Annotated in this window: 47 protein-coding genes (2 of these 47 cut by a window edge); 23 read left to right on the forward strand and 24 right to left on the reverse strand. The window is 53.1% G+C overall.

All coding sequences use genetic code 11. The features are described from left to right. Both Q0I19_RS06255 and Q0I19_RS06260 read left to right on the forward strand, forming a co-directional pair. Positions 1-694, forward strand: the 3' portion of a protein-coding gene (locus tag Q0I19_RS06255; protein ID WP_294758309.1) for a threonine/serine exporter family protein. 83 nt of this gene lie to the left of the window's left edge; the window shows 694 of its 777 coding nt (coding positions 84-777); its start codon lies off the left edge, out of view; it ends in the stop codon at positions 692-694. Continuing rightward, positions 691-1,149: a threonine/serine exporter family protein gene (locus Q0I19_RS06260; protein WP_294758311.1), complete on the forward strand. Its 459-nt coding sequence runs from the start codon at positions 691-693 to the stop codon at positions 1,147-1,149. Before Q0I19_RS06255 ends, Q0I19_RS06260 begins: the two co-directional genes overlap by 4 nt. A gap of 60 nt (positions 1,150-1,209) precedes the next feature. Here the strand turns inward: Q0I19_RS06260 and Q0I19_RS06265 are convergent, their stop codons facing one another. Next, positions 1,210-2,082 (reverse strand): YitT family protein, encoded by an 873-nt coding sequence (locus Q0I19_RS06265; RefSeq protein ID WP_294758312.1) that lies wholly within the window; start codon positions 2,080-2,082, stop codon positions 1,210-1,212. A 79-nt stretch (positions 2,083-2,161) separates the two neighbouring features. Next, entirely contained in the window at positions 2,162-3,310 is a 1,149-nt protein-coding gene (locus tag Q0I19_RS06270) for a hypothetical protein (RefSeq protein WP_294758313.1), read from the reverse strand. Positions 3,311-3,622: 312 nt separating this feature from the next. Between Q0I19_RS06270 and Q0I19_RS06275 the strand changes: the two genes are divergently transcribed. Then, the gene (locus tag Q0I19_RS06275; RefSeq protein ID WP_294758314.1) at positions 3,623-4,324 is read left to right on the forward strand and encodes a uracil-DNA glycosylase; all 702 of its coding nucleotides are present in this window, start codon (positions 3,623-3,625) and stop codon (positions 4,322-4,324) included. 77 nt (positions 4,325-4,401) lie between these two features. On the opposite strand, the gene Q0I19_RS06280 is transcribed toward Q0I19_RS06275, so the two are convergent. Beyond that, positions 4,402-5,331 (reverse strand): sugar phosphate nucleotidyltransferase, encoded by a 930-nt coding sequence (locus Q0I19_RS06280; RefSeq protein ID WP_294758315.1) that lies wholly within the window; start codon positions 5,329-5,331, stop codon positions 4,402-4,404. Positions 5,332-5,509: 178 nt separating this feature from the next. Between Q0I19_RS06280 and Q0I19_RS06285 the strand changes: the two genes are divergently transcribed. The 5 genes from Q0I19_RS06285 (at position 5,510) to nagA (ending at position 12,438) form a co-directional block, all read left to right on the forward strand. Beyond that, the gene (locus Q0I19_RS06285) at positions 5,510-6,703 is read left to right on the forward strand and encodes a patatin-like phospholipase family protein (protein WP_294758316.1); all 1,194 of its coding nucleotides are present in this window, start codon (positions 5,510-5,512) and stop codon (positions 6,701-6,703) included. Between the two features lie 21 nt (positions 6,704-6,724). Then, on the forward strand, positions 6,725-8,287 hold the full coding sequence (locus tag Q0I19_RS06290; protein WP_294758318.1) for a putative PEP-binding protein: 1,563 nt from the start codon (positions 6,725-6,727) through the stop codon (positions 8,285-8,287). Positions 8,288-8,889: 602 nt separating this feature from the next. Continuing rightward, positions 8,890-10,359 (forward strand): PTS transporter subunit EIIC, encoded by a 1,470-nt coding sequence (locus Q0I19_RS06295; protein ID WP_294758319.1) that lies wholly within the window; start codon positions 8,890-8,892, stop codon positions 10,357-10,359. A gap of 202 nt (positions 10,360-10,561) precedes the next feature. Beyond that, a complete protein-coding gene (gene nagB / locus Q0I19_RS06300; protein WP_294758320.1) occupies positions 10,562-11,290 on the forward strand; it encodes a glucosamine-6-phosphate deaminase in 729 nt (242 codons plus the stop codon). A gap of 20 nt (positions 11,291-11,310) precedes the next feature. Continuing rightward, positions 11,311-12,438 carry an N-acetylglucosamine-6-phosphate deacetylase gene (nagA, locus tag Q0I19_RS06305; RefSeq protein WP_294758321.1) on the forward strand — a complete coding sequence of 376 codons (1,128 nt, stop codon included), beginning with the start codon at positions 11,311-11,313 and terminating at the stop codon, positions 12,436-12,438. A 92-nt stretch (positions 12,439-12,530) separates the two neighbouring features. On the opposite strand, the gene Q0I19_RS06310 is transcribed toward nagA, so the two are convergent. Further along, the gene (locus tag Q0I19_RS06310) at positions 12,531-14,045 is read right to left on the reverse strand and encodes a beta-glucuronidase (protein ID WP_294758322.1); all 1,515 of its coding nucleotides are present in this window, start codon (positions 14,043-14,045) and stop codon (positions 12,531-12,533) included. 244 nt (positions 14,046-14,289) lie between these two features. Between Q0I19_RS06310 and Q0I19_RS06315 the strand changes: the two genes are divergently transcribed. The 3 genes from Q0I19_RS06315 (at position 14,290) to Q0I19_RS06325 (ending at position 21,867) form a co-directional block, all read left to right on the forward strand. After that, a complete protein-coding gene (locus Q0I19_RS06315) occupies positions 14,290-15,597 on the forward strand; it encodes a chloride channel protein (protein ID WP_294758323.1) in 1,308 nt (435 codons plus the stop codon). A gap of 231 nt (positions 15,598-15,828) precedes the next feature. Further along, entirely contained in the window at positions 15,829-20,379 is a 4,551-nt protein-coding gene (gene gltB, locus Q0I19_RS06320) for a glutamate synthase large subunit (RefSeq protein ID WP_294758325.1), read from the forward strand. A gap of 15 nt (positions 20,380-20,394) precedes the next feature. Further along, entirely contained in the window at positions 20,395-21,867 is a 1,473-nt protein-coding gene (locus tag Q0I19_RS06325; RefSeq protein WP_294758326.1) for a glutamate synthase subunit beta, read from the forward strand. Between the two features lie 260 nt (positions 21,868-22,127). Here Q0I19_RS06325 and Q0I19_RS06330 read toward each other — a convergent pair whose 3' ends face one another. From Q0I19_RS06330 to cps2T, 13 genes are all read right to left on the reverse strand, one after another. Next, complete coding sequence (locus Q0I19_RS06330; RefSeq protein WP_294758327.1) at positions 22,128-23,687, reverse strand: BCCT family transporter; 1,560 nt, start codon at positions 23,685-23,687, stop codon at positions 22,128-22,130. Continuing rightward, positions 23,688-24,407 (reverse strand): NTP transferase domain-containing protein, encoded by a 720-nt coding sequence (locus Q0I19_RS06335; protein WP_294758328.1) that lies wholly within the window; start codon positions 24,405-24,407, stop codon positions 23,688-23,690. After that, on the reverse strand, positions 24,408-26,177 hold the full coding sequence (locus Q0I19_RS06340) for an NTP transferase domain-containing protein (RefSeq protein ID WP_294758329.1): 1,770 nt from the start codon (positions 26,175-26,177) through the stop codon (positions 24,408-24,410). Between the two features lie 89 nt (positions 26,178-26,266). Further along, the gene (locus Q0I19_RS06345) at positions 26,267-27,100 is read right to left on the reverse strand and encodes a LicD family protein (protein WP_294758330.1); all 834 of its coding nucleotides are present in this window, start codon (positions 27,098-27,100) and stop codon (positions 26,267-26,269) included. Further along, complete coding sequence (locus Q0I19_RS06350; protein WP_294758331.1) at positions 27,087-28,175, reverse strand: acyltransferase; 1,089 nt, start codon at positions 28,173-28,175, stop codon at positions 27,087-27,089. Before Q0I19_RS06350 ends, Q0I19_RS06345 begins: the two co-directional genes overlap by 14 nt. Positions 28,176-28,251: 76 nt before the next feature. After that, positions 28,252-29,280, reverse strand: coding sequence for an NAD-dependent epimerase/dehydratase family protein (locus Q0I19_RS06355; RefSeq protein ID WP_294758332.1), 1,029 nt, complete (start codon positions 29,278-29,280; stop codon positions 28,252-28,254). A 9-nt stretch (positions 29,281-29,289) separates the two neighbouring features. Next, positions 29,290-30,009 carry an IspD/TarI family cytidylyltransferase gene (locus Q0I19_RS06360; protein ID WP_294758333.1) on the reverse strand — a complete coding sequence of 240 codons (720 nt, stop codon included), beginning with the start codon at positions 30,007-30,009 and terminating at the stop codon, positions 29,290-29,292. A gap of 36 nt (positions 30,010-30,045) precedes the next feature. After that, entirely contained in the window at positions 30,046-30,747 is a 702-nt protein-coding gene (locus Q0I19_RS06365; RefSeq protein ID WP_294758334.1) for a LicD family protein, read from the reverse strand. A 7-nt stretch (positions 30,748-30,754) separates the two neighbouring features. Further along, complete coding sequence (locus Q0I19_RS06370) at positions 30,755-32,173, reverse strand: oligosaccharide flippase family protein (RefSeq protein ID WP_294758335.1); 1,419 nt, start codon at positions 32,171-32,173, stop codon at positions 30,755-30,757. Further along, a complete protein-coding gene (locus tag Q0I19_RS06375) occupies positions 32,170-33,507 on the reverse strand; it encodes an O-antigen ligase family protein (RefSeq protein WP_294758336.1) in 1,338 nt (445 codons plus the stop codon). Before Q0I19_RS06375 ends, Q0I19_RS06370 begins: the two co-directional genes overlap by 4 nt. 8 nt (positions 33,508-33,515) lie before the next feature. Then, positions 33,516-34,577, reverse strand: a complete 1,062-nt coding sequence (locus tag Q0I19_RS06380) for a glycosyltransferase (RefSeq protein WP_294758337.1) — start codon at positions 34,575-34,577, stop codon at positions 33,516-33,518. Beyond that, positions 34,574-35,521: a capsular polysaccharide synthesis protein gene (locus tag Q0I19_RS06385; RefSeq protein WP_294758338.1), complete on the reverse strand. Its 948-nt coding sequence runs from the start codon at positions 35,519-35,521 to the stop codon at positions 34,574-34,576. Before Q0I19_RS06385 ends, Q0I19_RS06380 begins: the two co-directional genes overlap by 4 nt. Before the next feature lie 13 nt (positions 35,522-35,534). Next, positions 35,535-36,767: a beta 1-4 rhamnosyltransferase Cps2T gene (gene cps2T, locus Q0I19_RS06390; protein WP_294758339.1), complete on the reverse strand. Its 1,233-nt coding sequence runs from the start codon at positions 36,765-36,767 to the stop codon at positions 35,535-35,537. Positions 36,768-37,332: 565 nt separating this feature from the next. Between cps2T and Q0I19_RS06395 the strand changes: the two genes are divergently transcribed. The 8 genes from Q0I19_RS06395 (at position 37,333) to Q0I19_RS06430 (ending at position 47,350) form a co-directional block, all read left to right on the forward strand. After that, entirely contained in the window at positions 37,333-38,043 is a 711-nt protein-coding gene (locus Q0I19_RS06395; RefSeq protein WP_294758340.1) for a LytTR family DNA-binding domain-containing protein, read from the forward strand. Then, positions 38,043-39,407 carry a GHKL domain-containing protein gene (locus Q0I19_RS06400; RefSeq protein WP_294758341.1) on the forward strand — a complete coding sequence of 455 codons (1,365 nt, stop codon included), beginning with the start codon at positions 38,043-38,045 and terminating at the stop codon, positions 39,405-39,407. The genes Q0I19_RS06395 and Q0I19_RS06400 overlap by 1 nt, the downstream gene beginning before the upstream one ends. Before the next feature lie 117 nt (positions 39,408-39,524). Then, positions 39,525-40,883, forward strand: a complete 1,359-nt coding sequence (locus Q0I19_RS06405; protein WP_294758342.1) for a hypothetical protein — start codon at positions 39,525-39,527, stop codon at positions 40,881-40,883. A 45-nt stretch (positions 40,884-40,928) separates the two neighbouring features. After that, positions 40,929-42,185: a hypothetical protein gene (locus Q0I19_RS06410; protein WP_294758343.1), complete on the forward strand. Its 1,257-nt coding sequence runs from the start codon at positions 40,929-40,931 to the stop codon at positions 42,183-42,185. A 213-nt stretch (positions 42,186-42,398) separates the two neighbouring features. Beyond that, on the forward strand, positions 42,399-43,652 hold the full coding sequence (locus Q0I19_RS06415) for a hypothetical protein (RefSeq protein ID WP_294758344.1): 1,254 nt from the start codon (positions 42,399-42,401) through the stop codon (positions 43,650-43,652). A 275-nt stretch (positions 43,653-43,927) separates the two neighbouring features. Further along, positions 43,928-44,590 (forward strand): ATP-binding cassette domain-containing protein, encoded by a 663-nt coding sequence (locus tag Q0I19_RS06420; protein ID WP_294758345.1) that lies wholly within the window; start codon positions 43,928-43,930, stop codon positions 44,588-44,590. After that, positions 44,587-46,965 (forward strand): hypothetical protein, encoded by a 2,379-nt coding sequence (locus Q0I19_RS06425; RefSeq protein ID WP_296023437.1) that lies wholly within the window; start codon positions 44,587-44,589, stop codon positions 46,963-46,965. The genes Q0I19_RS06420 and Q0I19_RS06425 overlap by 4 nt, the downstream gene beginning before the upstream one ends. Before the next feature lie 178 nt (positions 46,966-47,143). Then, complete coding sequence (locus Q0I19_RS06430) at positions 47,144-47,350, forward strand: hypothetical protein (RefSeq protein WP_294758347.1); 207 nt, start codon at positions 47,144-47,146, stop codon at positions 47,348-47,350. 2 nt (positions 47,351-47,352) lie between these two features. Here the strand turns inward: Q0I19_RS06430 and Q0I19_RS06435 are convergent, their stop codons facing one another. Continuing rightward, positions 47,353-47,637: a hypothetical protein gene (locus tag Q0I19_RS06435; protein WP_294758348.1), complete on the reverse strand. Its 285-nt coding sequence runs from the start codon at positions 47,635-47,637 to the stop codon at positions 47,353-47,355. Between the two features lie 48 nt (positions 47,638-47,685). On the opposite strand from Q0I19_RS06435, the gene Q0I19_RS06440 reads away from it, so the two are divergent. Beyond that, a complete protein-coding gene (locus tag Q0I19_RS06440; RefSeq protein ID WP_294758349.1) occupies positions 47,686-48,858 on the forward strand; it encodes a HipA domain-containing protein in 1,173 nt (390 codons plus the stop codon). 58 nt (positions 48,859-48,916) lie between these two features. Here Q0I19_RS06440 and Q0I19_RS06445 read toward each other — a convergent pair whose 3' ends face one another. Next, entirely contained in the window at positions 48,917-49,351 is a 435-nt protein-coding gene (locus tag Q0I19_RS06445) for a DUF188 domain-containing protein (RefSeq protein ID WP_294758350.1), read from the reverse strand. Then, positions 49,348-50,031, reverse strand: a complete 684-nt coding sequence (locus Q0I19_RS06450) for an alpha/beta hydrolase-fold protein (RefSeq protein ID WP_294758351.1) — start codon at positions 50,029-50,031, stop codon at positions 49,348-49,350. Before Q0I19_RS06450 ends, Q0I19_RS06445 begins: the two co-directional genes overlap by 4 nt. 190 nt (positions 50,032-50,221) lie before the next feature. On the opposite strand from Q0I19_RS06450, the gene ychF reads away from it, so the two are divergent. Next, positions 50,222-51,352, forward strand: a complete 1,131-nt coding sequence (gene ychF, locus Q0I19_RS06455; RefSeq protein WP_294758352.1) for a redox-regulated ATPase YchF — start codon at positions 50,222-50,224, stop codon at positions 51,350-51,352. Between the two features lie 13 nt (positions 51,353-51,365). After that, positions 51,366-52,049, forward strand: coding sequence for a 5'-methylthioadenosine/adenosylhomocysteine nucleosidase (locus Q0I19_RS06460; protein WP_294758353.1), 684 nt, complete (start codon positions 51,366-51,368; stop codon positions 52,047-52,049). Between the two features lie 65 nt (positions 52,050-52,114). On the opposite strand, the gene Q0I19_RS06465 is transcribed toward Q0I19_RS06460, so the two are convergent. The 4 genes from Q0I19_RS06465 to Q0I19_RS06480 form a co-directional block, all read right to left on the reverse strand. Beyond that, positions 52,115-52,546 carry a hypothetical protein gene (locus Q0I19_RS06465; RefSeq protein WP_294758354.1) on the reverse strand — a complete coding sequence of 144 codons (432 nt, stop codon included), beginning with the start codon at positions 52,544-52,546 and terminating at the stop codon, positions 52,115-52,117. Positions 52,547-52,624: 78 nt separating this feature from the next. Then, positions 52,625-53,422 carry a diguanylate cyclase gene (locus tag Q0I19_RS06470; protein ID WP_294758355.1) on the reverse strand — a complete coding sequence of 266 codons (798 nt, stop codon included), beginning with the start codon at positions 53,420-53,422 and terminating at the stop codon, positions 52,625-52,627. Between the two features lie 345 nt (positions 53,423-53,767). Next, positions 53,768-55,285: a 4-alpha-glucanotransferase gene (gene malQ, locus Q0I19_RS06475; RefSeq protein ID WP_294758356.1), complete on the reverse strand. Its 1,518-nt coding sequence runs from the start codon at positions 55,283-55,285 to the stop codon at positions 53,768-53,770. A gap of 33 nt (positions 55,286-55,318) precedes the next feature. Beyond that, positions 55,319-56,551, reverse strand: coding sequence for a hypothetical protein (locus tag Q0I19_RS06480; protein ID WP_294758358.1), 1,233 nt, complete (start codon positions 56,549-56,551; stop codon positions 55,319-55,321). A 127-nt stretch (positions 56,552-56,678) separates the two neighbouring features. Between Q0I19_RS06480 and Q0I19_RS06485 the strand changes: the two genes are divergently transcribed. Continuing rightward, positions 56,679-57,671, forward strand: partial view of an alanyl-tRNA editing protein gene (locus Q0I19_RS06485; protein WP_294758359.1) — the 5' portion only. It continues 168 nt past the right edge of the window; 993 of the gene's 1,161 nt are visible here — the first part of the coding sequence; its start codon is at positions 56,679-56,681; the stop codon falls past the right edge of the window.

Below are 57,671 nucleotides of genomic sequence, written 5' to 3' on the forward strand. Positions count from 1 at the left end.
CCGCGTACAGCAGACGATGGAGATCATGGCCAAAAGCCTGGGCGTAGGGGATTTTGACGTGTATGTGGTGACCAACGGCATTTTTGCGTCGGCCCACATGGGGGATCGCAACGATTCGCTGACCCGCCATGTGCCGCTGGTGTCCATTCACCTGGGCCGCGTGGAGGCCGTGAACGAGCTTTCCCGCGAGTTGGCTGCCGGTAAGCTGAATTTGGAGCAGGCAGAGCAGCGTCTGCGCGATGCCCGCGCCCTGCCCCCTGCCCTGCCCCGCGTACTGCGGCTGGCGGGTGCCGTGGGGGCCGCCTGCTTTGGCTATCTGTTTGGCGGCGGGCTGACGGAGGCGCTGGTAGCGGGTATGGCGGGCTATCTGGAAGTGGTGGTTTCGCAGCAGCTTTCTGCCCACAAGATCAACCGCATTTTCACCATCATTGTGGCGGCTGCCGTTGCCACGGCTTGCGCCATTTCGATGCGCCTGTTGCTTTTGCCGGGGCTGCAGGTCAACTTTGCCATTATCGGCGCGTTGATGGTGCTGACCCCCGGCGTTGCCCTGACGATGGGCATCCGCGATATTTTGAACGCCGATTATCTTTCCGGCTCGATCCGGTTGCTGGATGCCGTGCTGGTTGCGGGCAGCATTGCCTGCGGCGTTGCCATAGCGTGGCTTGCCGCCCGGGGATTGGGGGTGACGGTATGAGCCTGCCCGCTGCCCTGCTGCATTACCTGTGCCATTTTGTGGTGGCAGTGATTTCGGTGGTCAGCTTTGGCATTAGCTTTCATGTGCCGCGGCGGCATTATCTGGCCTGCGGGCTGACCGGCGCGGTGGGCTGGATCGTCTACCTGCTGTGCCTGAACCTGCTGCACTGTACCGCCCCCGTTTCAGTGCTGGTTGCCACCCTGCCGCTGGCGGCGCTGGCGCGCGTCTTTGCGATACGCCACAAGGCACCCCTCACGGTGTTTTTGCTCAGCGGGATCTTTCCGCTGGTGCCCGGCGCGGGTATCTACAACACGGCCTACTACTTTTTGCAGGACGACCGCGCCCTGTTTGCCAACGCAGGTGTGGAAACGCTGAAAATTGCCCTGGCACTGGCCCTGGGCATTGCGCTGGTGTGCAGTATCCCTTTGCCGCAAAACCACACAACGCAAAAATAACGGTAAAACAAAAGTCCCGAAACTGACGGTTTCGGGACTTTTTCTGTATGCGGGGCGCGGTTACGCCTTCTTTTCCTCGGTTTTGCCCAGTTCCAGGCGGCGGAACCCCTCGCCGTGAACCTCGTTGGATTGCAGCATGATGATAAAGCAGTGGGGGTCCAGCTGCTTCATCGCCTGCTCGATTTCATACAGCTGCTTGTTGGAGCACGCGCAGAGCACAACGTCCTTGGGGGCGCCGTTAAAGCCGCCCTGACCGTGCAGAATGGTGGAGCCGCGATCCGCCACGCGGTCGATCTCCTCACAGGCGGCCTTGCCGTTGTCGGTGACGATGAGCGCCAGCATCGAGGACGCAAAGCCGAACATCACCTTGTTGATGACCGTCGCCACAAGGTAGTTGAACAGCAGACCGTAAATGACCGAGTCCACGTCGTGGAACACAATGCCGTTGAGCACGATGACCGCCAGCGCCGCCGCAAAGGTCAGGTTGCCGAAGGGCAGATGCGGGTGCTTGACCTTGATGGCCATGGTGACGAAATCCAGGCCTCCGGTGCTGGCGTTCTGCATGTAGATCAGTGCATCGCCGATGCCGCCGATCACGCCGCCGCAGATGGTCGCCAGCAGGCGGTCGCCCTGATAGACAGGCAGGTGCGTCAGGATGGTATCGGTGTAGACGGCAAACATGACCATGCAGAACAGGCTGCGCAAAAAGAACGCACGACCGAGTTTTTTATAGCTGAACAGCACAATAGGGATGTTCAGCACAATGGTAGCGATACCGATGGGCAGCCCGAACAGGCGGTATAAAATGGCGCAGATGCCCGTAACGCCGGTGACCGGCACCCCCGCCGCCACGGCAAAGCTGTAAATGCCCAGGGCCGAGATAAAGCAGCCGATGGCCTCCAACAGAAGGTTGACCCATTTGTTCTTCGTCATGTGCGTTCCTCTTTTCTTGCAGATTCAAAAAGCCGGGGGCATTGGGTAATGCTCCCGGCTGATGTGTTGTGTTGCGAAATCAGACGTTCTTTTTGATTTTGGAGGCTGCGTAGGTCTTGACGGCCGAGGCATCCAAATTGTGCTCAAGCGCAGCACCGGCGGCATACAGCTCATTTTGCATATCGGTGCTCTTCATGGCGGTCAGCAGGTCGTAGGTCTTGACCATCTCGCTGACGGAGGCACCGGTCTTGAGGGGATCCAGGCGGCGGGCCACAAGGATGGAGCTGCCCAGGTCAATGGTGACCCACTCACCGATTTTGGCGGCGTCCAGCGGGTCGGTCAGCTTGTTGGTGCCGTCCTCGCTGTTGGCATAGCCGGACAGGTCACTGGGGGTGAACAGCTGGCTGGCGCCATAGTAAACAGCCTGAGAGGACTCCATCGTGCCGCCCAAGGCTTCCATAGCCTGCGGGGCATAGGTCATGGCGGCGGTGTACACCTGCGTGGCGGCGGCGCTGTCACCGATGGCCTTCTCGCTCAGATCGGCGCGGCATTTTTCTGCGATCTCGCTGACGGCGGTCTTTTGCTCGTCGGTGGCCGCGCTGTAGTTCGTGTAGTTGATCAGCGGCAGCTGCACGCTTTCGATGTAGTAGCAGTTGTCGGTGATGTAAGTCTTGTAGTCATCCTCGGTCACGGGGGTGGTGCCGTTCTCGCCGTAGGTCAGCTCCAGGATCTGCTTGGCCTTCTGGGCGTTGAGCAGGTAGCTTTCCACACTGGCACGGCCGATGCCGTTGGCCTCATAGATTTTGGCGTTGGTATCCCACAGGCTGTCCAGGTTGGAGGCGACGCTGTCCAGCGTGTCGGCGTCCAGTTCGCCGCCCAGCTCCGCAAAGGTTTTTTCCACGGCAGCGTAGTATTCCATCGAACGGTCGGTCAGCTTTTGGATGTACTCGGCACCGCTGGCGGTGACTTCCTCGTCCCCGATGGTACCGGTGCATTCGGCCTTCAGCACGGCCTTGACGTCACTGGTTTTCTTGCCTTCGGGCAGGGTCGCCTTGGAGGCGGCGGTGTTGTAGGCGTTGTACTGCATCAGCAGGTACAGGCCGGACGGGATCTCCACCCCGCCTATATTGCCCACGGTGGACGGGGCGCTCATGTTGCAGCCGGCCAATGCCAGCAGCATACCGCCCGCCATGGCCAGACTGAATACTTTGGTTTTGATAGAACGCATAGGATCGGTTCTCCCTTTACAGTAAGTTGTGCGGCGCGTGCCGTCATTGTTTTTTATTATACCGCTTTTTGCCGCACATTGCAAGCCCCGATGCAGTATGGTATACTAAGGCAATACCGCATAATTCTAAGTGCCGATACGGCGAGCGAGGTGCGGCAGCTGCTAAGCCAAAAGCGCAGATAATACTGGATGTCTTATCGAGCATTTTGGCAACGCAGATGCCGCGCCGCAGCCGCCGAAGCGGTGCTTAAGCCGTAAGGCGGGAATTGTGTGGTGTTGCCTAAGGCAACACACAACTTTCGGGAGGTTTTTATGCTTTTGACCCAACAGCTGGATGCCCTGCCCGCCGGCGGCTGGCAGCCTTTTTTTGATGCCCAGCGCGCCCTGCCCTATTTTGCCGAGCTGGACGCCTTTGTGACGGCCGCTGCCGAGCGCACCACCGTGTATCCCGCACCGGAAAATATTTTTGCGGCATTCCGCGCCTGCCCGCCGAACCAAGTCCGTGCCGTGATTCTGGGGCAGGACCCCTACCACGAGCCGGGCCAGGCGATGGGGCTTTCCTTCTCGGTGCCGGAGGGCTGCAAGGCCCCGCCGAGCCTGCGCAATATTTTTAGGGAGTTGGAATCCGTCTACGGCGAGGGCTGCGCCGCCCACACCGACCTGACCCCCTGGGCCGCGCAGGGCGTGCTGCTTTTGAACACCGTGCTGACGGTGGAGCAGGGCGTGGCCTTTTCCCACGCCAAGCACGGCTGGGAAACCTTTACCCGCGCAGCGCTGGAGTATGCGCTGGCCGATGCCGACACCCCGCTGGCTGCCGTTTTGTGGGGCAAGCCCGCACAGAAGTACGCACCGATTTTCCGTGCAGCCGCCGCACACCGCCCCATACTGGTGCTGGAATCGGCACACCCCAGCCCGCTTTCGGCGTACCGCGGGTTTTTCGGTTCCGACCCGTTTGGCAAGGTCAATGATTTTTTGCGGGAGAACGGGCAGCCGGAAATTCGCTGGCAGGTGTAAGTGCCGGGCATTTTCCGTGTCTTGCTTATACAAAAGGCGCAGCCCGCCGGGGCTGCGCCTTTCTGTTTTGGGGAAGCTCAGAACAGCCGATCCGTCGGGTACAGACCCTGTGCGCTCATCTGCTGCAGGGCGGCCACCAACTCGGGCTTGTCCTCGCGGTAGGTGATGCCATGCCACTTGTCGGTGCTGGTCAGCACGCGGACATCGGCCTTGCCGTCCTGCAAGGCTGCCGTGACCACGCTGGGCAGGTAATACTCGCATTTCAGCGGGTTGACGGGCAGATTCTCGCGCAGGAACTCGGCAAAGCCTGCCTTGGCCTGCGCCACATAGGCGGGGGTAAAGCCCCACAAATTCATCGACACAACAGAGTTTTCGTCCAAATCTGTCCAGGTCTCGCCGCCGTCCTCGCTGTAGTGGATGCCGCCCGCATAGGGGGCAATGCAGGTGCGCTCGGTCACGCTGGACAGGTTGCCCGCCGCATCGGTGACACAGACACCGCGGCTGACGCTGCCGTTGGCGCTGACGGTGTTTTTCAGCAAAAAGCCTACCATGCTCCAGGCAAAGCGGTCGCCGTCGGCGTGGCTGCACAGGTAGTCGTACACCAGTCGGAACCCCTGCGGGCCGTAGTAGTCGTCGGCATTGATGACCGCAAAGGGAGCGTCCCCGATGGCCTCCTCGGCCACCAGAATGGCGTGGGCGGTACCCCAGGGCTTGACGCGGCCCTCCGGCACGGTGAACCCTTCGGGCAGTTTGTCCAGCTGCTGGTAGGCGTAGCGCACCTCAAACCCGGCGCGCAGGGCGCGGGCGCCCACAGCCTCCTTAAAAGCCTGCTCGATCTCGTGCTTGATGATGAACACCACCGTCTCAAAACCGGCGCGGCGGGCATCGTACAGGCTGTAGTCGAGGATTGCCTCCCCCGAAGGCCCAACCGGGTCAATTTGCTTGAGGCCGCCGTAACGGCTGCCCATGCCGGCTGCCATAACTACCAAAATAGGCTTTGTATTCATGATGATTCTCCCTCATACAATGATATGGTCGCACCGCAGGGCCGATGGTTCTCCGTCTGCCTTGCAGTATAGTTTTACTATACTACTTTTTCAAATTCCTTGCAAGTACCTGTCAAAATACTGTGGTATATCCCGCATAAATATGCTATAATGTCTGTATGTACCAGGAGGTAAGCCAATGAAAGAGAACTCTGCTCCCGTCCGCGCGCTGGTGCTGGCCGGCGGCGGCGCCAAGGGAAGCTACCACGTGGGCGTCTACCGCGCTTTGCAGCAGCTGGGTTGGACGCCGGATATCATTACAGGGGCCAGCGTCGGCGCACTGAACGGCCTTTTGTTCACGATGGGCAAGGTGCAGGAGGCCGAGGACATCTGGCGCAGCATGGAGCTGCACGATGTGCTGGAACTGCCCGCCACCACCGAAAAGGACGCCCTGTACAGCTTTTTTATGGATGTGGTGCGCAGCGGCGGCCTGAACGTCGAACCGCTGGGCGAAACCATCGACCGCTATATTGACGAGGACGCGGCGCGGCACTCCCCCATTCGGTTTGGTCTGGTCATGACCGAGCTGGGCACGATGCGCAGCATCCGCTGCCCCATTGACGAGATCCCCGACGGCAAGCTGAAGGACTACCTGCTGGCGTCCAGCGCGTGTTTTCCCGCGCTGCGCCCGCGTGAGATCGACGGCGTAAAATACATCGACGGCGGCTGGCGCGACAATATGCCGCTGGACCTGGCCAAGGACATGGGCGCCGAGGAACTGCTCGCTGTGGACATTGACGGCGTGGGCATTGTCCGCCCCAACACGACCGGCCTGCCCACAAAAATCATACGCAGCCACTGGAACCTTGGCCCCACGCTGGATTTTGACCCCGCACGCGCCGAGCGCAACATTGCCCTGGGCTATTTAGACACCATGCGCCTGTTTGGCCGCTACGGCGGCACAGCTTACGCCATTATGCCCGACTCTGACGGATTTTTGGCACGCTTTGCCGACCGCTACCAGCGCTGCCTGGCCGACGTCTGCGCCCACGCGCCGGAATTTTCTCTGTTTGAAAAGACCGCCCGTCAGCGCATGAACTACCCTGCCCCCTACGCGCCCAACCCCAGTGCCCCCACCCGCGGCGCACTGGCCCCGCTGGAACTGGCCGCCGAGCGCGTGGGTGTGCCTGCCGACCTGCCCTACACCCCCAAGCTGTTGGCCGCCACCTTTATGGGCAGCTTTGACAAGGACCCCGCCGACCGTTTTGCCGACCTGTGGGACGGCAAGGAACGCACCGAGACCGTGGCCGAACGTGCCATCGCCGCAGCGGTGCCGGAGGAATTCGTCACCGCACTGGTCAGCCACACGCTGGCCAACCTTTCGTTTTTGTAACCGCCGCAAGGAGGGAAATTTATGTATACATTTTCCGGTGTATCGGCGTCTCCGGGCCTGGTGCTCGGCCCGGTCGAGATGATCGACCACGGCACGACCGGGCTGCACCGCATTGTGTGCGACCCGTTTCGCGAGCGCGCCCTGTACGATGTTGCCGTGGTGCTGGCCAAGGACGAGCTGCGCCGTTTGAGCCAGCGCGCCAAAGGGCCGGACGCAGACATTCTGCTGTTTCAAATTGCCCTGCTGGAAGATGAATCCTTCACCAACGAGATCGGTGACTACATTGCCGCCGGGGCCGGCGGGGCTGCCGCCGTTGAGCGTGCCGAGCAGATTTTTGCCAAGCGCCTGCGCGACGTGGACGATGAGTACATCCGCGAGCGCAGCGTCGACGTCTGCGATGTCTGCCAGCGTGTGGTGGATATTCTGGACGGCCGCCCGCGCCGCCGCTTGCATCTGACCCGCCCCAGCATTTTGGTGGCGGATCGGTTTTTCCCCAGCGACCTGTTTACCATTGACCGACGCATGATTCTGGGCCTTGCCAGCGACAAGGACAGCACCGTCAGCCATGCTGCCATCATGGCGCGCGGTCTGGGCATTCCGTCGGTCGTACAGCTGGGCGACGGCACGGCCGCACTGGCCGTAGGGCACCGCGCCATTCTGGACGCCGACGGCAGTGTCGGCCGTTTGGTCATAGAGCCGGACGGTTTTCAGGTGGCACAGACCGACTGCAAAATTGCCGTGCGCCGCCTGCATGGCCGCACGCCCGACCCCGTGGCCGCCCTGCCCTGCCTGACCAAAAGCGGCACGGCATTTCGGCTGCTGATTTCGGACAACATCTCCCCCAACGCCAGCTGCGGCCCGCTTATGCCGCAGGGTGCGGCGGGCATCGGTATCCTGCGCACCGAATCCACGATTTTGAACGGCAGCTCGGAGGAACGCCAGCTGGACCTGCTGCGCACCCGTCTGCGCTCTGCCGACGGTGCCATACTGGCCGTGCGCACCTGCAACCCTGCCGCCGACGACGACGCCCCCTGGAGCGCCGAGGTACAGCAGCGCCTGGACGGCAGGCGGGTGTCCCGCCCCCAGATCCGTGCTCTGCTGCGCGCAGCCGGGGAGGGTGATCTGCGCATCATGTTCCCCCGTCTGGACGGTGTCTCCGCCTGGGACGATTGCTGCCGCGAGGTCACCGCCTGCCGCGCCCAACTCAAGTCCGAAGGCATAGAGACCATTGTGCCGCCCATGGGCTGCATCATCGACCGCCCCTCCGCCGCTGTCATGGCCGCCGATTTGATCGACCACGGTGCCCAGCTGCTGGCCATTGATATCGAGGACCTGACCCGCTACACACTGGGCTTGAAGGACGCCGCCGAGGCTGCGCCACGCATTGCCGAGCCCGCCGTGCAGCGGCTTGTCCGCAGCGTACTGCAAACAGCTATTGCCCACAGCGTTACCGTCTACCTGTGCGGTATCACCGTTGAAAACTACCGCCGGCTGACTGCCTACCTGTCGATGGGCATACATAATTTCTGCGTCGAGCCTGCCGCCCTGCTGCCGCTGAAAAAGCTGCTGCTGGAGGCAGAATAACCTTTTCTGCCAGCCGAAAAGAGCCTGGTTCCTGCCCTTATACTATATATAAATAGGTAGCGCCTTGCGCGCAGACTGTAGAAAAAGTCCGTTTCCGGGACATTTGTAGGGATGGGTCTTGACCCATCCGCACCGCTGGCTGCGCGCAGCGCATAAAATCGCGCCGAATGGCGCGTGGTTTTCTCGCGGTGTCGTGCTTTTGGCAAGGCAGCACGGAACGGTCAAGACCGTTCCCTACAAACCTGCCGAAAGTTCTCAATATCCCCGATACAACAACCAACATCCCAACCGCCGCGCAAGATCGTTATAATACACGTCAAGAAAGTGCAAACGACTGCTATGTTAAAAAAGCAACAATACTCCATTGCCAAGAAAAAAACTTTCATGCCAATTTGAGAATCATCAGAAAAAACGGACAGATTTGTCCGTTTTTTCTATCTTTTGCACAATAAATGTGCTATTTTTTCAGCTTTTCGCTGAAACAGAAAAAGGTACTTTCTTTTTTATGAAGAATATGTTAATATATAAACAACAAAGCGCGAGGCAGTTTGAACCAGGCTGACCCACGCTCCGTTGGAGAATGAATTTGGAGGAATGCTTTTATGATGAAGTATCTGCAAAAGCTCGGTAAAGCTCTTATGCTTCCCGTTGCTGCGCTGCCTGTCTGCGGTATCCTGATGGGCATCGGTTACGCTTTCGCTCCCGCTGTTATGGGTGCTGAGGGCGCAACTTCCGGTTTCGCTTACACTCTCGGTTTCCTGCTGATCAAGGCCGGTGGCGCCCTGATCGACAACATGGCTTGGCTGTTCGCCATCGGCGCTGCTGTGGGTCTGTCTGATGACCACGACGGCACTGCCGGTCTGGCCGGTCTGGTCAGCTTCCTGATGATGCAGCAGCTGCTCAGCCCCGGCGTTGTCGGCGCTGTCCGCACGCTGGAAGAAGGCACCGTCGATTACATTGCTTTCAGCAAGATCGCCGGCAACTCTTTCATCGGCATCCTGGCCGCCATCATCGGTGCTGCCTGCTACAACAAGTTTAAGAACACCCAGCTGCCTGACTGGCTGGCATTCTTCAGCGGCAAGCGCAGCGTTGCTATCGTGACCGCCATCGTTTCTATCGTGGTTTCCGTCGTTCTGCTGTTCGTCTGGCCCGTCATCTTCGGCGTTCTGGTTGCCCTCGGCAACGGCATTGCCAAGATGGGCGGCATCGGCGCCGGCATCTACGCTTTCCTGAACCGTCTGCTGATCCCCACCGGTCTGCATCACGCCCTGAACAACGTGTTCTGGTTCGACACCATCGGCCTGGGCGACCTGAGCCACTACTGGGCTGGTGAAACCTCCGCCGATGTGGGCTGGAGCCTCGGCATGTACATGTCCGGCTTCTTCCCCTGCATGATGTTCGGCATTGCCGGTGCTGCTCTGGCTATGGTCCAGACCGCTAAGAACAAGAAGGCCGCTATCGGTCTGGTTGTTTCCGCTGCTATCTGCGCCTTCGTCTGCGGCGTTACCGAGCCCTTCGAGTTCGGCTTCATGTTCCTCTGCTTCCCCCTGTATGTTGTTTATGCTGCTCTGTACGGCATCTTCACCATCATCACCTACTACTCCGGCTTCCGTGCAGGCTTCTGCTTCTCCGCCGGTGCTACCGACCTGATCTTCTCCGCCAGCCTGCCTGCTGCCGCTAAGACCTGGATGATCATCCCTCTGGGCATCGCTGCCTTCGTCGTGTTCTACTTCGTCTTTAAGATCGCCATCACCAAGTTCGACCTGAAGACCCCCGGTCGTGAGGATGAGGACGCTGAGGCTGCCGAGGCCAACATCACCCTGGCCAACAACGACTTCACTGCCATCGCTTCCGGCGTTCTGGCTGCTGTCGGCGGCAAGGGCAACGTTGCCAACGTTGACTACTGCGCTACCCGTCTGCGCTTCGAGGTCAAGGACAGCACTGCTGTCAACGAGAAGGCCGTCAAGGCTGCCGGTGCTGCAGGCGTTATCCGCCCCAGCAAGACCGCTTGCCAGGTCGTTATCGGACCCAAGGTTCAGTTCGTTTATGACGAGCTGAAGAAGATGCTGTAATAAGAAGTTACGGCATCTGCGTAAAGGTCTGGTTCCCTTTACACACCGCCGTGGGCGGGCGTTAAGCCCGCCCACGGCTTTTTTATGCGCAAAACGGCAAATCCGCACAAAATTCGCCTGTATCCCCTGTTATTTTTTTCGCAACGTGGTATAATAGAGTTATAGTATTTGGCACACCCAAATTAACCGGAGGTATGTAACTATGAAGATCATTCGCGCAAAGGACTACTACGACATGTCCCGCAAGGCTGCCAACATCATTTCCGCACAGGTCATCATGAAACCCGACTGTGTGCTGGGTCTGGCCACCGGCGGCACCCCTGTGGGCACCTACAAGCAGCTGGTAGAATGGTACAACAAGGGCGATGTGGACTTCTCGGAAGTGACCACCGTCAACCTGGACGAGTACCGCGGCCTGCCCAAGGAGCACCCCGAAAGCTACTGGAGCTTTATGCACCGCAATCTGTTCGATTTGGTCAACATCCGCCCCGAAGCCATCAACCTGCCCGACGGCACCAACATGGACGCCGATGCCGAATGTGCCCGTTATGACGCCGTTATTAAGCATGTCGGCGGCGTTGACCTGCAGCTGCTGGGCATCGGCCATGACGGCCACATCGGCTTTAACGAGCCTAACGAGGCTTTTGAGCTGGGCACCCACTGCGTCGACCTGAAGCCTGAGACCATCGAGGCCAACAAGCGTTTCTTTGACGGCAACGAGGATCTGGTTCCCAAACAGGCTTACACCATGGGCATCAAGACCATCATGCAGGCCCGCAAGGTGCTGATGGTTGCCAACGGTGCCGGCAAGGCCGAGATCGTCAAGAAGGCTTTCTTCGGCCCCGTTACCCCCGAAGTGCCCGCCAGCATCCTGCAGATGCACCCCGACTTCATTCTGGTCGGTGACGAGGAAGCCCTCAGCCTGATCTGAAGGCAGGAGGTTTGACTGCTATGATTATCAAAAATGCCAAGGTGTTCAGCGACGGCTGCCGCTTTGCGGAAAAAGACCTGATCATCCGTGACGGCCGCATCGTGTTCGGTGCGCCCGCACTAGAAAACGAGGAGGTCGTGGACGCCAAGGGTGCCTACGCCCTGCCGGGTCTTGTGGATATCCACTTCCACGGTGCAGTCGGTCACGATTTCTGCGACGCCGACGAAGCCGGTCTGCAGGTCATTGCAGACTTTGAGGCAAGCAAGGGCGTGTTGGCCATCTGCCCCGCCACCATGACCTTCAGCGAGGAGATCCTCAACGGGATCATGGACGTGGCTGCCGCCCACAAAAATGGCAAGGGTGCCGATCTGGTCGGCATCAACATGGAAGGCCCTTACATCAGCCCCAAAAAGGTCGGCGCACAGAACCCCAAGTACGTTATGGGTGCCGATGCCGCGATGTTCCGCCGTTTGCAGGCGCGCAGCGGCGGTCTGATCAAGCTGGTGGACGTTGCGCCGGAGGAGCCGGGCAACCTGGACTTTATCAAGGAATGTCATGATGAGGTCCGCATTTCCATTGCCCACACCTGCACCGACTACGACACCGCCAAGGCAGCCTTTGCCGCCGGTGCCAGCCACATGACCCACCTGTACAACGCCATGCCCGGCATCACCCACCGTAATCCCGGCCCCATCATTGCCGCGTTGGAGGAGGGTGCCGAGGTTGAGCTGATCACCGACAACGTGCATATTCATCCCGCCATGGTGCGCTTTACCTTCAACACCTTCGGCGATGACCATGTGATTTTGATTGCCGACAGCATGATGGCCTGCGGTCTGCCTGACGGCCAGTACAGTCTGGGCGGCCAGGCTGTCACCGTCAAAGGCCCCCGCGCCACCCTGACCGAGCAGCCCGGCACCATTGCCGGCAGCGCCACCTGCCTGTTTGACTGTATGCGCCGCGCCGTGCTGGATATGGGCGTGCCGCTGGAAAGCGCCGTTCGCGCCGCCACCCTGAACCCCGCCCGCAGCATCGGCATTGATGCCGACTACGGCAGCCTGGATGCCGGCCGCTACGGCAATGTAGTTCTGGTCGACGAGGCGCTGAACATTCAGGCCATTATCCAAAAGGGTGTCCGCATCGTCTGATGCCCCCTCCCCTATCGTCAAAAATGTATGCTTAACGCCCAAGGGCGGCTGCGGAAATGCAGCCGCCCTTGGGCGTTCTTTTGCCTATGAAATTACAGCACGATAAAGGTGCAGGTTGCGGCCGGCAGGGTCAGCTCGCCGGCAGGGGCGGTGACGGGGGCCATTTCGGGCAGGGTGTTGCCCTCGCCCAGAACCAGCGGTTTGCCGTTGCACAGCATTGTGTCAGCGCGCAGCGTCTCGGCAGAAAGCTGATAGACCTCGGCAGCCTTGGGCAGGCTGACGGTGGTGGCGTCGGTCTTGCTGTTGTTGATGACCAGGTAGGCAGCGCCGGGCTTGCCGTCGGCGCGGGAATGGGCGTAAACGTGGGCACCCTCGCGGATAGGCTCGGCAGCGTCATAGACGGTGGTGCCCATAATGCGGTTCCACAGCAGGACGGCAAAGTAGTTGGGGCGCGGGTCAAAGACGGTATGGCTCAGGTAGCCGTAGTCGCTGGACGCCAGCGTGTTGTGGAAGATGATGCCGTCTGTCACGGTGGGGAAGCTACCCAGCTCGTTCAGTGTGCGGAAAACATCCTGATAGGTCGAGGCCCAGGTCGTACCGCCGCCGCCTGCGTCGCCGGACTCGGTGACCCACATCTGGGCACCGGGGCAGTAGGTATCGCGCTTTTCAGCGTGCAGACGTGCCAGATTTCCGGCCACAGCCAGGTAATCCTCGCTGAGGGCACGGTCAGGCTTCCAGTAGTTGGCCGGCATGACGGCCTTCAGGCGCTCCGAAACGCCGTTGTAGTAGTGGTAGCTGAACACATCCAGCTTTTCCTGCATGGGCTGCATCAGGCTGTCCAGCGGAACGGTGGGCAGGAAGTTAAACGCCGGCTTGTCGGACTTGTAGGTCGGATCGGTGACGGGCATACCGTCGGAGGCACTGGTGCCGACCAGCAGGCAATCGGGATAATTCTCGCGCAGCCAGCGGGCAAAAACGTCGTGGTTCTTGGCGAACAGCTCGGAGGTGTAGCCCTTGGGGCAGCCGGAGATTTCCAGCATGTGCGGCTCGTTGACAAACTCGGCCGCGTCGATGGGCATACCGTACTCCTTGCTCAGGGCAAAGATCTGCTCGGCCTGGCTGGGGTTCCAGGGCGCATCGGCATGGTGCAGGCCGTCGCAGTCGGCCACGCTGATCAACAGCTTGGCACCGATCTCTTTGCAGAAATCCAGCACGCCCAGCCACTGCGCACGGGTCAGGACGGCGTCGTAGCCTTCGGGGGCTGTGCCGCCGGTGTGGCCGTCAAAGTCGTAGTAGGTCTTGGTGGCCCAGGTGCCGGAGACACGCACCCAGGCGGGGCCGATCTCCCTGGCAAGCTTGCGCAGCTTTTCGTCGTAGAGGTTGATGGGGTCATAATACTGCATCAGGGCGTTTTTGTCCATCATCCGGCCGCCGGTGCCCTTTTTCAGTTCAAATTCTTCCTCGCCGGCAATCTGGGCGGGGGTGTAGGCTTTCCAGAACGTGCCGCCCGTGACCTCTGCCATCTCGACATCGTAAGAGACCAGCCGCGCATCTACCACGCGCAGCTGCTGCAGCGTTTCGGGGTTCAGTTTCACGAATTGTGCCATAGTGCATTCTCCTTTTTTACGGGGCTGTCGTGCCCTTTGTTTCTTGCTTTCATTGTAGCATAGGCCGTGCGGCTCCTGTAAGGATTTTTTTGCGGATAATGCGTGTTATTTTACGATTTGTTGGCAGGTCTGCGCGCTGCCGCAGCGGCACAGTGTTATGAGAAATGCCGCAATATTTGCTGTTGTGTTTTTCCCGCAAAGAGACTATAATAGTCTCGCATTTTTCTTTTTTCGGGAGAGTTTTATGAAGAAAAAAATCATCCGTCATCTTCGCAGTGCCGTCGGGTATCTGCTTGTCTGTGCCAAATGGCTGGCACTGGCCGCGCTGGTAGGTTGTGTTGTAGGGCCGCTGGGTGCGGCGTTTGGCCTGGCCTTAAATTGGGCCAACGCCACCCGCGCCGCGCAGCCGTGGCTGCTGTACCTACTGCCCGTGGCGGGCCTTGGCATCGTGTTTTTGTATGAGCATCTCGACCCGGACGGCGGCTCGGTCAATCAGGTCTTTACCTCGGTGCGGGAGCGCAAGCCCGTAAAGCTGCGTTCTGCGCCGCTGATTTTTGTGTCCACCGTCATAACACATCTGTTCGGCGGTTCCAGCGGTCGTGAGGGCGCTGCCCTGCTGCTGGGCGGCTCGGTGTCCGGCAATCTCGGCAAGGTGCTGCGGCTGGAACACCGCGACTGCCGCTTGATGACTATGTGCGGTATGGCGGGCGCGTTCTCTGCTGTTTTCGGCACACCGCTGGCTGCCACCATCTTTACCTTGGAGGTCGTGGATGTCGGCTCCATGCAGTACGCCGCGCTGCTGCCCTGCCTGCTTTCGTCGCTGGTAGGTGTTTTTATCAGCGGTCGGATGGGTCTTGCCCCCGAAGCCTTTTCCCTGCAGGCAGAGGTTACCGCCACACCGCTGAACCTTGCGCGGGTCATCGTGCTGGGGGCGCTGCTGGCTGCGCTGAGCATCTTTTTTTGCGAGCTGCTGCACATCGCACCTAAGCTGTACAAAAAATATCTACCCAACCGCTATCTGCGCATTATGGCAGGCGGTGTGCTGATTCTGGCTTTGACAAAGCTGCTCGGCACGACCGATTACAACGGTGCCGGCGCTGCCGTTATTGAGGCTGCCATCGACGGTCAGGCGCTGCCCTACGCCTTCCTTTTAAAAATGCTGTTCACCGCCCTCACGTTGGGCGCAGGCTTTAAGGGCGGCGAGATCGTCCCCATTTTCTTTACGGGGGCGACCTTTGGCTGTGTGGCAGCCCCGCTGCTGGGTCTGCCGCCGCAGCTGGGTGCCGCGTTGGGCATGGTCGCGCTTTTCTGCGGCTGTACCAACAGCCCGCTGGCCTCCATCTGCCTGGCAATCGAGGTATTCGGCGGGCGGTGCGTCCCACTGTTTGCGCTTGCCTGTGCTGTTTCCTATATGCTGTCCAGCTATTTCAGCCTGTACCGCGAACAGCATTTTATGCACTCCAAGCTGCGCATCGTCGGCGTGCGGCGCATCCACGGCATCTGGACAGAGTCGGACACAGCGCACAGCGATGCGCATACAGAAAGCAAATAATTGCAAACTGCGGCGTACATTTCGCAACTATTTTGCTGAGTTTCTGAAATTTCTTTTACTTTAGCATTGTAAAGCAACGCCATCTATGGTATGATGTAGGCAAGAACAAAGACGTTCCCACAAGGGGCTTGTGTGCCCTGTGGGAGCGTCTTTTTTGTTCGCCCCGAAAAGCGCAGCGTATTGTGCGTAGCTGCGGCGTTTTCGGCATTAGGAAGGGAGAGATTACAAGGCATGGAGAACTTTACCGAGCGCAAGTCCCCCGCCGGGCTGTACAGCCCCCAATTTGAGCATGACAACTGCGGCATCGGTGCTGTGGTGGACATCAAGGGCCGCAAAAGCCACCGAACCCTGGACGATGCGCTGCAGATCGTTGAGCATCTGGAGCACCGCGCAGGCAAGGACGCCGAGGGCAAAACCGGCGACGGCGTGGGGATTCTGGTGCAAATCAGCGACAAGTTTTTTCAAAAGGTCGCGCAGGAGTTGGGCATCGCTCTGGGGAAAGAGCGCGAATACGGCATTGGTATGTTCTTTTTCCCGCAGGACGAGTTGAAGCGCAACCAAGCCAAAAAGCTGTTTGAGATCGTCTGCCAAAAGGAGGGGCTGCCCTTCCTGGGTTGGCGCGAGGTTCCCACCTGCCCCGCCGTGCTGGGGCACAAGGCCGTGGCCTGTATGCCCAGCATCTGGCAGGGCTTTGTGGGCAAGCCGCCGCGTCTGGACGCCGGCATTGCCTTTGACCGCCGCCTGTATGTGGTGCGCCGTGTGTTTGAGCAGTCCAGCCCGGACACCTACGTTTGCAGCCTGTCCAGCCGTACCATCGTGTACAAGGGCATGTTCCTTGTCAAGGAGCTGCGGCTGTTCTACCCCGATTTGCAGGACACCGACTATGAATCCGCCATCGGCATGGTGCACAGCCGCTTTTCCACCAACACGTCCCCCAGCTGGAACCGCGCCCACCCCAACCGCTTTATTTTGCACAACGGCGAGATCAACACCATCCGCGGCAACGTGGACACCATGCTTGCACGCGAGGAAACCATCGGTTCCCACTACTTAAAGGACGACATGACGAAGGTTTTGCCCATCGTCAACCAGGGTGGCTCTGACTCTGCCCAGCTGGACAACACGCTGGAATTCATGGTCATGAACGGCATGGATCTGCCGCTGGCGGTCATGGTGACGATCCCCGAACCGTGGGACAACAACAAGGCGATGGACCCCAAGCGCCGCGATTTCTACCAATATTACGCCACCATGCTGGAGCCGTGGGACGGCCCTGCCAGCATCCTGTTCAGCGACGGCGATGTGATGGGCGCGGTGCTGGACCGCAACGGTCTGCGCCCCAGCCGCTATTATATCACCAAGGACGGGCGGCTGATCCTTTCCAGCGAGGTCGGCGTGCTCGACCTGCCCGCCGAGGACGTTTTGCGCAAGGATCGCCTGCGCCCCGGCAAGATGCTGCTGGTGGATACCGTCAAGGGCGAGCTTGTCGACGACGAAAAGCTGAAGGCCGACTACGCAAGCCGCCAGCCCTACGGCGAGTGGCTCGACCGCAACCTTGTGTCGCTGTCCTCTCTGCGGGTGCCCAACAAGAAAATCCCCGGTTACACAAAGGAACAGCTTGTTCGGCTGCAGAAGGCCTTCGGCTATCGGTATGAGGACGTCTCGACCATTCTGCTGCCGATGGCGAAAAACGGCAGCGAGCCCGCCGGGGCCATGGGCAGCGACACCCCGCTGGCGGTGTTGAGCCATACCCGCCCCGCCCTGAGCGAATACTTTAAGCAGATGTTCGCGCAGGTCACCAACCCGCCCATCGATGCCCTGCGGGAGAAGATCGTCACCTCCACCACCGTCTACGTCGGTGCGCAGGGCAACCTGCTGCAGGAGGACGCCGACAACTGCAAGGTGCTGAAAATCGACAACCCCATTTTGACCGAGACCGACCTGCTGAAAATCAAGGCCATGGACGTGCCCGGTTTCAAGGTTGTGACCCTGTCCATCTGCTATTACAAAAACACCGATCTGGAAAACGCCATCGACCGCCTGTTTGTCGATGTAGACCGCGCTTACCGCGACGGCGCCAACATTTTGATTTTGTCCGACCGCGACATTGACGAGTATCACGTCGCCATTCCCAGCCTGCTGGCTGTGGGCGCTGTCAGCAAATATCTGGTGCGCACCCGCAAGCGCACCGCCATGGCTCTGATCCTGGAAAGCGGCGAGCCGCGCCTTGTGCACGATTTTGCCACCCTGCTGGGCTACGGTGCTGCCGCCATCAACCCCTATCTTGCGCAGGAAACCATCGGTGAGCTTATCTCCGACGGTCTGCTGGACAAGGACTACTATGCCGCCGTGCAGGACTACAACCGCGCCGTGCTGGCAGGCATCGTGAAGATTGCCTCCAAGATGGGCATCTCCACCATTCAATCCTACGCGGGCAGCCAGATCTTTGAGGCGCTGGGCATCAGCAAGGAGGTCGTGGACAAGTATTTCACGAACACCGTTTCCCGCGTGGGCGGCATTACGATTCGGGACATCCAGAACGATTTGGAGGCCCGCCATCAGGAGGCCTTTGACCCGCTGGGGTTGGATATCAACCGCGAGCTGCCCAGCCTGGGTGCCCACAAGTACCGCGGCGGCCCCGCTGCCGAGCAGCACCTGTACAACCCGCAGACCATCCACCTGCTGCAGCAGGCCTGCCGTACCGGCAGCTTTGAAACCTTTAAGCAGTACACAGCGGCCGCCGCCAACGAGGGCGGCGACGCCATGCATCTGCGCAGCCTGCTTGACTTCAACTACCCCGAAACCGACGTCCCGCTGGACGAGGTCGAGAGCGTGGATTCCATCATAAAGCGGTTCAAGACCGCCGCCATGAGCTACGGCGCGCTGTCCGAGGAGGCGCACGAGTGCATGGCCATCGCCATGAACCGGCTGGGCGGCAAGTCCAACACCGGCGAGGGCGGCGAGGCCGAGGATCGCTTCGGCACCGAGCGCAACTCTGCCATCAAGCAGGTGGCGTCCGCCCGTTTCGGCGTGACCAGCAAGTATCTGGTATCCGCCAGCGAGATCCAAATCAAGATGGCGCAGGGTGCCAAGCCCGGCGAGGGCGGCCAGCTGCCCGGCGGCAAGGTGTACCCGTGGGTCGCCAAGACCCGCAACTCCACGACGGGTGTGGGGCTTATCTCTCCCCCGCCGCACCACGATATCTACTCCATCGAGGATCTGGCACAGCTCATCTACGATTTGAAGTGCGCCAACCGCAAGGCTGCCATCAACGTCAAGCTGGTCAGTGAGGCCGGTGTCGGCACGATTGCCGCCGGTGTGGCCAAGGCGGGCGCAGAGGTTATTCTGATTTCCGGCTTTGACGGCGGCACGGGCGCTGCGCCGCGCAACTCCATCCACAACGCCGGTTTGCCGTGGGAGCTGGGTCTTGCCGAGGCACACCAGTGCCTGATTCTGAACGGGCTGCGCAGCCGTGTGCGCATCGAGGCCGACAGCAAGCTGATGAGCGGCCGCGATGTGGCCATCGCCGCCCTGCTGGGTGCCGAAGAATTCGGGTTCGGCACAGGCCCCCTGGTTGCCATGGGCTGCGTGATGATGCGCGTTTGCAACCTGGACACCTGCCCCATGGGCATCTGCACCCAAAACCCCGAACTGCGCAAGCGGTTTGCGGGCAAGCCTGAGTATGTCATGAACTTTATGCGCTTCATGGCCGAGGATCTGCGCGCCTATATGGCCAAGCTGGGTGTGCGCACCGTGGATGAGCTGGTCGGCCGCACCGACCTGCTGAAGGTCAAGCCCGCGCCTGCCGGCTCCCGCGCCGCGGAGATGGACCTCTCGGCCCTGCTGCAAAACCCGCTGATCGAAAATTCCAACATTCATTTTGACCCGCAGGACGTCTATAACTTCCATCTGGAAAAGACCCCCGACATGCGCGTTCTTGCGAAGAAATTCAAGAAGGACTTTGAGTCCGACGAGCCGAAACCCATGACCGTCACGCTGGATGTCGGCAACACCGACCGCGCGTTCGGCACCATCTTCGGCAGCGAGATCACCGCCAAATTCGGCAACACCCTGCCCGACGACACCTTCCATGTGGTTTGCCGCGGCTATGGCGGTCAGAGCTTCGGCGCGTTCCTGCCCAAAGGGCTGACGCTGGAATTGATCGGCGATGCCAACGACTACATCGGCAAGGGACTGTCGGGCGGCAAAATCATCGTCTACCCGCCGAAAAACGTTACATTTGACCGCTGCGAGAACATCGTCATCGGCAACGTGGCACTCTACGGTGCCACGGGCGGCAAGGCGTTCATCAACGGTGTGGCGGGCGAGCGGTTCTGCGTGCGCAATTCCGGCGGCATCGCGGTTGTCGAGGGCGTGGGCGACCACGGCTGCGAGTACATGACGGGCGGCACGGTGGTCGTGCTGGGCAAAACGGGCAAAAACTTTGCGGCCGGCATGAGCGGCGGCATCGCCTATGTGCTGGACGAGGACTGGGATTTCTACCAGCGCGTCAACAAAGACATGGTCAGCCTGGAGCCTGTCGAGCATAAGTACGATGTATCGCTGTTAAAAGACCTGATCCGTGAACATGTCGAGCTGACAGGTTCGCCGCGCGGCAAGCAAATTCTTGACAATTTCGGGGAATATCTGCCCAAGTTCAAGAAGGTCCTGCCCCACGACTACGACAAGATGCTGCGGCTCATCGCCCAGATGGAAGAAAAGGGCGAGGACAGCGAGCAAGCGCAAATTGAGGCGTTCTACGCCATGAAAAACGCAAAGTAAGGGAGGCAGATTACCATGGGAAAACCGACAGGATTTATTGAAATCACGCGGCAGACCGCCACAGAGCTGCCGCCTGAGGAACGCATCCGCAATTTTAACGAGTTTCATATTCCGCTGCACACCGACGAGCAGCAGGCTCAGGGCGCGCGCTGCATGGATTGCGGCGTCCCCTTCTGCCAAAGCGGTGTACAGTTGGGCGGCATGTTCAGCGGCTGCCCGCTGAACAGCCTTATCCCTGAGTGGAACGATCTGGTTTATCAGGGCAAGTGGGATCTGGCCGTGCACCGCCTGATTGCCGCAAACCGCTACCCTGAGTTTACCAGCCGGGTCTGCCCCGCCTTGTGCGAGGCGGCCTGCACCTGCGGCCATGTAACAGGCAGCGCGGTAACGGTGAAGGAAAATGAGCGTGCCATCGTGGAATACGGTTACGAAAACGGTGTTATCCACGCTGTACCGCCCCCCGCGCGCACCGGCAAGACGGTGGCGGTCATCGGCGCAGGGCCTGCGGGGCTTTCGGTGGCCGACCTGCTGAACAAGCGCGGCCACAAGGTTACGATTTACGAGCGAGAGGATCGCCCCGGCGGGCTGCTGATGTACGGCATCCCCAACATGAAGCTGGAAAAATGGGTCATTGACCGTCGGGTAAAAATTCTGCAGGACGAGGGCATTGAGTTTGTCTTTCACGCCGATGTGGGCAGCAATGTCAGCGCCGAGGAGCTGAAATCCCGCTACGACGCGGTCGTGCTTTGCTGCGGTGCCAAGCAGCCGCGCGACGTCAACGTCACGGGGCGCGATGCGCAGGGCATCTTCTTTGCGGTGGATTACCTGACAAGCGTGACCCGCAGCCTGCTGGATTCCGACTTTGCCGACGGACGCGCGGTTTCTGCCGCAGGCAAGCGGGTGCTGGTCATCGGCGGCGGCGACACCGGCAACGACTGCGTGGGCACGGCCATCCGCCAGGGTTGCGCAAGCGTTACCCAGCTGGAAATGATGCCCTGCCCGCCTGCCGTCCGCGCACCCGGCAACGACTGGCCGGAGTGGCCGCGTGTGCTGAAAACCGACTACGGCCAGCAGGAGGCAATTGCCCTGTTTGGCACCGACCCCCGCATGTATCAGACCACCGTGAAGGAGTTTTACAAGAACGAATCCGGGCAGGTCTGCGGTGCGCTGGTTGCCAAGCTGAAAAGCGAAGTCGTGGACGGCCGCCGCCAGATGGTACCCACGGGGGAGGAAACCACACTGGACTGCGACCTGGTGCTGATTGCAGCAGGCTTTACCGGCTGCGAGCCGTATGTGGCCGACGCCTTCGGTCTGGAATTGACACCGCGCGGCACGGTGGCCGATGTAAAATATGCCACCTCCGACCCGAAGGTGTTTGCCTGCGGCGATATGCGCCGCGGCCAAAGCCTTGTGGTGTGGGCCTTGCGCGAGGGCCGCGACACCGCCGCTGTGGTGGATAAAGCACTGATGGGCTACACGAACCTATAACAAACCGGGGCGGGCTGCTTTAGCAGCCCGCCCCGATTTGTTGGAAATATTTTGCAGGTAGATTTAATTTCTCACCGATCAAACATTTTCGCGTAATGTCCCCGACGGCGATGTCCGGTTCCCGCCAATGACCATGCGATTACCTTCAACTCTGCCGGCGTTTTGCCGACAGAGCTTTTTTGCAGCATGGCCTTCCGACAAGGCGGCCTGATTTGTCCGTATACAGGGGGCTGCGGCTTCGTTTTCACTGCCTGTCCGATTCATTCATGGTCATCGCATGAGGTCACAGACGCTTTATCTTCCAGACTTTCCATATATTTTTTTGCATCCTTCATAAAACTCACTGCAATCATCACGATTACGGCACCAATCGGGAATGCCGCCACAATACTCACCGACTGAAGATTGTTCATGGAGCTTTCTGCAAACAGCAAAGCGATCGGAAGCAGAATCAACAGAATGCACCACATCAGCTGAATTCCCTTATTCGGCTGCTCTCCATCATTCAGGGTATGATAGCTGTAGCAGGAAGCTGTAAGAGCAATGGAATCAAAGGATGTTGCATAGAATGCAATCATCGTCAGCAGAACAACAACCATAACCACAGGTGCGCAGGGCATTGTTTTGATGATCGAAACGATCATTCCATACAGATCGCCATCTGCCATATACTGTGCAATAAAGTCAGCTTTTCCGGTGACCTGCATTCCCATAGAGTAGTTGCCCAGTACAACAAAGCTCGTTAATGTGGAGCCTACACCAAATACATACCCTCCCAGAATCGTCTGGCGCACAGTCCTGCCGCGAGAAATGCTGCCGATAAAGAACGGCGCAGCCACACACCAGACCATCCAGTAAGCCCAATAGTAAATCGTCCAGTTCTGCGGGAAATTCGATGTGCGAAGCGGGTCTGTAAAAGTAGACAACTCCACAAAGTTCTGCATCATCCGACCAAGAGAAGAAAAACCGGTTTCGATAATATACCGTGTTTCCCCACCGAACAGAAGAATAAAAGCAATCAGGCCAAAGAACATATAAATGCAGATATTGGCCAACTTGCTGATACCCTTAAATCCATGCAGCAAGGAATATGTATATACAGCGCAGGTAATCAGAAGAATAATAATGTTGATTACAGTACGACTTACGGCAACATGGAACAGTTCACTGATAATGGTTGCCATAAGCGGTGTTGCCACACTAAAAGTGGTAGCAGTACCGGCAAGAAGTGCAAACACAGCCAGCAGATCAATAATGCGGCCTGCCCAGCCGTCTGTATACTTCCCGAGAATCGGACGGCAGGCCTCTGAGTACTTCTGACGATTTCTCTTTCTTACATGGAGCATAAAGCCAAAGGCAACAGCCAGTACCAGATAAAACCCCCACGGAATAAAGCTCCAATGGAACAGCGGATATACACCTGCCCAATCCTGAACGCTTCCCATTTCCGCAAGATGTGGATCCGTTGCATACAGCACCCATTCCGAGAACGAGTAGAACAGAATATCTGCTGCAAGACCACAGGTAAACATCATGGAACCCCACGCGAAGAAGGAATACTTCGGCTTTTCATTCTGCTCGCCGAGGACAATGTTACCGTACTTAGAACCGGCAATATACAAAGAGAGAATAAAAATTCCCAATCCAATTACTAAGTAATAGGTACCAAAGGTATCACCAAAGAAAAAACGGATCTGGCTCAATACAGCGTTGGACTGTTCCGGCGCAAAGAAAAACAAAATGCACAGCGCAATTACGATTGCCAGAGGCACCAGGGTTATCATCCAGTCGATTTTTCCACGTTCTTTTTTCGTATTCATTTACTTTCCCTCCACATATTTTTTGTAGCTGGCATCCAGAGCAATGAGTTCGCTCAGATTATCCACCTCTATAATATCGTCCTTATTCATAGGACGGATACCCAATTGATACTCCTCCGGGTAACAGAACATCGCCACATCATCCCAGTAGATTTGCCGATTTTTCTTTTCTTCAAACTCGATCTCCAGATGATGTTTCAATTTTTTCCCATCCTCTGCCGTCCAGCGGGAAATGCTGTATAACTGCCAACCGCCTTTTCCACCTGTCCGGCTGCAGGATGTCACAATTCCATTCTCTACGGTCTGAAGCCACTCGTCAGTTTCTCCATCTGTCCAAACACTGTTATATCCGGAACGCTCAAACTCAGGTGCAAGAATTTCCGGATTGTAAATGATCTGGTCTCCATCAAGAATGATTGCATTTTCGATATGATCTCTTGCCACATAAAGCGATGCAATGTTATTGCAGGTAGCATAGTAAGGATTTTCAATCAGTTGAATGCCCGGATATTCTGTTTTCAGTTCTTCAAACTGTTCCTTCAGGTAGCCAACAACAACATAAATCTCATGGATTCCGTTTTTATGCAGACCATCAATGACCGTATCAATCATTCGGACTCCATTCACTTTAACCAAAGGTTTTGGTGTTGTCAGTGTCACCGGATGCATCCGATTTCCTAAACCTGCTGCCATAATGATGGCTCTTTCCACTTTTGACATTTACTTTTCCTCCCCTTGTTTTTTCAGTTCATCTTGGACAATTCGGTAGTAGTCCTTTGCATAGCGATACTGCCGAAGTGAATACTCGCCAAATTCCACACCAAGATTGCGCTTATATTCACACCAGTTGCTCCACAGCAAACCACAGGCTGCAATATAGCAATAAATCTTGATCCTGGTCGCATCATCACAGCCTTCTGTAAAATAAGCAGCAATCAGTCGGTCTACCTGACGCTTATTGTAAAGTGAGTAAATGCAGAACATCGCCACATCCACATGAGGATCCTGCATTCCTGCATACTCCCAGTCGATCAGACGAATTTCCTCCTTGCCATCTTTCTCAACAAACAGGAAGTTATCCGGCACCGCATCAATATGGGTCAGGACCTTTTCTCCGGCATGTGCATCGATATAAGGTTTCAGTGAAAGAACGTTTGCCTTCGTCTTTTCGTAATCCTTATAAACAGAAGGTGTCCCCTCCCATAGCGTTTCATAGAACTCCATCTGTCCGAAAATATCAAACTCGTGGTTTACCTTCAATTTCAGGTCATGGAACGCATGCAGCCGCTTCATGCATTTTTTAACATCTTCATAATTCAAAGGATCGCAGACTCTCGCGCCTTCCAGAAATTCTGTAATTTTATAGCCGTTTTCCGGGTTGATATATGCGATATCATCGCAGATGTGCTTTCCGTCAATAGCTTGATATACTGCTGCCTCCTGCCGACGATTGATGAGCTGATCCGTTCCTTCGCCCGGAATACGCATGATGTATTTCTTTCCTTTGCAGGTAAACAGGAAAGAACGATTTGTCATGCCTTTTTTCAAAACAGTAATATTTGTAATTGCTTCCGACCGTGCCTTTAATGCTTCACAAAGCACCTGAATTGCATCTGTTTTCAGCTGGTTGGAATCGCTGTCGATTTCTCTGAGCTGCTCGTAGGTGTTGATTTCTACCACATCAGCGGAATGGACTACACGGGCCGCAACGATCATTCGGTCCTTTTTATAAAGTGCTTCTTCCCAGAATGCTCCATCATACCGTTGATTTTTGCAAAGCTCATCAATACGTTCCGCCACTGTGTCTGCATCCTCTTTCACCAGGTAGCAGATACCAATCATTGCATTGCCGCCGGAGCTTTCCGGCACAGTCACAAGTTCCATTTTACGATTAACGCGGACATTGCTTTCGTTGTCCACAAGGTCGCTGACCATATACCACGAATACAACTCATGTTGATGGAAGGGATTTCGGTCACACCAAATATCACAAGGAATAATGTACGCATTCTCCAAATGCTCTTTTACAAGTTTGACGGAATGCAGATTGTTCTTTGCGGCATAATCGGCATTAACTACAAGTTCTACACCATACTCATCCATCAAATACTCGTATTTTTCTTTCATGAAGCCTACGACTATGTAGATTTCTTTGATTCCCACTTCATGAAGCTGCTTGATGATACGCTCAATCAACGGCTCACCGTTGACTTCCAGAAGACCCTTTGGCATCTCCGTATTGATGGGAACCATACGCATACCAAACCCTGCAGCCAGAATCACAGCACGCTGCGGGGTTTTCTGCTTAAACTCAGTTATGGCTTTTAGCGTAGGACGAACCGAATCATCCAGATAATCAGCTTTCATGAGTTCCTTGAGTGAGCGGTTTACCACTCCTAGCGAGTGGCCGGACACTTCTGCTAAAATTCGCTGATTGATAAAAGGCTCCAGCAGAAGCGTGTTCAGAATGTCGCTTTCTTGTTTGTTCATGTACCTATCTCCCTTCGTTTTTATGAACGCTTGTTTAATAAAATACGACTCTCTGAAAAATATTTGCTAAGCGAGAGCCGCATTTTAGGTTACTCTTCTTTCTTATATACCTTATAGAAATGATGCCCAACTCTGTCTTTTTCCGGCGGAAGCTGCATATAATCCCCGTATTCATGTCGGAGGACCTGATCATATTCCTTCGGCACTCTGAACTCATATTTGTCGAATGGCATCATAATTGTTTCATCAAACCATTTTCTCGGAAAAATATCTTTTTCTCCCCAAGACAACCAAATAACACATCCAACGTATTCGCTGCTGTCATACTCCTTAACTCTAGCCAGTTTTTCTAACTTGTCCTGAAAGCACTCTTTTCCTCGCAGCTTTGCATATAGATACACCGGCAATTTTGCTATTTTTCTAATCGGAGAGGTTGTAGTTTCGATTGCGAAATGCTCACGAGTAGCCTGATAGCAAAGTGATGACAGCCTATCGCCTTTTAATCCGTACTTAACTGCTTCATCTTTGGTCTTTCCAAGACCATCATAGGGATAAATATCAATAAAGACGCCCATACCAAATGATTTTTCATTAGCCATTTCAATCACATAACGATCATCGCTAATTCGCGTAATCATATATGGGTACTCAGGACACTCCTCCCGATTAAAAACTTTCAAATTGGGATATTCATGAATATGACTTTTCAAATAAATCAGTAATTTATCATAATCCGTTCGTGGCATCATAATATCCACATCATCATCCCATGGGATATACCCATGATGGCGGACAGCTCCGATAAGCGTTCCGTATATAAGTGCATATCGAAGATGCTGTTGCTCACATATTTCTGCAACCGTATGTAATATTTCAAGCGATATTGCTTGCGTTTCTTTTATGGTTAATTCACGCCTCTCCACATTTTGCTCCTTTCCATTGTTTCCACAACTTTGCTGCCACTTTATAACACTCAATAAAAGCAATCAGTCCTAAAACAGTTAACGCAAATGCAAAAATAAAGCTCATCCATCCCCCAATACCCGTATTGCCAAACAGATACAGCAGATGTAATTTTTCAACCACTCTAAAAATGACCATCTGGGCAAGATACATTTCCATTGAAATACTTGATAGATATTTCATCGGTTTTGATGATAAGAATTTACTATTTGACCCAACTGCATAAGAGAGCCACAGAGAAAACATCAAAAGGCTCCCAACATATGAAATCATTTTCATTCCAGTAGGTTTCAAATACCATAAACCCGATGCAACTACACAAATCAGAAGTGATACTATGCCAATTTGTTCACAACTTCTCGTGATTTCATTGCGATATAAATATACAAGACCTCCTGCAATAAACAACGGTAAACAATAGAGAAAGTTATGACGTGGCGAGAAAGATTCTGCAACAAAATAATCAGAAAAAAAGTACCGGTCGCAAACAAATACAACCCACAGTGAAACTGCCAAACTCATCCATGCACGTTTTTTTGATTTCATCAGTACTGAAAAAGCAGGAAATAATAAATAAAAAAGGAAAATTACGCCAAGTGTCCAACAAACGCCTATAACGGATACCGCATTATTGGGGAGAAGCCCATGGAGCAATAGAGCTTCAACAGAAATTTCATATACAGTTGATAGATTGTGTTCTATCAGCAACGCGATAAATAACAAGGTTCCGAAAAAAGGTAAGACTTTCTGATATCTTTTTCTGTAAAAAGCATCTAAATCAATGTTACCACTTTGGAATTTATCCAAATATCCTGCGCACATTCCAAAGCCACTAATCATCAGGAACAAATACACTAATGTCGTTAACGATGGAATAAATGTATCAAAAATAAACGTTCCCGCCAAACTATACTCAGTATTAGCCTGTATATGCATCATAATAATGCCAAGGCATGATAATGCTCTCAAACCGTCGATGGAATTATAATGGTTTGGTTGGGCCAAATATCTGCCCCCTTTCTGATCCATCTTCATTCTACACCTCAAAGAATTCTCTCATTTTTTTGACTTATATGCTTTTTCTTCCATACTGCATGGACATCTGCAGTATTTAGCTATTTATTTCTTTCAATATATCAACTGTATGCATTATTCCATTTTTTGTAGAGAACACATCACTATATCCTAAATTTTTCACCCTGGTATTATCAAGTGCAGAGTTATTCATGGGATTAAACGCTTTCAATTCCGCTTCTGTTGGGTGTGTCATCGTTAGCTCAACATTTCCAGCTTTTGCGCAAATTTCAGCCATTTCTCTTATTGTAGTAATCTCATCATGTCCGATATTGTATGCTTGCCCACTTTTTCCTTTTAGCAAAACAATCAAAATTTGAACAGCGCAATCTATCGAATAGCAATAGGATCTCTTCTGTAAACCAACACTTTTCATTTCTAGTTTTTGCCCCATTGCTGCCTTAAAAGCGAAATCAGATGAAATTCGCTTATCATCTTTTTTTGCGGATGGCCCAAATATATGACCCGGCCTTACAATCACTGTATCCACTTCATATTCAGAAGCATACGCCTTACATATCATTTCTGATGCCCTTTTCGCAACTGCATACGATGATCTAATATTATCTATATTTACTTCACCATATTTATCTTCAACAAACGGTCCTTCCGTAGATTTTTCCCCATAGACCTCACTCGAAGAAACATAAAGCACTCTCTCAACTGCATTATTCTTTGCAAAATGAAGCAATTCGTGAATACCATCAATATTAGATAAGATTGTTTCTACAGGCATTGATGTATATAGTTCTGGGCTTGCCAATCCTGCACCATGAATAATATAATCCGGCACAATCTCCAACCTTAACGGTTTCAGAGCATCATAAGAAACAAAACGTACTCTTTCAAGATTTCCATATCTTTTTTCAAATTGTTCTTTATTCCTTGCCCCGATATATATTATTCCTGTTTTTTCGTAGGTAAGCAACACATCTACAACCGTGGACGCAATTAATCCAAGACCACCTGTAATAAAAAAAGATTTTCCATCCAAAAGGCTCAAATCCATACTGCTAATAGCCTTTTTTAAATCTGCGTTATATAAAGAAGAATCTAGCAATCTCATATTCTATCCTTACTTTTTTATCCATTCATCATTCTTAGCATTTAACAATGCTTTAAAAATCTCAATATCCTCCACGGTGGTAATTTTTATATTCTTTTCAGACCCTTTTGAAAAATAAGTTGTGTATCCATACTTTTGCATCAACGAACAAGATGCGGCCATATTTGTCACCCCATCTTTAATTGCAACATTGTGAACCTTCCACAGTTCGTCAAACATATACGAATGTGGAGTTTGTGTTCTCCACAGCTCATCTCTATTCAATGCTGCGTTTGATTCTACTCCATCTTTTGAAACAAATACCACTTCTGTCGTTGGAACCACAGTAACAGCCGAACCATACATTTTCTGTTTAACAAGATTGTCTGTAATTACATCTTGCGGCAACATTGGTCTATTGCCATCATGAATTATCACAACAATATCAGCTGTTGCTTCATGATCTTCTTTAATTGCCTTTAATCCATTATAAATTGATTCCTGTCCTGTTGCGCCACCAGTAACAATCTTTTTGAGTTTTGTGATATTAAACTGTTTTGCATATGCTTCAAGTACTGTACTCCATCCTTCCAAACATGAAACATATATTTCATCAATACTCGGATGTCGTTGAAACGCTTCCAAGGTATAAATAATAATCGGCTTATTCTCAACTGTCAGGAACTGCTTCGGAAGGTCCTGATGTGTTCTGCTACCAATCCCACCAGCCGTTAAAACCGCAATGTTCATAATCGTTTTCTCCCCTTTTTCCTATTTCCATATTATTCAAAGCACCACCTGATGAGCGACTTTGTTTTTTAACAGAACACTACATTTTCCACTATTCGATTTCCAATTTGGATTAGGCACACGCCAATCTTCATTATAAATTGCCGCCAGAATCTCTTCGCTATTGACTGGAACAGATACAGACACATTTCCCATCCGTATTTTTTTCGTTTCTACAACTTTTGGCAGCGTTACCAAATACACGCTTCTCTCATTTTCATCGTTATATTTACAATCTGAAATGTACTCAAAAGAATACTGTATCATGTGAGTATCTTCATAAAACTGTCCAAAGAAATCAATATTCAATTTTCCAACTGCGTATGACTGTTCCTTAACTGCGCCATCAAAAACAAATTCTCGTGTCTTTTTAAAGCCAGCTTTCTTCATTAAATTCTCAAGGTTATTCCATGTAAAATCTTGTGTAATCACAATTGCATAATCAATATCAAAGTCCCAGTTGATAAATTTTCCATCTCGGATCAACCCAAGCAAGGTTCCTGCATATGCATAGTAGATTGCTCCACTATCTTTTAATGCATCCTCGACGAGTCCCATATATTTTTCCCCATCTTTGGCCAACTCCTCGCGGCATTTCTTTTCAATACGTGCCACCTTTTTGGAGCCAATGTATTTTTCATACGTCTCTCCGATGAATGGAACCGCTTTAATTTTGTGCCACACACTTTTTACACTCATAATAATTTTACTCCTTAACATTACGGATCGCTTTCGTTTTTAATGAATTCAGCAAAGGAACCAGAATCGTCCTGTTTTGATACACACCCCAAACCACCAGCACCGCCAATATAACAACATTGACAAGTATGTTCCTGCGGAAATATCCCACACCAACCAACAGCAGCATTGCTGCACACTGTCCCAAATACCTTGTCGATATTCTCATCGAGACCACTTTCTTTACCGCATTCATTCTAAAGACATAAATAATCAAATACGATGCCAACGTCGAAATCGAGGCTGCATACAATCCTATGCTTTGGATAAGCGCGAAATTTATTAACGCGTTTACAATAGCTCCCACAACGGTTGTCCAACCGATTACCTTGGTATCCTTGAGTCCACCCAGCACACCGCCCAACAGCGAACACATAGAATTTATAAAGATTGCCACCAGCAAAATAAATATATGATTATACGCCTCCTCATATTGTTTTCCGATAAGCCATTGGAAAGATAGACTCACACATACAATGATTCCCATATTAATAAAGGAAAACAGCTTGAAACCGTTATTCAACATAGAGTTAATGTATTCGTCACGGTCAGAATCGTTTATAGCCAGCGACACGGACTCTGTCCATGCTGTATTGAATACCGTGAAAATTGTCGTGTAAATAGTCGGTATCTTGTTGGCTGCAGCATAAATACCATTAAGCGCCGTGCCAAGGAAGCAGATAATAATCAGCCGATCTGACATATTGGCAATCCACCAGGATATCGCATTGGGTATCAGCGGCAGTGAATATCTCAGCATTTCCTGTATTTTATTGCTGCTGACTGCGCTGAGCTTGACCAACTTCCAAATACGCAGTCTACAAAGGAAATAGGAAAACCCAATAAAATTGGAGACCACCAGAGCGATCAATATAGACGCTGCTCCAACTTTCAAGCCAACAATCAGCACAATGTTGACCGCCAACGAAGACACAGTAACTATAAAGCTTGCAATCGAATAGTCGGCATTTCGTCCTAATCCTCTTGCCAGATTAGCGACAAACAAATATGCTGATTGTGTCCAAAGTGCCAACATAACCAGCGCAAAATATGGGATTTCGTAAATGGCCTGTATTACCCCGAATATAATGGTGGAAATACCTGCCATGACGAGCAAGACAGCCCCCGCACTGGCTATATATCCAATTTGGTCTTCTTGGTTTGTTCGGTTCTCGATTACAAAACGAAAGACTGCATTTTCGATTTGCAGTGTAACAAAATACAGCGCCAGGCTGATTACTGTTTGCAGCACATCAATTGTGCCAAAGTCATCAGGCGCAAGAAGAGATGTATATACCGGAAGCAATAGAAAGGTAAAAACCTTTGAACTCAGCTGCCCGATTGCTAAAATCGCCGTGTTTTTTACCAAGTTTTTTTCTCTGCTCATTCATTTTCCTCTGGATTGATTCGGCATGGCATTATTGCATCGTTGTGAGAAACCACTTCAGGCTTTTTTGTAAATTCCAGTATTTTATTTCTGGTTTTTTGTTCGTCATAAAAACAACAAATATACGTTATAAATGCAGACAACTGCATTTGAAAATAGGTATAACCCTCAGCATTGTCTGTTGTATACAGCACAAAGGCATACAGCACAAACAGCAGACAGACAAATGTTTTTTTGATCCCGTATCTTTTTTGAAGAATTTTGGGCATTTTGAGCAACCACCAGAACACCCACAGACAAAAGCCTACAAAACCCAAATCGATATACATCTTAAGGAAATCATTGTGCAAGGCCCTTATGGAGACCATGTTGTACAAATCTTCCCGCGTTGTATAATCAAACTGCCGTCCCACAAAGCCTACGCCTTTTCCAAAAAAAGCCGGAGAGAAATTGGCAAACTTTCTGAAATACCCATAAATGATGTCTCGTCCCATCATATCAATGCCCAATGATTTGAGGCTCGCCACAAATGCACCTGACACAATCAATGAAACATATACAAGGCATACGATGGTTCCAATGATTCCCGTCACCCTTACAAAAAAGGACTTATCCTTTCTTTTGCTTCGGGAAAACACAACAAAATACAGATAGGTCATAGCCACCGCCAGGATTCCGATTCGTTTCCACGCTATAACGAAAACCACGCAGGATGCCCAAAACAGTGCATTTGTCTTTTTCAGGCTTGTGTATTTCCCGACAATCAGGTTCATCAGTATACACATACCCACTATATAAGCCAGTTCATGCAATTCCGTGTATTTTCTGAAGTTATCTGCGGCCTCATCCAATGGATTAAGTGCCCGAAAAAACACTACTCCATTCTGTACAAAGCCCATCAAATAGGTCAGCACAAACACCGTTACCGATGACGCCATAGATACCTTCAGAATATCGTCCTTTTCGCTGCAGACAATGCAAACGCCGCAAAAATAAGCAACACACTGGAACAGTGTATTGGATATGCCCCTTGAAATATAAGGAAATGCCGGCTTTGTAATACACCACACAATACAAGAGTATCCCAACATAATTATGCGCGGCAGGCAAAATAGTCCCAGGAAAAATCTGCGCTGTTTTGTAATTCTTACGCTTCTATTTTTCAGCACACAGTACATGGACAGAACCAGCAGCACTACGGGTCCTCCATAATAAAACATGGCCCATTGCAAGGTTCCGGCCGTTCCTTGAAATACGGAACAGCTGCCCATAAATGACAGCGTCATTATGATATATGCAAGGAGATTTTTCTTCTTGACTTTAATTTTCTCCATTCTGTTTCCTACCTGTTTCTTTTTAACGCCATATTTCCTTTAATAAGAATCGCTACAAGCAAATATAGTCTGCGTTTTAGTGCCCCAAAAAACACCCTCTGCGCCTTAGGCAAATCACCTATCGGATAGTTTCTTAATATCTGCCGCAGCTCGCTATTGTTCGCAATCCGACTCATATTGGCTCTTACCGTTCTCCAGCCGTGATCCTTTATATGAACCATTTCTTCAATTAAAGCAATTCTTGTTATCTTCAAAAAATATCTATCCAGGCTCATCTTATACGCATCCGAATTATAAGTTCTGCCAAGTCTTGATCCCATTTCTTTGCACAACGCCACGTTTCTTTCAAACCTATCCGGAACGTACCGTGTAGTCAGCGAGTTCGGGTTGAATCTATAAAAATACAGTGCTTCATTTGTATGAACAATTTTTTTACAATAGGGAATGAAGTCAATGTCAAAGATCATATCTTCCGCTATAAATTCACGCTCAGATACAAACTCGACCTTACTTCTTTGAATCACGTCATTTCTGAATATCCCAAGCCATACACTGGCACCATATGTGCAATCTTCTTTTTCTGATGGCCGGCAGCCAACTCTATCCAGTAGATATGAATCCAGAATTTCCTTGCCGGAATAGACCTTTATCGCCTTTTGAGGCTGCGGTATAATATCAACCGTATCATTCCAGAATCTCGTAAATTCGCAGTATGCACAATCTGCTTCGTTAGTTTCCGCCAAATTCCATAGCGTTTCATACATTTTTACTGATACATAGTCATCAGAATCAACGAATCCAATATACTTACCCCGTGCTGCTTTCATTCCTGCATTTCTTGCACTGCCCAAACCGCCGTTTTGCTTATGGATAACTCTAATACAGGAGTGTTCTTTTGCATACTCATCACAAATTTTCGGAGATGTATCTGTTGCGCCATCATCTACCAAAATAATTTCGATATCGGATAACGTCTGATTTAACAATGAATCAATACACTTTCTCATGTAATTTTCGACATTGTACACTGGAACGACAACCGATATTAACGGCTTTTCAATCTCTGTCATAACTTTTCCATAATCCTTTGATAGTAAGTATTTGTTTTCAGTGTTTCAGAATCGTCAAATTTATATGTCAATTTATGGAACGGGGTCATCTGCACTACCGCATTCCATATGTCATCGTTATATTCATCAAACAATCTTAAAAGTAAAATATGCGGCACTGAATTACTGAATGGCACTACTTTATTCCACTCTGCCGGATACCGATCTATGAGCATTTGGAAGAAATCATGGAATATAAAGTAATCCACCACTTCATCATTATTTTCCCAATAATCGTACAAAAGCTCACGCATCATAAAAATAAACTTCTGATTTGGCTTTGCTGTCATAAACCAGTTGGAAATTATACTTGGTTGGCCATCCCTGCCCGGTTTTAAGCATTGAAACAGGAAGAGATCACTATCAAGCATATAGGCCGGTATGCTCTTTGAAGCACAAAACACCGTCGCATCGATCCATGTTCCACCATATTTCTGTAACAGTTCCAGGCGCAACAAGTCGCTCATATGGGCGCCTTTGATTATTCCACAGTCAATTTTATTTTGTATCTCCTGAGGAAAGGCAACATATTCCCGATAATTTTCTTCCGTCAACAGAACAATTTCCCTGTCCGTTATATTTTCTCGCACAGATGCATAGCATCTCTTCACGATCTCCGGTGCGCTGTCCATCCCTTGGAACCAGCAAATCCATACCTTCCTCGGTTCTTTGGGACATGTTTCTTCTTTATATTTCTTTTCAATTTCCGCAATTTTATCGGAATACCCTTTTTCGAGATTTTGTCTGATTTTCAGGGAAGCCGCGTTGCGTAATATTTCCAATGAAGTTCTGCTCTTTCCCAAAAGCAAGAATTCCCCAACTGCCGTAAAAAATGCGCCGCCATTCCAATATTGCCGAAGAAGATTCATTCCGCCTTGTTTTTTTAATATCTCTTTTAATCCCATCTCATAACTCCACTCAGCAATTTATAAACACATCTTCATACTGCTTGCAAATTTTATTCCATGTGTACTCTTCCGCCACACGTTTCTTGGCTCTCCGGCCCATCTCGGCAATTTCGTCCTCACTCATTTGGTCTGCCTTATCAATCAGTTTTGCAAGGCTGCCCGGGTTGCGGCTCCAATACAAGGCGCAGTCCTCTGCCACTTCTTTGTTGAACCCCACATCAACCAGCAGGTTTAAATCGGTACTGCCAAGAGCCTCGATCAGCGAGGGATTTGTGCCGCCGACCGTGTGACCGTGGAAATAAGCATAGGCGTTCTCTCGAATTTTCTTCAGCAGTTCCTGATCATACACAGTACCAACGAACTTGATTCTCTTATCGCTCTTGAAATGCAGTTTTTTCTCCAACTCATTCAGGAATTTATCGTTTACATTTGTAATGATGGCAAAGTCCTTCCGGCTTTTACTCTTCATAAACTCCCGAATCATAACTTCAAAAGAGTTCTCCGGCACAAAGCGCCCGACAACAAGGTAATAGCCTTTTTTTGTCAGCCCTTTTTCCTTATACCAGTTCACCAGCTTTTCATCATCGTCAGCCAGCTTGCTAAGAGTTAAATCCGCACCGTAAGCAATAAAAGTCGTTTTCGGATTTCTGCCCTTGATGCCTTTGCCGTCATAGCACTCATGGATGTACTTTTCGATATTCACAGAGTCGCAGATAGCAAGGTCACAATATTTGACCATCATCTGCTCGGAAATCTTCCAGTACTTCCGAATCGGCGCCGACCACTTAGCCCGCATCCATTCATGTCCATCCGGGTTCAGATACACCGTGCCGCCCAGTTTATGGATTTCTCTGTAAAAGTGGCCGGCAAAAGGCCCGATGCGACAAGCCATAATGTAAACGATCGGGTGCGAAATATGGTTTGCTTTGATATGTTCGCAGCAAGCCTTCAGGGCTGCAACATCGTAATAAATTGCCTGTGCAGGTCCAATCTGGGGGACATCAATTTTGAAGCAGTGGGCATTATGAAGTTCAAATTCGTGGTCGTTGATTTTTGTCACGCCATCAAATTTGCTCTCATCCATGCAGCCGTCGCCATTGGCTTTGCAGGCAACATGATATTTAATGTTCTCTATATTCTGATGGTACTCTGTGAGCTTATAAACGAACGTTTCATAACCGCCATATGCTCCGAGGCTTTTTGCGCCGACCAGATATACATGCTGTACTTTCTTCTTTTCCATCCGCTATTCCATCCTCAAATACAATTCCTGCCATCCGCACCCATTTCGTACCTGGCATCTTTCGGTTGGCCCGCACGCGGACATGCTGCGTCTGCGGGGGTCGGTTTGCGTCGCCTTTTCTGCGGCCGCTTTTTATTTTTACACAGCTAACACCTTATGCGTTCAATGGCACAGTATTAGTAGTTTAATTGTATCACACATAGCGTAATTTTTCAATGGTATATATTGTGAACAACCCTGATTCGAATGTCTGTATCCCTTGAACCATACCGCATGATTCCGAGTACCGATACCGTGTCTTATCTTTCCTGTGCAAGGTTGTCCGCACAGAGAATTTTGTATAGATGTAAATTTTCTACATACACGCAATTTTGTAGAATTTTGCCAAAAAATGTGATACAATGAGGCTAAAATGTTATACTGTTTGTTATTTTCAGCGCAGGATCCTGCATCGTCGCGCAGAATTGTGCGGTGTTTCCTTAGGTATGCTGAATCTGTTTGACACAATACATACAATGCTTACTTTACAGAGAGTAGGCGATCCAAAGGCAAAGAAGGAGTATCTATGCTGAAAGTTGCTATATGTGATGACGAACCCATTTGTGCAGAAAAAGTCCGTCGGTATGTTGAAGATTACTTCGTCGGTCGAAAAATCAGATTTCAAGCAGACACCTATACGGATGCGACCGGACTGCTGCAAAATGCCGAAAAAGGGTACGACATTCTCTTTTTGGATGTAGATATGCCCGACTTAGATGGCATCCACTTAGGACGGGAACTGCGCAAAAAGAACCGGAAAGCAGTTATCATTTATATTTCGGCCTTGATTCAATATGCAATTGAGGGTTACTCCGTCCATGCGTTTCAATATCTATTGAAACAGGATTTAGAGCAAACATTCTCTCCGTGCATGGACGATGTCATGCAGCATTTCTTGTCGCGGGGCAGTTTTTTGATCCCTACGGATGCCGGGGGACGGAAAGTCCCGTATGAGGATATTTTGTTCTTTGAAGTACAGAATCATACCATTATCGCGCATACACGCAATCAAGATAGAGAAACATGGCCCTTCAGCGGCAAAATTTTGGAGCTGGAAACGCAGCTGAGCAGTGCAGGTTTTTTACGCGTTCATAAAAGCTACTTGGCAAATATGCGTCACATCGTGCAGTTGGAAACCACGGGGGCGTTGCTGACCGATGGAAATCTTTTGCCATGCAGCAGAATAAACTTTGCGAAAATCTTACAATCCTATCTTCTGTGGGAGGCAATGGAATAATGGCAGCTGCACTTTTGCAATTAGAAAATTTGTTGATTGACAGCGCATTTCAAATTCTATCCACGACCGTTATTGTATCCTTTTGTGATATCTTTCTGGCAAGGAGGGTCTCCGGAAAATCATTTTATCTGCTGTTTGGTTTGACCACCCTTGGAAATGCAGTTTTGCTCAACCTGCTGAACGCCCATATGGGTACAATGGGAAACATCTTAATTCCTCTTGTAACGGCACTGCCGCTGATTTTCGGGGGATATTCCTGTACCATTTGGCAAGCCGTATTTTACGATGCGGCAAGCTATGCTTTTCTGTGCATGATGGATTATGCAACCCAGCTTGCTTTTTGTGCCGTAAGCGGAGACTCACTTGCAGCGCTGAGAACGGAAACGATCGGATATGTGTTCACGGGCTTGTCGGCCAGAAGCATAGAGATAGTTTCTACTTATATGATGGCCAAATTGCACAAAGGAAGCGGCAATAAGACAGCCAACCTTCCATGGATTTATTGGTTTAGTATGTTGTCTGTGCCGACTCTTGTTTTTGCATTTTACCGTTTCTTTTTGCGTGCCGATGCAGAAAATCCTCTCTCGAATGCCTTTGTTGGCTGGATAGGCAGCAGCCTGGTTTTTGTTCAGATGCTTTTACTTTGGCAAACCATATGTATCCAAACCGAAAAACAAAAGCAAGCTGAAATTCTGGCCTTGCAAAAGGAAACTGAACTGCGTTTAGAAAGTACGGCACAGCTTTCAGCTGCATACGAAGCACAACGAAAGGCTACACACGATTACACAAATCATCTTGCTGTATTGCAGGAGCTTTTGCATGACGGAAAAGCGGCAGAGGCACAGCATTATCTAAACGAACTTACCCAAGCACCATCTGCTGCACCGGTGGTTTATACCGGCACAGCAGTGCTGGATGCCGTACTGAACCAAAAGTACGCGCAGGCAAAAGCTGCGGGGGTTTGTATTCGTTTTCAGATTGCGGACATTCCGGGGCTTTCTGTGCCACAAAAGGATTTTGTGACGGTATTGGCCAACCTTTTGGACAATGCTATTGAGGCTGCCCGGCAAGCTGAAAACGATAAAAGTATTGTCTTTAAGCTGCTGCCTGTTTCCTCCTGCAAAGCGATTCTTTGCGTCAGGAACACTGCAATGCCGGTACAGATCACAAACGGGCAAATTCCCACAAGCAAGGAAAATCCGCTGCTGCATGGATACGGGCTGCAAAATATAGGCAGCATATTAGAACAGAATCAATGTCCCTACACGTTTGAATATAGGGACGGTTGGTTTATCTTTGCTGCGGAACTTCCCTGCAACGCAGGAGAAAGCGATACGTTCTTTGCATTTCACGCTCGTATATGACATTTCACGCTATAAATTTGACTTTCCGACAGAATGCTGTTATTTTCAAGTTAGACAGAAAAACAAAGCGCAGGAGGAAACATTACCCGCAAAAATCAACAATGAGGAAAACAAACGATGCCACATAAAATTTTTCCGTTTCTGATGGCAGGACTTTTTCTGTTGTCAGGGTGCGCACCAAGCGCGAGCGTCACACAGCCTGACCGTCCGCCTGTATCGGGTTCCTCCGGTTCGCTTTCGGGTAATGGCGCACCGCAGGAAGCCTTGCCGGACGATACACAAATCTACGATTACACGGTGGCTGCATCCTTGGATATGGTTACCCGCGGCAGCGGAAACGAGAACGGCTTTTATCAGGTCATCCCCAACGAAAACGGCTATGCCAACCTTTTTTATACCGATTACGCAACCGCAAGCAGGGTGTATTTGTGCGGTGCGCCAAACTGCGCGCACAATACAGGCACCTGCACCTCTTACATAGAAAGCGACGGGTTTTCGGTGTTCCCTGCCGTGTACAAGGACCGCCTTTTCTTAGTGTACAGCAGTTACAATTCGTGGTCCGCCGAGGCAGCCCCTTCCCGCGTGGAATGTATGGACGTAAACGGAGAAAACCGCCGCACACTGTATACATTCGGTTCCGGCATCACACTGAATGAAGGTGCCATTGTCGGCAACAACGAAATCGTTTTGAGTGGGTATCAAATTGTTGAACGCAACGGCTCCGTGCAATCGGTGCCCTTTATCGGGGCGATTGGCATGGATTCCGGCACCTACCGCGAGGTTTATTCGCTGCCCGATACCGCCGGGCAAACAAATCTTTTCCTGCGCGGTGTTTCTGATACAGGGTTTATCTTAAAGACCATTTCTATGGACGATGCGGCATCGTCCGACTCCCAAAGCCGTATTTTTGAGCTTTCCTTTGACGGAAAAACAGAAACCGACCTGCTTACGTTTTCCGGAAACAGCTGCTTTGAGGAGCATAACGGGCAGGAGCTTGTCTATCTGCGGTATGATGCGCAAGGGGTGTCTTTGTATAAGCGCAGCCGTCAGTCCGAGCAGGAGGAGCAAGTCGCAGAAAATGTATGTGACCTTGCCTGTGTGCGCAAAAGCGAACTGCCCTACGATTCGGACAATCTGTTTATTGTCGGCTTTGCAGGCAACTGTGTCCTTTTGAATCATCTGTACGATAACCGCTATGAGGAAAACGGAGATATCGCCCTGTACTACACGCAATATGCCGTTGACCTTACCGACGGTTCTGCCAAGGAAATCACCCTGTACAACAACGCGAGGGCAACGCAAACGCCCCTTGCGATTCTGGCAAAGTTTGGGGATTCCCTGCTGGTGGATGCGAAGGAGGAAGTTGTGGACGGCATTGCGTACAGACGCCCCGGTATTGTGTCGGTGGCGGACTACCTGAATTCCAACCCGGCCTATACCATGATCCAATCCCCCATTGACGAACCGCTTTGGTAATTCCACCGGAGCGTTTTATTTCCTACAAATAAGGAGTGTATTGCCATGAAGAAAACCGCCCCGTTTATCCTGATGATCCCGTGTGTGATTTTTGCGGTGCTGATTCTGTTCGCTTGTTCTAAGCCGCAGCATAAAGACGACCCTGCGGTACAGAGCACGCCCACCGAGCCCATTCAGACGCCTGTTTTGATCGAAGGCAAAAAAGAACCGTTAGAATTGCTATACAACACCCTAAACAATCCCGGCACACAGACGCAGAACGGTTTTTACCGTACCGTCGATACCGGAGAGAGCTTTTCCAATATCGTCTACATTGACTTTTCTTCTCAGAGAATGGTCTATTTGTGCGCGCAGCCGAACTGCTCGCACAGAACGCCCGATTGCACCAGCTATCTGGATTCGGAATTGTCCCGCGGGGGATTTACTGCGTGTGCGGATTCCTTGTATTTCTTCTCTCCCAACGGGGAAATCTGGAGGATGAATCTGGACGGCAGCGAACGTGAAAAAATCTATACCGGTGCAGCTGCTGCAAATCTGACTACAAACCTGGCTTATGACGGCGACAATTTGTTCTGGATTCAAACGATTCCCAGCGGCGAGAAATCCACATCCCGTTTGGTATGCCTGAATTTGTCCGACTATAACCTGCAGGAGCTGTGTACCTTTGACGAAACCGTAAGTATTGCGGCTGTGCAGGACAGAAACATCGTATTGCAGCACAGGTTTACCGATGAAACGATGTCGGTCGGAAAATTTGACGTGGATACGCAGCAGGAAGCCCTTATCTATACAGACGAAAACGCGTCCGCAAAATATGGGCTTGTGGATTTGACCCGGTATGTGTATATTGACTACACGGATAAATCGGTAAAGGAAATTATCTTCGGCGAGCAAAACCCCATTACCCTGTTGGAAAATCTTGATATGAATGAGAACACGCCCATTGCTATCAATGAGATGCGGGACAACCATTTTGCCTTTACCATCCATCGCCCCAACGGAGATAGCCCGTACATGATCCATGACTATTATTCCCTAGACCTGACAACCGGCAACATGGTACATCAACTTCCCGTCATAGACAATATGGGGGAAGAAACCTCCGCCGAAATCGTGGCGGATATGCAGGACGCCTATCTGGTACGCTGCGGGATTCAAAGCGTAACCTATCACACCGTGATGGACGATGGTACGATTCAGCAAAGGGAAGGTCCCTTTGCACAATACGGAATGATCAGCAAAGAAAACTATTGGAAGGGCATCTCCGAATACACAGCCATTCAGTCCGATGTGAATCTGTAAACGGAACCTGTTTTTGCGTTTTCATAGCAAAAAAACAGTCTTTTATTACACCTTCGTTGATTTTTTGCGGTTGCAGTGATATAATTGCAGTGAATTCAATGTATGTATACCCGAAGTAAGTTTTTCCGATTTATTTAAGTGCCTGTGTACAGGCGCTTAAAATTGTCCTAATAGCAACCCGATGAAACCCATCAGATGGGAGGCTTATCAAAAATGAAATCTATTTGTAAGTTGCTTTCTTTAAGTTTGATTATAGCTTGCCTTGGCGGATGTAGTACTGCTAACACGGAAACAGCATCCTCTTCCCCCGCCACTTCCTCTGCGGCAGACTCTACGATCAGCAATACTTTCACATCTGCCGGAGATGGTTTATATGTAACCACTGACTCCGGAATTTATGAAATCCAGACGGTTTTTCCGGATTCTGCAAGCATATTTTATACGGATGTTAATACAAAGGAACGTGTTTTTTTGTGTGCCAATCCGAACTGTACTCATGCAGATGAAAGCTGTTCCAGTTATATAGCCACTCCTTCAGCTATGTTTCCGCCTATGATTTTGCATGTGGGCAATCAACTTCTGATTGTGTTTACCGAAACCACTGACTCCAGTAACCCGCATGGAATGTTGATGAATATGGACGGTTCTAATCGTCGAACCGTATTCGAACTTGAATCCAACCAATATATACAAGGCGGATTTTGCAGCTCCGGAAATGACCTTTATTTTGACCTTTATGAAATTGATGATAACACAAACATCACATACCAGCTGTGGCATGCAAATTTCCAGAATGAAACTTTTGAAAAGGTGATGGACCTGGGATCTGACGATAGCCATTATTCCTTGTGCGATGGTGTGGGCAATGAACTGTGTTTTAATCATATTTCATCCAATGGAATTAGCTATTGCATGTATGATCCGCAAAGCCAAACAATGTCTGATCCGTTTTTTGTTGACAGTAGCGCGAGCGGGAATTCGATGATTCAAGACGGTTACCTTTTTGTCCTCAATGAACAGGAAAATTCTGTCCAAAGAATACGTTTGTCGGATAAGACACAGACAAGTGCCACTTATACTGTAAAAGATGGTTTCGGCGCGCCAAGTATGAGGTATCTATTTGATGGGAATTTACTGATTACCGAAGCACAAACGACGGAAATCGATGTGCCAACCAATGACTCCTATGATATATGTTCTTATATTCTGGATTTTGACACGGGTAATTGCACAGAATTTACCTTACAAACTCCGTACAATAACCGCCCTGTATATGTGCTTACAACCATCGGAAACTTTTGTTATGTAGCAATAGATTACAAAACATATACTCCGACCTCCGTTTCTGAAGACGGAACGGTTTCTGATTTTGATTACGTTGCTAATATTTACGCATTTATTACAAAGCAAGACTATGTAAATTCAAATCGCAACGGTTACTTAATGATCAATGATGCATTCAAATGATTTCACAATCATTTGAATGTTATAGATTAACGTTGCTACTTACCGCGGTACTTTTGACCTTCTACAAGACATTTTCTCTATAACGATTCTGAAATTGATTATTTGGTATGGCGCTTTTTTCATTATAGAGGATACACTGATAAACGCTGAATTATAATTATTATATGAATACTACATTTGTTATCGACTCCCTCTGCAAGACCTATATTTCGCGTATCTCGATGTTACCGTTCGGGAAAAATGCGCGGACACAAGTAAAAAGAGCGCTGTCGGGCGTGTCGCTCACCCTGACGCCGGGGCTTTACGGTTTGCTGGGTCCCAACGGCGCGGGCAAATCCACCCTGATTCACATTATCACAGGTACGCTTGCGCCCGATTCCGGCGAAGTGCTTTGGTGCGGCAAGCCCGCAACGGGCATTGCCTTCCGCCGCATTCTGGGCTATATGCCGCAGCAGCAGGGGCTGTACGACAGCTATACCGGGCGGCGCTTTCTGGCCTACATGGCCGCGCTGAAGGAAATCCCGCGCAAGACCGTTGCCGTCGAGGTAGCCCGCGTGGCAGCCGCCGTAAACCTGACCGCCGAGTTGGACAAGCGGCTTTCTGCCTATTCCGGCGGTATGAAGCAGCGGCTGCTGCTGGCATCCGCCCTGCTGGGCGACCCCAAGCTGCTGATTTTGGACGAACCGACGGCGGGTCTTGACCCCAAGGAGCGAGTTCGCCTGCGTGAATTGCTGGCAGATATGGCAAAAGACCGCATTATTCTTGTGGCAACGCACGTTGTTTCGGACGTGGAAACGGTGGCAACCAAGGTTATTCTTTTGCGCGCCGGCAAGATCGTGGACGCCGCGCCCGTGCCGGAGTTGATTGCCAAATACGCACCCGACCAAGGGCTGGAGGATGTCTACCTGAATGTGTTCGGTGAGGGGGACGGCAAATGAGCCTGTTTTTTGCTGAACTCCGCAAGGTATGGGGCGGCAGAGTGTTCCCCGTCCTGCTGGCGATACTGGCATCTGCCAATCTTTTGCTGCTGTGGATGGGTACCCGCCCCACCGCCAAGCAGCCGCCCGCGTCCGCCTACCGCGCTGTGGGGGCGGAGCTTAACGGCAAATCCATGGAGGAAAAAGGCACCTACCTGCGCGAAAAATGCGAGGAGATAGAAAGTCTTGTCAAAATCGGGCAGTATTATCGGGAACTGGCTTACGGCGACTACGGGCTGACCCAATATCGGCAGGACAACGCCGCTATGTTCGACGCCTACGAGCAGGAATACAGGGACAAATCCTATTCGCTGTTTACCGACAATCTGAACACCGAATACCGCCTGTTCAGCCAACTGCAGAACGAGTACGACACCGTGGCAGGCTACGGCGATTTTTTGCAGGGTGTGCAAGCCAAGGCGACCCAGTTGTCCGGCATCTCGATTTTTCAAAACGACCGCACCGGGTACGATCTGAAAAATATCGAATTGACCGCACAGGTTTATGCCGGGCTGACCGAAACGCCCATTGATTATTTTCCGCAAAAAGGTCTGTACACGGCCATCAGCTATGCGTTCACCGACCTGATTTTGCTGGCGTCTATGCTCTTGCTGGCGCTGATCCTTGTGCGGCAGGAGCGCGACAGCGGACTGCTGAGCCTTGTGCGCAGCCTGCCGGGCGGACGGTTGAAAACAGCCCTTGCCAAGCTGGCGGCCTTTGCTGCCAGCTTATTGGTCGTTCTTACGGTGCTGTATGGGGTCAACCTTGCCTATTGCTCGGCGTCCTTCGGTTTAGGCTCGCTGCATCGCACCATTCAAAGTGTTCCCGCCCTGATGCGCTGCACCATGCAGATCACCGTAGGGCAATACCTGTTTCGGTTTTTGCTTGCCAAATGGGCGGGCGCGTTTGTGATGGGGCTTTGGGTCATGCTGGCTGCCCTTGTCGCCAAACGTGCCGCCGCCGGGTGGGTCGGCGCACTGGCGCTGCCCTTGGCGATGTACGGCATTCGTGCCGCGATTCCCGCAACAAGCCATTGGAACGTCATAAAATACGCCAATATGGTAAGCCTGCTGCAAACCAACGAGCTGCTGGGAAATTATCGGAACCTGTTCTGGTTCGGCAGCCCTGTCAGCCTGCCGCTGGTCGAATGGCTGACGGCAGCCGTTTTGGGCGGCGGCTTGTTTGCGGGATTCTGCGCGGTTTTTGCCAAGGCACAGCTGCTGCCGACCGCCAAGCGCAGCCTTACCCTTCCGTTTTCGCATACAACGCGCGCCACCTCCGTCCCCCGTGAGGAGGGCAGAAAGCTATTGCTGATGAACGGTGCCGCGGTGTTTTTGGCGGCATTTCTGGCGTTCGGCATCTATCAGGGCGTAACGTCGGAAAGCTATCTGGACGCGGACGAAATCTACTACGCCTATTATATGAAGCACATTTCGGGACCGTGGCGCACCGAAAGCTACAACTGGCTGACCGAGCAGGGCAAGGAATTTGCCCCCATGCTGGAGGTGCAGCGGCGCGTAATTGGCGGCGAGCTGAGCAGCGACGCCCTGCTGGCGTACAACTCTTTGCAGCAAAAATACACGGTGTATCAGCAAATTGTCCAATCCAACATACAGTATTATCTCAAGCAGAATCCCGGCGCATGGCTTGTTTATGAAACCGGCTACCGAAAGCTGTTTGGCTTTACCGGAACCGCCGATGTGCAGGATACCCTTTTGGCAGGGCTGTTGTGCGCGCTGTGCTTCAGCGGTCTGTTTGCGATGGAGCGCAAGGGCGGCATGGATGAAATTCTGGCAGCCACGCCGTTGGGTCGGAAATATACCGCGAAAGCAAAGCTGCGGCAAAGCACGCTTGTTGCGGCAGGGATTGCCTTCGGAACGGTTTTGCCGCATCTGTGGCAGATCCTGCGGGATTACGGGCTGCCCGCGTTGCTGGCCCCGGCGATGAGTATTTCCGAGCTGCAGGCTGTGCCGAAGTGTATCACTTTATCGGATTTGCTGCTCTTTTGGCTGCTCTGCCGCTTTGCCGCCTGCCTTTGTATGAGCAGAATCACCCTGTGGCTGGGGCAGAAATTGGGGAATCTGCTGCCCGCGCTGTTTATCAGCGCCGTGGCGTACTGTCTGCCCGCGCTGCTGAGCCTTTCCGGCATGAAAAACGGCATCGAGTGGCTGGGGTTTTATCCGCTTTTCCACGCCGCCGCACTTTGGCAGACCCAAGGCGACAACACCCTGTGGGTGCCGATTTTTCTATTGTTTGTCGCATTCTTCCTTGCGTGGAGCATAGGACAGGTACTGGTTTGTGACTATGAACGAATCGGTGCTTCGGACGAGGTATAAAATCAGGAAATATACACTTACCCTTAGAAGCATCGATTCCGACTGCGGTCATTCGTTTTCCACCCTGTTTGAATTTGCAATGGCTTCCGCCTTTTGCTTATTGGTTGTTCAATCGCTTGGGCAACACGAACGCACCGCTTTACGGTGGGGTTACCCACAGATAGATGGGAGGTCTACTATGTTATTATGTAAAACCAAGAAAATCTTTATTATAGTTTTGTGCACGGCAATAGCTTTCCTGGCTTTTTCTCTTTCCATGTCAGCCTCAGATGATAGCATCGGCAAAAATGTCGGAGGTGATACCATAAGAATCAGCAGATATCCATTATCGCACAGCAAGATTCTTCTTACAATTATGGATGGCGATGCGGTTATGGCAGTGTAACCTTAGGGGAAGCAAATTCTCAAGCCCTCTGCGGCAGCGGCCTTTGTAATGAAACCGATTCGTACTCTTTTTTTATATCGAATAAGACCGACCATGCCATCCGCATTACCTCCGGCTCGATTGAATACCACTAAAACAAAGAGGGCTGCTTCTGCCGCCACAAAATAGCGCACATCCGTGGCGATTTCAAACTTCTCTGCCGGTGCTGCACCCATATACGGGTTATGAAGCGCCGCCGCATCGTTATTGTAAATCGTCACGCAACAAAATGTTGCTAAAATGCGCATTGCCTTGTATAATATGGATATAACTAACCGGAAAGGCGGGCTGGACATATGAAGTATATTTTGATGCATCGTGAAACTTCCGTTGCTGTGCTGAGTATCAACGACATCAGCGGCACGGCATATCGCGTGGACGATGTGTTGCAGCCTGCCCATCTGCCGATCGGATTATACGCCGCTGACCGCAAGGAGCTTGCCAGGAATCTGAATCTCTGGCTGTCGGGACGTACCATCCCTGCCAGCCGTTCGGGATTTCACCGTGCGCTGGAGGATTTACAGGTTCAGAAGAAATTGCAGCTGTCCGCCAACGTCTTGATGATGAAATGCTTTGCGTTGAGCCTATCCGATCAATATTGGCTCAACCCCGCCGAGCAGCCGCTGGAATGGAGCAAAGTCAACTTCTATAACAACGATTTTTCGGAAGATGTCGGCAACATTCTGTTTGGACAGATCCCGCAACAGGACAGCATTGACCTTGTTTCCCCCTGCAACACCTCGGACGGCTGGCTGAAAAAGAAATGGAAGATCCTGAACGGTCAGCGTGTGTTGGTAAAGGGCGGCAGCGGCATGGCTCAGCAGGAGCCGTTCAACGAGGTCGCCGCTTCGCTGCTCTGCCGCAAGCTGGGTATCCCGCATGTGGAATACAGTCTGCTGTTTGAGGGTAACAAACCCTATTCCGTCTGCCCGAATATGACGACGGATCGGCAGGATTTTGTGAGCGCCTATTATATCTTTTCGGCTTTTCCCCGTGCGGACGGCGTAAGCGCCTATGACCACTTTCTTTCTTGCTGTGAAAAGCTGGGCATCCCGGATGTCACTAAACAGTTGCAGCAGATGATGCTTCTGGATTATCTGATTTGCAATCAGGATCGCCATTTCGGCAATTTTGGCGCTATCCGTGACGCGGTAACGCTGGAATGGGTCGGCTTTGCGCCGATTTTTGACAGCGGCACCAGCCTTTGGTTTGACCAATACGCTTCCAAAATCCATGCGCTGACTGATGCCCCCGCCAAACCGTTCGCCGCCACGCAGCAGGCACAACTTGCCTTTGCAAGGGATGGATTGCAGACGCTGGACCTTTCCGCACTGAATGGCTGCAAAGACGAGGTTCTTGCAATTTTTGAGCAGGCGCATTTCGGTGAGCCTGACCGTGCCAACATCTTGGCAGATGCCTTGGCTGCTCGCTGTGAATTTCTGCAAAAAGAAGCGCTTATTTCAAAATGACAACAGCCTTTCCCGATGCTTTTGAAGCGCAGGGGAAAGGCTGTTTTTGTTATAGCGCTCACACAGTCTGCAAAATTTTCTCTAAGGCGTTTTTATAGGCTGCGTCCTGCTCTTTGGTACGCTTGGGGCTGCCCTTGGGGTGTTTGCCTGCGCGGAGGAGCTTTTTGTTTTCGTGGCGGCGAAACAGCAGCCCGTCGATATTTTCGGACGTGTATTCCAAGCCGTTCTGGTTCAGCACGCGGGCGCGGCGTGCCAGACACATACTTGCCAGCCCGTAATCCTGCGTAATGACGAGATCGCCGGGGCATACGCGGTTCACCAATGCAAAATCTACACTGTCGGCACCTTTTTCAAAGGTCAGGGTTTGTGCGCCGTCGCGCTGGATCTGGTGGGCAGTATCGCATAGAATCATCACGGGAACGTTATATTTTTCGGCTGTCTGAAGGGTCAGATCCACCACCGGGCAGCCATCGGCATCTATCAGAATCGTCATTTCTCGCTCTCCATAATCCAAGCAAACGCCCTTGCTGTCCGCAGGTCGGCATCCTTGAAGTGACCGCCTGCGTTCCATTCCAGTGTGCACTCTGTGCCGCACCGGGTCAGGGCGCTATGCAGGGCGCGGATATTGCCCCCCACGGCCGCCATCGTCTGGTTTTTGGTGTGTTCCTCGCGGTCGCCAAGGCTCAGGTAAACGCGCTGCGCTTGGATCGGGTGCGCCGCTTCGTATTCTGACCAGCCGGGAAACCATACGGACGGCGATGCCGCCGCCACACCGTACAGCGCGTTCGTCTGTGTTGCCGCCCACAGCGCAAACAGCCCCGCCAGCGAGTAGCCACCCAAAATAACCTTGCCATCTTCCTTTACAGAATACTGTCGGCGGATGTCCAGCACAGCCTGCTCCAGCCACGCCAGCGTATCCCCTGCCCTGCCGCCAAAGCCCTGCCTGCCCCACGCGGGCGATGCGGACCAAGGCGACAAGTCATCGTTCCAATTTTCCACTGGGACAGCGACCAGCAAAAACGGTCGTGCCGTTTGCCGGCGCAAGGCTTCCGCTTCCCGCTCCATCCCTGCAAGGTCGTGTTCGTTCGCCATTTGCAGCAGCAGGTATTCGGCACCGACCGTGCCATAGATGTGGCAGGTTCTGTTTTGTATCTGCAATAACCGTTTATCCATAAATCGATAATTCCTTTCCTTTGCATTATAAGGCCTGCACACCAAAGAATCAAGCTCGTGCCGGATTTGTGCGGGCTTTGCCGTTGAAACTGCCGGATTTTTGTGGTATACTTTAAACAGTATGCGGATTTTTCCCCCGAAAATGTGGGGTGCCATAAAAAGCTGCGACCGTAAAGGAGAATTTTGGAATATGAAATTAGGTATCGTGGGTCTGCCCAACGTGGGCAAATCGACCCTGTTCAACGCCCTGACCAGCACACAGAATGCGCAGGCGGCCAACTATCCGTTCTGCACCATTGAGCCGAACTCCGGCATTGTGCCGGTGCCCGATGCCCGCCTGGACAAGCTGGCGGAGATCTGGCAGACCGACAAAAAGACCCCTGCCATCGTGGAATTTGTTGACATTGCAGGTCTTGTCAAGGGTGCAAGCCAAGGCGCGGGTCTGGGCAACAAGTTTTTGGGGCATATCCGCGAGTGCGACGCCATTGTCCACGTTGTGCGCTGCTTTGATGACGACAACATCATCCATGTGGTCGAGGACGTCAACAAACCCGAGAGTGTCGACCCCATCCGCGACATTGACGCCATTGATCTGGAGTTGATCCTGGCCGACCTGGAGGTCGTCAGCAACCGTCTGGGCCGCCAGCAGAAGGCTGCCAAGACCGGCAACAAGAACGCTGCCGCCGAGGCCGCCTGGCTGGCCGAGCTGGCTGCCTGGCTGGAGGGCGGCAAGCCCGCCCGCAGCTTTGACTTTGACGAGGGCGACGACGCGCAAAAGGCTGTGCGCAAGGAGCTGGGTCTGCTTTCCGCCAAGCCCGTCATCTATGCCTGCAACGTGGGCGAGGACGACCTGCTGGGCGGTCTGGACGAGAACCCCTACCTGCCGCTGGTCGAAGCCCGCGCCAAGGAGGAAAACGCCCAGGCTATTCCCATCTGCGCGAAAACCGAGGAGGACATCGCCGGTTCCACGCAGGAGGAAAAAATTGCCTTCCTGCAGGAGATGGGCATCGAGTCCACGGGTCTGGACAAGCTGATCAAAGCCAGCTACGAGCTGCTGGGGCTTATCAGCTTTTTGACCGACGGCAAAAAAGAATGCCGCGCCTGGACCATCAAGCGCGGCACCAAGGCACCCCAGGCCGCCGGTAAGATCCACAGCGATTTTGAGCGCGGCTTTATCCGCGCACAGGTCATTGCCTACAACGATCTGGCAGACGCCGATTTCAACTACGCCGCCGTCAAGTCCAAGGGCTTGCAGCGCACCGAGGGCAAGGAATACGTCGTGCAGGACGGCGATGTGATCGAGTTTTTGTTTAATGTATAACAAGGAGACCGCGATGAAGTTTGGAATTATGGGCGCTATGCCCGATGAGGTCGACCAGCTGTGTGCCCGCCTGACCGACGTGACCAAGGAAAGCTACGCCGGGGTCGAGTACCACTGCGGCACCCTGCAGGGCAAGCAGGTCGTCGTTTGCTGCGCCGGCATGGGCAAGGCCAACGCCGCCGCCACCGTGCAGGTGCTGTGCACGAAATACGGCATAGACACGCTGATTTTCAGCGGCATCGCCGGCAACATGACCAGCAAGATCGGCATCGGTGATGTCTGCGTGGGCGAGACCGTCGTCTACCACGACGCCGAACTGAGCATGATTGCCCAGAGCGCCCCCTTTACCACCGAGTATCACGGCGACCCCGCCCTGGTCAAGGCCGCGCTGGACGCCTGCGGTGCCTGCGGCGTTAAGGCGATTGCGGGCAAAATTGCCACCGGCGACACCTTTGTGGGCGACGCCGCCACCAAAAAGAGCATTGAGGAAAAATGCCACCCCGACTGCGTTGAGATGGAGGGCGCGGCCGTGAGCCAGATCGCCGCCCGCAACGGGGTTCCCTGCGTGGTTCTGCGCGCCATGAGCGACAACGCCGACGAGAGCGGCTACGAGGTGCTGGTGGTCAAGCAGTTCAGCATTGCCGAGTACATCAAGACCGCCACCGAAATCGTGGCGCATATGATCGAGAGTCTGTAAGTTCCCTTCCGACAAAACGAACAGCGGCAGCCCGGCGGGCTGCCGCTGTTCGTATTTGCCGCTGCTTACACAAATTCCCGCCAGGTCTGCTCGGCGTGGGTCTGCATATCGCACAGTTCGCGGTTCAGCTGCTGTGCACCGGGGCTGGCGGTGGGGTAATCCTTTTCGGCGCGCTTACAGTTCAGCACACCCTGACCGCTGCCCTCGGCCAGCATGGTGGCCAGGTTGCGGGTGGATTTATCCAGCATCGTGCGGCTGCGTATGCCCATGCTGACCCCCATTTTGGCGGCGGCGCTCTGCCCTTCTGCCTGCGCACCCAGTGCCGCCAATGCCGTATGTGCCTGCTGGTTCAGACGGCGGTACTCGTTTTTTTGACGCATCATCTCGTTTTTTAAGCGCTGATCGCGGGTAAGCCCCATCATTTCGTCCAGCGTGTTTTTGCCCATCTCGGTGTTCTGCACGATTTCCTGCAGCATTTTTTCGTTGTCCGATTGCATAGTAAAATCCCCCTTGTGTACGGTTGCCGGTTTGCGGTCAACCTTAGTATGTACACAGGGGGGATTTTTATGCGGTTCTTACAGGCGGCTTTGCGCCAGAGAGAGCATCATATCCCAGGACGAAGTCTCGCCCCATTCGGCAGATGCCATCTCGGTGGTAAAGCTGCCGCGGCGGGACAGGCTGATGCTGTACTCCTTGTTGGCCTCGTTCATGGCGGTGCGCAGGGTCTGCAGCATGGCGGCGGCGGGGCTGCCCACAGTCACAATGGCAAACAGGCCGTCCTCCAACCGAGCCAGCACGGCCTTGTGGGGGTCGGTGCCCACGTTCAGCAGCAAAAGCCCGGCAGCCATATTCAGCACACTTCCGGCGGCGGCCAAAGATTCTTTCTCGCGGATGGTCCAATACTCGTTGATGCGCACCAGCACCACGCCGACGGGCTGACCCTGACGGGCGGCTTTTTCGGCATAGCGGCGATATTCCCCGTTGATGTAACGGGCATTGAACGCACCCGTCGCATAGTCGCGGCGCAGTTCCTCCTGCACCTGGGTCAGGGCACGGGCCAGCGAGTTTTCGGCACCCACGGTGCGGGCCAGCTCACGCGGGGTCTGGCAGTAAAGCTCCGCCACATAGGGGCAGCCGTCCACCGTGATAGCCTGGCAGAGCACCAGTTCGGGGCCGTTTTCCGCAGCCGTCAGGTCAATGCCGCGGCCGGTCTTGTCCATGGCGGGCAGATTTTCCACCGGGCCGGTGGGCTGCAGCGTGGCGGGATCCAGCGCGACGTTGCGGCGCGGATCCACCAGCACGGCCTTGCCAAAAAGCTGCTCCATGGCAGCGAACTGCATGGCCAATTCCTGCGCGGTATATTGTAATTTCATATTCGCGGTTTCCTCGTTCTGCCGGCATGGCAGCATTATGCGTTTCCTGTGACACGGTATAGTTTAGGCGACACCGCATAATTCCCGCCTTACGGCTTAAGCACCGCTTCGGCGGCTGCGGCACGGCATCTGCGTTGCCAAAATGCTCGATAAGACATCCAGTATTATCTGCGCTTTTGGCTTAGCATCTGCCGCACCTCGCTCGCCGTATCGGCACTTAGAATTATGCGGTATTGTCTTTATTTTACCATAAAGAAAAATTTTTTCCTATTCTTGCCTTGCACAAAGAAACGTTGTCGGGAAACGTTTCCCTTGGGGATTTACACAAAATTTGCCTGTTTGGCTTTATGCCTCGGCTCGGAAATACCGTGCGCACAGCGCGCGGATCTCCTTGGCCAGGGTCGGGGTCACGGCCGACTCGGCCACGCGCCAGCACCAGTTGCCCTGTGCCTTGCCGGGGGTGTTCATGCGGGAGGCGGCGGGTTCTTCCAGCCAGTCGGCCAGCGGCACAATGGCCAGCACCGCCGGGCTTGCCAGCACGCCGCGCAAAAGGCCGCGCAGCTCACCTTCCTGCCTGGTCAGCGCAAAATAGGCGCGCGCCTGCTTTTGCCCTGCCGCGCCCAGCTCACCTTCAAACCAGCCCTTGAGGGTGTTGTTGTCGTGCGTGCCGGGGTAGGCCACGCAGTTGCGCGGGTAGTTGTGGGGCAAATCGACGCTGTCCTCCCCCGTAAAGGCGAATTGCAGCACCTTCATGCCGGGGAAGCCGCTTTCTGCCAGCAGCAGACGAACGGAGTCAAACATCTCGCCCAAGTCCTCGGCCACGATGGGCAGATCGCCCAGGGCGGTGTGCAGCATACGGAACAGATCCATGCCGGGGCCTTTTTCCCAGCGGCCGTTGCGGGCGGTCACCTCGCCGGCGGGGATAGCCCAGTAGGTGTCAAAGCCGCGGAAGTGGTCGATACGCAAAATGTCGTAGGTACTCAGGGCATGGCGCACACGGCGGACCCACCAGGCATAGCCGGTGTCGCGGTGATAGTTCCAGTCATACAGGGGGTTGCCCCACAGCTGGCCGTCGGCAGAGAAGTAGTCCGGCGGGCAGCCTGCCACGCGGCGGGGACGACCGTCGGCGTCCATCTCAAACAGCTGGCGGCCCGCCCAGGCATCGGCGGAGTCGGCGGCTACATAGATGGGGATATCGCCCATAATGGCCACATTCCTGCTCTTGGCGTAGGCGTGCAGGGCGCGCCACTGGCGGTCAAACTCGTACTGGACAAAGGCCCAGAACTCCACCTGCTCGGCATGCTCGGCGCGGAAAGCCTCCAGCGCGGCGGCATCGTGCAGGCGCAGCTCACGCGGCCACTTTTGCCAGTCCACCATGCCGTTTTCTTCCTTGATGGCCATGTACAGGCAGTAGTCGGGCAGCCAGTCGCTGCTTAAAAACTGAAAACGATACCAGTCGTCCGGGTAGGGGGTGTCGTAACCAGGCACGGGGCGCTGCCGCAAAAAGTTTTGGTAGGCCTTGCGCAGCACGGCAAAGCGCTGGTTGTACAGCGTGCCGTAGTCGACCTGTTTGGGGTCGCTGCCCCAGGACAGCTTGGCGAAGTCGCTTTTTTTCAAAAGGCCGTCCTTGACCAGCAGGTCCAGATCGATAAAATAGGGGTTGCCCGCAAAGGCGGAGCAGCTCTGGTAGGGGCTGTCGGCGTAGCCCGTGGGGCCGACCGGCAAAATCTGCCAGATGCTTTGCCCCGCCTGCTGCAAAAAATCCACAAAGGCGTGGGCGGGTGCGCCCAGGCTGCCGATGCCGTACCCGCCGGGCAGGGCGGAAATCGGCATCAAAATGCCGCTGCAACGTTTGAACTTCATCTTGTTTTTTTCTCCTCTTGTCCGCAAAATTGTTTATTGGGGCTGTGCTTCCCCATAAGCTGCAAAAATTTCGACCACGCGGGCGGTAAACGCCTTGCGCTGTGCCGCCGTGTGCTTGGTGCCGCGCAGGGCGGTTTCGTTTTCCGCCAGGGCGGCGGCGGTGCCCTCGTTGACGGCGGTTGCGGGCAAAATGCCCGTACCCACCTGCTTCACCTGCAAAGCGCCCATCTCGGTCTTATCGGACGCGGTGTTCCACGGCGTGATAAGCCCCAGCGTCTCGGTCAGCGCGGCCTCGCCGCTGCCGCCCGTGTACAGCCAGAGCGCCGCACTTTTCGCCGCCTTTTGGGCAGCCTCGTCGGCGTCGGCGTTCAGAGTGATCCACCCTGTGCGCGCCAGCACGGGGTAGTTCAACAGACCGGTCAGGTTGTATTCCTCGGTGGTCAGGTCGCTTTCTTCCAGCTCGCACTTGAAGGGTATCAGCGCCAGCCCCTCGCAGGCGTCGCTGCCGTAGGCAGCCAGCAGGTCGGTCAGCTTGCCGCGGCAGAACACCGCGTTCTCTCCGTCGGCGGCCATGTGGTCGGCCTCCAGCGTCACGGCGCTGTATACGCCGTTTACGGGGCCTGTCAGGGCATCGGCGGTATACTTGCCGTCGGCGGCCAGCAGGGCGGCGGTGTAGCCTGCCGCCACATCGGTGGGCGGGGCAAACACTGCCGTGGCTGCCACATCGGCGGGGCGCTGCGCGGGCAGGGTGTAGTCGGTGCCGCTCAGCGTCACCTTGGCCGCCTTGGGCGCGTCCAGCCAGGCGGACAGTGTTTCGATAAAATCGCTCCACTCGGCCCAGGAGGCATTTTGCAGCGCTGTCACAGCGTTTTCGCCCAGCAGGGCGGTCAGCGCGGCCTCGTTGGCCCAGTAGCCGTACAGGCAGCTGCCCATCGGCAGGCTGTCGGCATCGGTAAGTCCGGCGCGGTCGGCAGCGGCCTGCAGCAGGGTGTCGCTGCTCATCGGCAGGGCATCCACACCGTCGGGCTTATAGTCCGTCAGCAGCAGGGCGGCGGTGCGGTCGCCGTTTTTCAGCTCAACGTCCTGCGCGGCGCAGTATGCCTGCAAGGCAGGAGCCAGCGCGGGGTCAGCGCAGGCGTTCAGCGTCTGCGCCGCAGGGGGGGCGATTTCCTCCACCGAGCCGGAGGACACCGCCGGCATGACACTGCACCCTGCCAGCAGCGCGGCCGCCGCCAGCACAGCTATCGTCTTTTTGATCGTTTGCATGGTTTTGTTCCTCTATGTAGGGCAGAATTTTTCATCTTTCTTTATTATAAATGATTCCGGAGGTTTTTTCCACACCTGTTTTGTGTTATAATAGATAAAATTCCAAAAAATAAGGGAGGTTGCCCGCTTGGCAACACAAAAATTATACGAAACCGATGCCTATGTGCAGGAATTCACCGCCGCCGTCCTCAGCTGCACACCGCAGGGTGAACACTTTGCCGTGGTGTTGGACCGCACCGCCTTTTTCCCCGAAGGCGGCGGCCAGCCCTGTGACCTCGGCACGCTGGGCGGCGCAAACGTGCTGGACGTGCGCACCGACGGCGAAACCGTGACCCACCTCACCGACGCCCCGCTGCCCGTGGGGCAGACTGTCACGGGGTGTCTGGACTGGGCGCGCCGATTGGACGCCATGCAGCAGCACACAGGCGAACACATTTTAAGCGGTACACTGCATCGGCTGTTCGGTGCCGAGAACGTGGGCTTTCACATCGGCACCCCCTATGTGCGGATGGACACCAGTATCCCGCTGACCGCCGCCCAGCTGGCCGAGGCCGAGGCGCAAGCCAACGCGGCCGTGCGCGCCGATACCCCTGTGCGCTGCTATGTCCCCGATGCCGCCGCGCTGGCCGCCACCGAGTACCGCAGCAAAAAGGAAATTGACGGTGCGGTGCGTCTGGTCGAGGCGGGCGGCGATCGCTGCGCCTGCTGCGGCACACACCTTGCCCGCACAGGTGAGGTAGGGCTGATCAAGATCATCAGTGCCCAGCACTACAAGGCCGGTATGCGGCTGGCCGTGGCCTGCGGGCAGCGCGCCTATGACGCCGTGGCCGCCGCCTGGGCGGATTGCGAAACCGCCGGGCGGGCACTCAGCAGCCCCGTGGGCAATCTTTCCCCCGCGCTGGCACGCCTGCAAAGCGGGGAGGCTGCGCTCAGGCAGCGGTTGGCCGCCCTGCAGAACGCCCTGGCGGACAGCTACGCCGCCACCGCCGTGGCAGGTCAGCCCGCTGTTTTGTGGGCTGACGGGGCGGACGGCGACGGTCTGCGCCGCATCGCCGTAGCCGTTGCCGAAAAAACCAACGCTGTCTGCTGCGCCGCCGCCCCCGGTGGGCAGGGGCTGGCC

This window comes from uncultured Gemmiger sp., assembly GCF_934561205.1.
Taxonomy (GTDB): Bacteria; Bacillota; Clostridia; order Oscillospirales; family Ruminococcaceae; genus Gemmiger.

What these genes read in the sequence shown, in the direction of transcription:
- Q0I19_RS06260 (WP_294758311.1), top strand. Translation starts at nt 691, where the DNA reads ATGAGCCTGCCCGCTGCCCTGCTGCATTACCTGTGCCATTTTGTGGTG.
- Q0I19_RS06265 (WP_294758312.1), bottom strand. Translation starts at nt 2,082, where the DNA reads ATGACGAAGAACAAATGGGTCAACCTTCTGTTGGAGGCCATCGGCTGC.
- Q0I19_RS06270 (WP_294758313.1), bottom strand. Translation starts at nt 3,310, where the DNA reads ATGCGTTCTATCAAAACCAAAGTATTCAGTCTGGCCATGGCGGGCGGT.
- Q0I19_RS06275 (WP_294758314.1), top strand. Translation starts at nt 3,623, where the DNA reads ATGCTTTTGACCCAACAGCTGGATGCCCTGCCCGCCGGCGGCTGGCAG.
- Q0I19_RS06280 (WP_294758315.1), bottom strand. Translation starts at nt 5,331, where the DNA reads ATGAATACAAAGCCTATTTTGGTAGTTATGGCAGCCGGCATGGGCAGC.
- Q0I19_RS06285 (WP_294758316.1), top strand. Translation starts at nt 5,510, where the DNA reads ATGAAAGAGAACTCTGCTCCCGTCCGCGCGCTGGTGCTGGCCGGCGGC.
- Q0I19_RS06290 (WP_294758318.1), top strand. Translation starts at nt 6,725, where the DNA reads ATGTATACATTTTCCGGTGTATCGGCGTCTCCGGGCCTGGTGCTCGGC.
- Q0I19_RS06295 (WP_294758319.1), top strand. Translation starts at nt 8,890, where the DNA reads ATGATGAAGTATCTGCAAAAGCTCGGTAAAGCTCTTATGCTTCCCGTT.
- nagB (WP_294758320.1), top strand. Translation starts at nt 10,562, where the DNA reads ATGAAGATCATTCGCGCAAAGGACTACTACGACATGTCCCGCAAGGCT.
- nagA (WP_294758321.1), top strand. Translation starts at nt 11,311, where the DNA reads ATGATTATCAAAAATGCCAAGGTGTTCAGCGACGGCTGCCGCTTTGCG.
- Q0I19_RS06310 (WP_294758322.1), bottom strand. Translation starts at nt 14,045, where the DNA reads ATGGCACAATTCGTGAAACTGAACCCCGAAACGCTGCAGCAGCTGCGC.
- Q0I19_RS06315 (WP_294758323.1), top strand. Translation starts at nt 14,290, where the DNA reads ATGAAGAAAAAAATCATCCGTCATCTTCGCAGTGCCGTCGGGTATCTG.
- gltB (WP_294758325.1), top strand. Translation starts at nt 15,829, where the DNA reads ATGGAGAACTTTACCGAGCGCAAGTCCCCCGCCGGGCTGTACAGCCCC.
- Q0I19_RS06325 (WP_294758326.1), top strand. Translation starts at nt 20,395, where the DNA reads ATGGGAAAACCGACAGGATTTATTGAAATCACGCGGCAGACCGCCACA.
- Q0I19_RS06330 (WP_294758327.1), bottom strand. Translation starts at nt 23,687, where the DNA reads ATGAATACGAAAAAAGAACGTGGAAAAATCGACTGGATGATAACCCTG.
- Q0I19_RS06335 (WP_294758328.1), bottom strand. Translation starts at nt 24,407, where the DNA reads ATGTCAAAAGTGGAAAGAGCCATCATTATGGCAGCAGGTTTAGGAAAT.
- Q0I19_RS06340 (WP_294758329.1), bottom strand. Translation starts at nt 26,177, where the DNA reads ATGAACAAACAAGAAAGCGACATTCTGAACACGCTTCTGCTGGAGCCT.
- Q0I19_RS06350 (WP_294758331.1), bottom strand. Translation starts at nt 28,175, where the DNA reads ATGAAGATGGATCAGAAAGGGGGCAGATATTTGGCCCAACCAAACCAT.
- Q0I19_RS06355 (WP_294758332.1), bottom strand. Translation starts at nt 29,280, where the DNA reads ATGAGATTGCTAGATTCTTCTTTATATAACGCAGATTTAAAAAAGGCT.
- Q0I19_RS06360 (WP_294758333.1), bottom strand. Translation starts at nt 30,009, where the DNA reads ATGAACATTGCGGTTTTAACGGCTGGTGGGATTGGTAGCAGAACACAT.
- Q0I19_RS06365 (WP_294758334.1), bottom strand. Translation starts at nt 30,747, where the DNA reads ATGAGTGTAAAAAGTGTGTGGCACAAAATTAAAGCGGTTCCATTCATC.
- Q0I19_RS06370 (WP_294758335.1), bottom strand. Translation starts at nt 32,173, where the DNA reads ATGAGCAGAGAAAAAAACTTGGTAAAAAACACGGCGATTTTAGCAATC.
- Q0I19_RS06375 (WP_294758336.1), bottom strand. Translation starts at nt 33,507, where the DNA reads ATGGAGAAAATTAAAGTCAAGAAGAAAAATCTCCTTGCATATATCATA.
- Q0I19_RS06380 (WP_294758337.1), bottom strand. Translation starts at nt 34,577, where the DNA reads ATGACAGAGATTGAAAAGCCGTTAATATCGGTTGTCGTTCCAGTGTAC.
- Q0I19_RS06385 (WP_294758338.1), bottom strand. Translation starts at nt 35,521, where the DNA reads ATGGGATTAAAAGAGATATTAAAAAAACAAGGCGGAATGAATCTTCTT.
- cps2T (WP_294758339.1), bottom strand. Translation starts at nt 36,767, where the DNA reads ATGGAAAAGAAGAAAGTACAGCATGTATATCTGGTCGGCGCAAAAAGC.
- Q0I19_RS06395 (WP_294758340.1), top strand. Translation starts at nt 37,333, where the DNA reads ATGCTGAAAGTTGCTATATGTGATGACGAACCCATTTGTGCAGAAAAA.
- Q0I19_RS06400 (WP_294758341.1), top strand. Translation starts at nt 38,043, where the DNA reads ATGGCAGCTGCACTTTTGCAATTAGAAAATTTGTTGATTGACAGCGCA.
- Q0I19_RS06405 (WP_294758342.1), top strand. Translation starts at nt 39,525, where the DNA reads ATGCCACATAAAATTTTTCCGTTTCTGATGGCAGGACTTTTTCTGTTG.
- Q0I19_RS06410 (WP_294758343.1), top strand. Translation starts at nt 40,929, where the DNA reads ATGAAGAAAACCGCCCCGTTTATCCTGATGATCCCGTGTGTGATTTTT.
- Q0I19_RS06415 (WP_294758344.1), top strand. Translation starts at nt 42,399, where the DNA reads ATGAAATCTATTTGTAAGTTGCTTTCTTTAAGTTTGATTATAGCTTGC.
- Q0I19_RS06425 (WP_296023437.1), top strand. Translation starts at nt 44,587, where the DNA reads ATGAGCCTGTTTTTTGCTGAACTCCGCAAGGTATGGGGCGGCAGAGTG.
- Q0I19_RS06430 (WP_294758347.1), top strand. Translation starts at nt 47,144, where the DNA reads ATGTTATTATGTAAAACCAAGAAAATCTTTATTATAGTTTTGTGCACG.
- Q0I19_RS06435 (WP_294758348.1), bottom strand. Translation starts at nt 47,637, where the DNA reads ATGCGCATTTTAGCAACATTTTGTTGCGTGACGATTTACAATAACGAT.
- Q0I19_RS06440 (WP_294758349.1), top strand. Translation starts at nt 47,686, where the DNA reads ATGAAGTATATTTTGATGCATCGTGAAACTTCCGTTGCTGTGCTGAGT.
- Q0I19_RS06445 (WP_294758350.1), bottom strand. Translation starts at nt 49,351, where the DNA reads ATGACGATTCTGATAGATGCCGATGGCTGCCCGGTGGTGGATCTGACC.
- Q0I19_RS06450 (WP_294758351.1), bottom strand. Translation starts at nt 50,031, where the DNA reads ATGGATAAACGGTTATTGCAGATACAAAACAGAACCTGCCACATCTAT.
- ychF (WP_294758352.1), top strand. Translation starts at nt 50,222, where the DNA reads ATGAAATTAGGTATCGTGGGTCTGCCCAACGTGGGCAAATCGACCCTG.
- Q0I19_RS06460 (WP_294758353.1), top strand. Translation starts at nt 51,366, where the DNA reads ATGAAGTTTGGAATTATGGGCGCTATGCCCGATGAGGTCGACCAGCTG.
- Q0I19_RS06465 (WP_294758354.1), bottom strand. Translation starts at nt 52,546, where the DNA reads ATGCAATCGGACAACGAAAAAATGCTGCAGGAAATCGTGCAGAACACC.
- Q0I19_RS06470 (WP_294758355.1), bottom strand. Translation starts at nt 53,422, where the DNA reads ATGAAATTACAATATACCGCGCAGGAATTGGCCATGCAGTTCGCTGCC.
- malQ (WP_294758356.1), bottom strand. Translation starts at nt 55,285, where the DNA reads ATGAAGTTCAAACGTTGCAGCGGCATTTTGATGCCGATTTCCGCCCTG.
- Q0I19_RS06480 (WP_294758358.1), bottom strand. Translation starts at nt 56,551, where the DNA reads ATGCAAACGATCAAAAAGACGATAGCTGTGCTGGCGGCGGCCGCGCTG.